Annotated in this window: 62 protein-coding genes and 2 pseudogenes (1 of these 64 only partly in view); 32 read left to right on the forward strand and 32 right to left on the reverse strand. The window is 73.8% G+C overall.

Annotated elements, in window-relative coordinates:
• Window positions 1-303 precede the first annotated feature (303 nt).
• Window positions 304-1,281 carry an alpha/beta hydrolase gene (locus tag WCD41_RS23490; protein ID WP_337717028.1) on the reverse strand — a complete coding sequence of 326 codons (978 nt, stop codon included), beginning with the start codon at window positions 1,279-1,281 and terminating at the stop codon, window positions 304-306.
• Window positions 1,282-1,350: 69 nt separating this feature from the next.
• On the opposite strand from WCD41_RS23490, the gene WCD41_RS23495 reads away from it, so the two are divergent.
• The 3 genes from WCD41_RS23495 to WCD41_RS23505 all read left to right on the forward strand — a co-directional run bounded on the left by WCD41_RS23495 (window position 1,351) and on the right by WCD41_RS23505 (window position 3,089).
• Entirely contained in the window at window positions 1,351-1,851 is a 501-nt protein-coding gene (locus WCD41_RS23495; protein ID WP_337717030.1) for a MarR family winged helix-turn-helix transcriptional regulator, read from the forward strand.
• 154 nt (window positions 1,852-2,005) lie between these two features.
• Complete coding sequence (locus WCD41_RS23500; protein WP_337717031.1) at window positions 2,006-2,485, forward strand: cupin domain-containing protein; 480 nt, start codon at window positions 2,006-2,008, stop codon at window positions 2,483-2,485.
• Between the two features lie 295 nt (window positions 2,486-2,780).
• Window positions 2,781-3,089, forward strand: a complete 309-nt coding sequence (locus tag WCD41_RS23505) for a muconolactone Delta-isomerase (protein WP_337717033.1) — start codon at window positions 2,781-2,783, stop codon at window positions 3,087-3,089.
• Window positions 3,090-3,099: 10 nt separating this feature from the next.
• On the opposite strand, the gene WCD41_RS31270 is transcribed toward WCD41_RS23505, so the two are convergent.
• The 4 genes and pseudogenes from WCD41_RS31270 to WCD41_RS23520 all read right to left on the reverse strand — a co-directional run bounded on the left by WCD41_RS31270 (window position 3,100) and on the right by WCD41_RS23520 (window position 5,253).
• Window positions 3,100-4,092 (reverse strand): YhaZ family DNA alkylation repair protein, encoded by a 993-nt coding sequence (locus WCD41_RS31270; protein WP_507237363.1) that lies wholly within the window; start codon window positions 4,090-4,092, stop codon window positions 3,100-3,102.
• Between the two features lie 32 nt (window positions 4,093-4,124).
• Window positions 4,125-4,328, reverse strand: coding sequence for an SDR family oxidoreductase (locus WCD41_RS31175; RefSeq protein WP_373695182.1), 204 nt, complete (start codon window positions 4,326-4,328; stop codon window positions 4,125-4,127).
• Between the two features lie 56 nt (window positions 4,329-4,384).
• Window positions 4,385-4,903: pseudogene (locus WCD41_RS23515) on the reverse strand (oxidoreductase); the annotation flags it as partial.
• Window positions 4,900-5,253 carry a nuclear transport factor 2 family protein gene (locus WCD41_RS23520; RefSeq protein WP_337717040.1) on the reverse strand — a complete coding sequence of 118 codons (354 nt, stop codon included), beginning with the start codon at window positions 5,251-5,253 and terminating at the stop codon, window positions 4,900-4,902. The pseudogene WCD41_RS23515 and the gene WCD41_RS23520, both read right to left, overlap by 4 nt.
• A 78-nt stretch (window positions 5,254-5,331) precedes the next feature.
• Here WCD41_RS23520 and WCD41_RS23525 point away from each other — a divergent pair, with 78 nt between their 5' ends.
• The 4 genes from WCD41_RS23525 to WCD41_RS23540 all read left to right on the forward strand — a co-directional run bounded on the left by WCD41_RS23525 (window position 5,332) and on the right by WCD41_RS23540 (window position 8,806).
• Entirely contained in the window at window positions 5,332-6,129 is a 798-nt protein-coding gene (locus WCD41_RS23525) for a MerR family transcriptional regulator (protein WP_337717042.1), read from the forward strand.
• A 131-nt stretch (window positions 6,130-6,260) separates the two neighbouring features.
• Window positions 6,261-6,983, forward strand: coding sequence for a YoaK family protein (locus WCD41_RS23530; RefSeq protein WP_337717045.1), 723 nt, complete (start codon window positions 6,261-6,263; stop codon window positions 6,981-6,983).
• Between the two features lie 135 nt (window positions 6,984-7,118).
• A complete protein-coding gene (locus WCD41_RS23535) occupies window positions 7,119-8,090 on the forward strand; it encodes an alpha/beta hydrolase (RefSeq protein ID WP_337717047.1) in 972 nt (323 codons plus the stop codon).
• Between the two features lie 2 nt (window positions 8,091-8,092).
• Window positions 8,093-8,806, forward strand: a complete 714-nt coding sequence (locus tag WCD41_RS23540) for an alpha/beta fold hydrolase (protein ID WP_337717049.1) — start codon at window positions 8,093-8,095, stop codon at window positions 8,804-8,806.
• Window positions 8,807-8,854: 48 nt separating this feature from the next.
• On the opposite strand, the gene WCD41_RS23545 is transcribed toward WCD41_RS23540, so the two are convergent.
• Window positions 8,855-9,838, reverse strand: coding sequence for an alpha/beta hydrolase (locus tag WCD41_RS23545; protein WP_337717051.1), 984 nt, complete (start codon window positions 9,836-9,838; stop codon window positions 8,855-8,857).
• Between the two features lie 246 nt (window positions 9,839-10,084).
• On the opposite strand from WCD41_RS23545, the gene WCD41_RS23550 reads away from it, so the two are divergent.
• Window positions 10,085-12,817, forward strand: a complete 2,733-nt coding sequence (locus WCD41_RS23550; RefSeq protein WP_337717053.1) for a helix-turn-helix transcriptional regulator — start codon at window positions 10,085-10,087, stop codon at window positions 12,815-12,817.
• Between the two features lie 619 nt (window positions 12,818-13,436).
• On the forward strand, window positions 13,437-14,234 hold the full coding sequence (locus tag WCD41_RS23555) for a calcium-binding protein (protein ID WP_337717054.1): 798 nt from the start codon (window positions 13,437-13,439) through the stop codon (window positions 14,232-14,234).
• A gap of 54 nt (window positions 14,235-14,288) precedes the next feature.
• Here WCD41_RS23555 and WCD41_RS23560 read toward each other — a convergent pair whose 3' ends face one another.
• Window positions 14,289-14,417, reverse strand: coding sequence for a hypothetical protein (locus tag WCD41_RS23560; RefSeq protein WP_337717056.1), 129 nt, complete (start codon window positions 14,415-14,417; stop codon window positions 14,289-14,291).
• Window positions 14,418-14,541: 124 nt separating this feature from the next.
• On the opposite strand from WCD41_RS23560, the gene WCD41_RS23565 reads away from it, so the two are divergent.
• Complete coding sequence (locus tag WCD41_RS23565) at window positions 14,542-14,781, forward strand: ANTAR domain-containing protein (RefSeq protein ID WP_373695187.1); 240 nt, start codon at window positions 14,542-14,544, stop codon at window positions 14,779-14,781.
• Window positions 14,782-14,800: 19 nt separating this feature from the next.
• On the opposite strand, the gene WCD41_RS23570 is transcribed toward WCD41_RS23565, so the two are convergent.
• Window positions 14,801-15,223 carry a VOC family protein gene (locus WCD41_RS23570; protein ID WP_337717523.1) on the reverse strand — a complete coding sequence of 141 codons (423 nt, stop codon included), beginning with the start codon at window positions 15,221-15,223 and terminating at the stop codon, window positions 14,801-14,803.
• A gap of 162 nt (window positions 15,224-15,385) precedes the next feature.
• Here WCD41_RS23570 and WCD41_RS23575 point away from each other — a divergent pair, with 162 nt between their 5' ends.
• The gene (locus tag WCD41_RS23575) at window positions 15,386-15,664 is read left to right on the forward strand and encodes a hypothetical protein (RefSeq protein ID WP_337717060.1); all 279 of its coding nucleotides are present in this window, start codon (window positions 15,386-15,388) and stop codon (window positions 15,662-15,664) included.
• Window positions 15,665-15,685: 21 nt separating this feature from the next.
• Here WCD41_RS23575 and WCD41_RS23580 read toward each other — a convergent pair whose 3' ends face one another.
• Window positions 15,686-16,918, reverse strand: coding sequence for an IS110 family RNA-guided transposase (locus tag WCD41_RS23580; RefSeq protein ID WP_337717062.1), 1,233 nt, complete (start codon window positions 16,916-16,918; stop codon window positions 15,686-15,688).
• A 226-nt stretch (window positions 16,919-17,144) separates the two neighbouring features.
• The gene (locus tag WCD41_RS23585) at window positions 17,145-18,155 is read right to left on the reverse strand and encodes an LLM class flavin-dependent oxidoreductase (protein WP_337717064.1); all 1,011 of its coding nucleotides are present in this window, start codon (window positions 18,153-18,155) and stop codon (window positions 17,145-17,147) included.
• 180 nt (window positions 18,156-18,335) lie between these two features.
• Here WCD41_RS23585 and WCD41_RS23590 point away from each other — a divergent pair, with 180 nt between their 5' ends.
• The gene (locus tag WCD41_RS23590; RefSeq protein WP_337717525.1) at window positions 18,336-20,489 is read left to right on the forward strand and encodes a malate synthase G; all 2,154 of its coding nucleotides are present in this window, start codon (window positions 18,336-18,338) and stop codon (window positions 20,487-20,489) included.
• A 17-nt stretch (window positions 20,490-20,506) separates the two neighbouring features.
• Here WCD41_RS23590 and WCD41_RS23595 read toward each other — a convergent pair whose 3' ends face one another.
• From WCD41_RS23595 to WCD41_RS23610, 4 genes are all read right to left on the reverse strand, one after another.
• A complete protein-coding gene (locus WCD41_RS23595) occupies window positions 20,507-20,719 on the reverse strand; it encodes a hypothetical protein (protein ID WP_337717066.1) in 213 nt (70 codons plus the stop codon).
• Between the two features lie 33 nt (window positions 20,720-20,752).
• Window positions 20,753-21,349: a hypothetical protein gene (locus WCD41_RS23600; RefSeq protein WP_337717068.1), complete on the reverse strand. Its 597-nt coding sequence runs from the start codon at window positions 21,347-21,349 to the stop codon at window positions 20,753-20,755.
• A 139-nt stretch (window positions 21,350-21,488) separates the two neighbouring features.
• Entirely contained in the window at window positions 21,489-22,136 is a 648-nt protein-coding gene (locus WCD41_RS23605; protein WP_337717070.1) for a response regulator transcription factor, read from the reverse strand.
• Window positions 22,127-24,103: a sensor histidine kinase gene (locus tag WCD41_RS23610; RefSeq protein WP_337717071.1), complete on the reverse strand. Its 1,977-nt coding sequence runs from the start codon at window positions 24,101-24,103 to the stop codon at window positions 22,127-22,129. Before WCD41_RS23610 ends, WCD41_RS23605 begins: the two co-directional genes overlap by 10 nt.
• A 582-nt stretch (window positions 24,104-24,685) precedes the next feature.
• Between WCD41_RS23610 and WCD41_RS23615 the strand changes: the two genes are divergently transcribed.
• The 3 genes from WCD41_RS23615 (at window position 24,686) to WCD41_RS23625 (ending at window position 25,899) form a co-directional block, all read left to right on the forward strand.
• Window positions 24,686-25,054 carry a hypothetical protein gene (locus tag WCD41_RS23615; RefSeq protein ID WP_337717072.1) on the forward strand — a complete coding sequence of 123 codons (369 nt, stop codon included), beginning with the start codon at window positions 24,686-24,688 and terminating at the stop codon, window positions 25,052-25,054.
• 61 nt (window positions 25,055-25,115) lie between these two features.
• Window positions 25,116-25,475: a hypothetical protein gene (locus WCD41_RS23620; protein ID WP_337717074.1), complete on the forward strand. Its 360-nt coding sequence runs from the start codon at window positions 25,116-25,118 to the stop codon at window positions 25,473-25,475.
• Window positions 25,476-25,515: 40 nt separating this feature from the next.
• A complete protein-coding gene (locus WCD41_RS23625) occupies window positions 25,516-25,899 on the forward strand; it encodes a hypothetical protein (protein ID WP_337717076.1) in 384 nt (127 codons plus the stop codon).
• A 66-nt stretch (window positions 25,900-25,965) separates the two neighbouring features.
• Here the strand turns inward: WCD41_RS23625 and WCD41_RS23630 are convergent, their stop codons facing one another.
• On the reverse strand, window positions 25,966-26,829 hold the full coding sequence (locus WCD41_RS23630) for a PhzF family phenazine biosynthesis protein (RefSeq protein ID WP_337717078.1): 864 nt from the start codon (window positions 26,827-26,829) through the stop codon (window positions 25,966-25,968).
• Window positions 26,830-26,971: 142 nt separating this feature from the next.
• Between WCD41_RS23630 and WCD41_RS23635 the strand changes: the two genes are divergently transcribed.
• The 3 genes and pseudogenes from WCD41_RS23635 to WCD41_RS23645 all read left to right on the forward strand — a co-directional run.
• A complete protein-coding gene (locus WCD41_RS23635) occupies window positions 26,972-27,835 on the forward strand; it encodes an SDR family oxidoreductase (protein WP_337717079.1) in 864 nt (287 codons plus the stop codon).
• Window positions 27,832-28,548, forward strand: a complete 717-nt coding sequence (locus WCD41_RS23640) for a 3-keto-5-aminohexanoate cleavage protein (RefSeq protein WP_337717081.1) — start codon at window positions 27,832-27,834, stop codon at window positions 28,546-28,548. Before WCD41_RS23635 ends, WCD41_RS23640 begins: the two co-directional genes overlap by 4 nt.
• 140 nt (window positions 28,549-28,688) lie before the next feature.
• Window positions 28,689-29,336: pseudogene (locus WCD41_RS23645) on the forward strand (DUF6777 domain-containing protein); the annotation flags it as partial.
• A gap of 1,106 nt (window positions 29,337-30,442) precedes the next feature.
• On the opposite strand, the gene WCD41_RS23650 reads toward WCD41_RS23645, so the two are convergent.
• Window positions 30,443-30,832: a DUF5997 family protein gene (locus tag WCD41_RS23650; RefSeq protein WP_337717527.1), complete on the reverse strand. Its 390-nt coding sequence runs from the start codon at window positions 30,830-30,832 to the stop codon at window positions 30,443-30,445.
• 42 nt (window positions 30,833-30,874) lie between these two features.
• Between WCD41_RS23650 and WCD41_RS23655 the strand changes: the two genes are divergently transcribed.
• Window positions 30,875-31,567 (forward strand): LysR family substrate-binding domain-containing protein, encoded by a 693-nt coding sequence (locus WCD41_RS23655; protein ID WP_337717083.1) that lies wholly within the window; start codon window positions 30,875-30,877, stop codon window positions 31,565-31,567.
• 72 nt (window positions 31,568-31,639) lie between these two features.
• Here the strand turns inward: WCD41_RS23655 and WCD41_RS23660 are convergent, their stop codons facing one another.
• Both WCD41_RS23660 and WCD41_RS23665 read right to left on the reverse strand, forming a co-directional pair.
• Complete coding sequence (locus WCD41_RS23660) at window positions 31,640-32,017, reverse strand: TOBE domain-containing protein (RefSeq protein ID WP_373695188.1); 378 nt, start codon at window positions 32,015-32,017, stop codon at window positions 31,640-31,642.
• A 60-nt stretch (window positions 32,018-32,077) separates the two neighbouring features.
• Window positions 32,078-32,479, reverse strand: coding sequence for a DUF5313 family protein (locus WCD41_RS23665; protein WP_337717088.1), 402 nt, complete (start codon window positions 32,477-32,479; stop codon window positions 32,078-32,080).
• A gap of 71 nt (window positions 32,480-32,550) precedes the next feature.
• On the opposite strand from WCD41_RS23665, the gene WCD41_RS23670 reads away from it, so the two are divergent.
• Both WCD41_RS23670 and WCD41_RS23675 read left to right on the forward strand, forming a co-directional pair.
• Entirely contained in the window at window positions 32,551-33,087 is a 537-nt protein-coding gene (locus WCD41_RS23670) for a MarR family winged helix-turn-helix transcriptional regulator (RefSeq protein WP_337717090.1), read from the forward strand.
• A gap of 10 nt (window positions 33,088-33,097) precedes the next feature.
• Window positions 33,098-33,508: a VOC family protein gene (locus WCD41_RS23675; protein ID WP_337717092.1), complete on the forward strand. Its 411-nt coding sequence runs from the start codon at window positions 33,098-33,100 to the stop codon at window positions 33,506-33,508.
• A gap of 15 nt (window positions 33,509-33,523) precedes the next feature.
• On the opposite strand, the gene WCD41_RS23680 is transcribed toward WCD41_RS23675, so the two are convergent.
• The 4 genes from WCD41_RS23680 to WCD41_RS23695 are packed head-to-tail and all read right to left on the reverse strand — an operon-like array spanning window position 33,524 to window position 36,766.
• The gene (locus WCD41_RS23680; RefSeq protein ID WP_337717094.1) at window positions 33,524-33,934 is read right to left on the reverse strand and encodes a hypothetical protein; all 411 of its coding nucleotides are present in this window, start codon (window positions 33,932-33,934) and stop codon (window positions 33,524-33,526) included.
• A 32-nt stretch (window positions 33,935-33,966) separates the two neighbouring features.
• A complete protein-coding gene (locus WCD41_RS23685; protein ID WP_337717095.1) occupies window positions 33,967-34,899 on the reverse strand; it encodes a sulfotransferase family protein in 933 nt (310 codons plus the stop codon).
• Window positions 34,893-35,870 (reverse strand): sulfotransferase family protein, encoded by a 978-nt coding sequence (locus WCD41_RS23690; RefSeq protein WP_337717098.1) that lies wholly within the window; start codon window positions 35,868-35,870, stop codon window positions 34,893-34,895. Before WCD41_RS23690 ends, WCD41_RS23685 begins: the two co-directional genes overlap by 7 nt.
• Window positions 35,867-36,766: a glycosyltransferase family 2 protein gene (locus WCD41_RS23695; protein WP_337717100.1), complete on the reverse strand. Its 900-nt coding sequence runs from the start codon at window positions 36,764-36,766 to the stop codon at window positions 35,867-35,869. Before WCD41_RS23695 ends, WCD41_RS23690 begins: the two co-directional genes overlap by 4 nt.
• Before the next feature lie 111 nt (window positions 36,767-36,877).
• On the opposite strand from WCD41_RS23695, the gene WCD41_RS23700 reads away from it, so the two are divergent.
• The gene (locus WCD41_RS23700) at window positions 36,878-37,663 is read left to right on the forward strand and encodes a sulfotransferase family protein (RefSeq protein ID WP_337717102.1); all 786 of its coding nucleotides are present in this window, start codon (window positions 36,878-36,880) and stop codon (window positions 37,661-37,663) included.
• Here the strand turns inward: WCD41_RS23700 and WCD41_RS23705 are convergent.
• Window positions 37,599-38,813: an MFS transporter gene (locus WCD41_RS23705; RefSeq protein ID WP_337717104.1), complete on the reverse strand. Its 1,215-nt coding sequence runs from the start codon at window positions 38,811-38,813 to the stop codon at window positions 37,599-37,601. The genes WCD41_RS23700 and WCD41_RS23705 overlap by 65 nt on opposite strands.
• 73 nt (window positions 38,814-38,886) lie before the next feature.
• Between WCD41_RS23705 and WCD41_RS23710 the strand changes: the two genes are divergently transcribed.
• Window positions 38,887-39,798 carry a LysR family transcriptional regulator gene (locus WCD41_RS23710; RefSeq protein WP_337717106.1) on the forward strand — a complete coding sequence of 304 codons (912 nt, stop codon included), beginning with the start codon at window positions 38,887-38,889 and terminating at the stop codon, window positions 39,796-39,798.
• A 21-nt stretch (window positions 39,799-39,819) separates the two neighbouring features.
• On the opposite strand, the gene WCD41_RS23715 is transcribed toward WCD41_RS23710, so the two are convergent.
• Together WCD41_RS23715 and WCD41_RS23720 are read right to left on the reverse strand one after the other, a co-directional pair.
• On the reverse strand, window positions 39,820-41,376 hold the full coding sequence (locus WCD41_RS23715) for an acetolactate synthase large subunit (RefSeq protein ID WP_337717528.1): 1,557 nt from the start codon (window positions 41,374-41,376) through the stop codon (window positions 39,820-39,822).
• 70 nt (window positions 41,377-41,446) lie between these two features.
• Entirely contained in the window at window positions 41,447-42,334 is an 888-nt protein-coding gene (locus WCD41_RS23720) for a sterol desaturase family protein (RefSeq protein WP_337717109.1), read from the reverse strand.
• Window positions 42,335-42,401: 67 nt separating this feature from the next.
• Between WCD41_RS23720 and WCD41_RS23725 the strand changes: the two genes are divergently transcribed.
• Both WCD41_RS23725 and WCD41_RS23730 read left to right on the forward strand, forming a co-directional pair.
• Window positions 42,402-43,061: a TetR/AcrR family transcriptional regulator gene (locus WCD41_RS23725; protein ID WP_337717110.1), complete on the forward strand. Its 660-nt coding sequence runs from the start codon at window positions 42,402-42,404 to the stop codon at window positions 43,059-43,061.
• Window positions 43,058-43,822 (forward strand): alpha/beta fold hydrolase, encoded by a 765-nt coding sequence (locus WCD41_RS23730; protein WP_337717112.1) that lies wholly within the window; start codon window positions 43,058-43,060, stop codon window positions 43,820-43,822. The genes WCD41_RS23725 and WCD41_RS23730 overlap by 4 nt, the downstream gene beginning before the upstream one ends.
• Before the next feature lie 34 nt (window positions 43,823-43,856).
• On the opposite strand, the gene WCD41_RS23735 is transcribed toward WCD41_RS23730, so the two are convergent.
• Window positions 43,857-44,015 (reverse strand): hypothetical protein, encoded by a 159-nt coding sequence (locus WCD41_RS23735; RefSeq protein WP_337717114.1) that lies wholly within the window; start codon window positions 44,013-44,015, stop codon window positions 43,857-43,859.
• A 255-nt stretch (window positions 44,016-44,270) separates the two neighbouring features.
• Window positions 44,271-44,783, reverse strand: a complete 513-nt coding sequence (locus WCD41_RS23740) for a Pr6Pr family membrane protein (RefSeq protein ID WP_337717117.1) — start codon at window positions 44,781-44,783, stop codon at window positions 44,271-44,273.
• A gap of 79 nt (window positions 44,784-44,862) precedes the next feature.
• Between WCD41_RS23740 and WCD41_RS23745 the strand changes: the two genes are divergently transcribed.
• From WCD41_RS23745 to WCD41_RS23775, 7 genes are all read left to right on the forward strand, one after another.
• A complete protein-coding gene (locus tag WCD41_RS23745) occupies window positions 44,863-45,009 on the forward strand; it encodes a hypothetical protein (protein WP_337717119.1) in 147 nt (48 codons plus the stop codon).
• A 147-nt stretch (window positions 45,010-45,156) separates the two neighbouring features.
• Window positions 45,157-46,188 carry a VOC family protein gene (locus WCD41_RS23750; protein WP_337717121.1) on the forward strand — a complete coding sequence of 344 codons (1,032 nt, stop codon included), beginning with the start codon at window positions 45,157-45,159 and terminating at the stop codon, window positions 46,186-46,188.
• On the forward strand, window positions 46,185-47,390 hold the full coding sequence (locus tag WCD41_RS23755; RefSeq protein WP_337717123.1) for a cytochrome P450: 1,206 nt from the start codon (window positions 46,185-46,187) through the stop codon (window positions 47,388-47,390). The genes WCD41_RS23750 and WCD41_RS23755 overlap by 4 nt, the downstream gene beginning before the upstream one ends.
• Before the next feature lie 51 nt (window positions 47,391-47,441).
• A complete protein-coding gene (locus tag WCD41_RS23760) occupies window positions 47,442-48,365 on the forward strand; it encodes a LysR family transcriptional regulator (protein WP_337717126.1) in 924 nt (307 codons plus the stop codon).
• Window positions 48,366-48,470: 105 nt separating this feature from the next.
• Window positions 48,471-49,586 (forward strand): FAD-dependent monooxygenase, encoded by a 1,116-nt coding sequence (locus tag WCD41_RS23765; protein ID WP_337717128.1) that lies wholly within the window; start codon window positions 48,471-48,473, stop codon window positions 49,584-49,586.
• Entirely contained in the window at window positions 49,586-50,602 is a 1,017-nt protein-coding gene (locus WCD41_RS23770) for an SMP-30/gluconolactonase/LRE family protein (RefSeq protein ID WP_337717130.1), read from the forward strand. The genes WCD41_RS23765 and WCD41_RS23770 overlap by 1 nt, the downstream gene beginning before the upstream one ends.
• A gap of 11 nt (window positions 50,603-50,613) precedes the next feature.
• On the forward strand, window positions 50,614-51,756 hold the full coding sequence (locus WCD41_RS23775) for an alpha/beta hydrolase family protein (protein ID WP_337717132.1): 1,143 nt from the start codon (window positions 50,614-50,616) through the stop codon (window positions 51,754-51,756).
• On the opposite strand, the gene WCD41_RS23780 is transcribed toward WCD41_RS23775, so the two are convergent.
• The 5 genes from WCD41_RS23780 to WCD41_RS23800 all read right to left on the reverse strand — a co-directional run.
• Window positions 51,692-52,312, reverse strand: coding sequence for a hypothetical protein (locus WCD41_RS23780; protein WP_337717133.1), 621 nt, complete (start codon window positions 52,310-52,312; stop codon window positions 51,692-51,694). The two genes, WCD41_RS23775 and WCD41_RS23780, sit on opposite strands and share 65 nt — an antisense overlap.
• Window positions 52,313-52,378: 66 nt before the next feature.
• Window positions 52,379-53,893, reverse strand: coding sequence for a serine/threonine-protein kinase (locus tag WCD41_RS23785; RefSeq protein ID WP_337717135.1), 1,515 nt, complete (start codon window positions 53,891-53,893; stop codon window positions 52,379-52,381).
• Between the two features lie 5 nt (window positions 53,894-53,898).
• A complete protein-coding gene (locus tag WCD41_RS23790; protein ID WP_337717137.1) occupies window positions 53,899-54,198 on the reverse strand; it encodes a hypothetical protein in 300 nt (99 codons plus the stop codon).
• Window positions 54,195-54,413 (reverse strand): hypothetical protein, encoded by a 219-nt coding sequence (locus WCD41_RS23795; RefSeq protein WP_337717139.1) that lies wholly within the window; start codon window positions 54,411-54,413, stop codon window positions 54,195-54,197. Before WCD41_RS23795 ends, WCD41_RS23790 begins: the two co-directional genes overlap by 4 nt.
• A 70-nt stretch (window positions 54,414-54,483) precedes the next feature.
• Window positions 54,484-54,957 carry the 3' portion of an aldo/keto reductase gene (locus WCD41_RS23800; protein WP_337717142.1) on the reverse strand. 378 nt of this gene lie beyond the right edge of the window, so the window shows 474 of its 852 coding nt (coding positions 379-852); its start codon lies off the right edge, out of view; the stop codon is at window positions 54,484-54,486.

Consider the following 54,957-nt stretch of genomic DNA (forward strand, 5'->3'; position numbering starts at 1 on the left):
CGACATGGTCGCCACCGGCGCGCTCGACCCGTCGACCGTGCTCACCCGCCAAGAGCCGATCACCGACGCCATCGAGGCCTACCGGGTCTTCGACCAACAGCAGCCCGGCTGGGTCAAGGTCGCCCTCGACGGCCTCACCTGACGCTCCCGCGCCCGACCTCCGCCACCGCTCGGCACGCGAAGACAGCACGGGGCACGTGCCGGGCCGCCGGCTCGGCGGTGGCGCGCCGGGCGCTGACCGGGGGTCGCGCGCGGGAATCTCGCCGTCCGCGACCGGGTCTCAGCCACGGTCACCGCTCTCGGTCAGGCCGCGCTGTCGGGCAGGTTCGTCACCCAGTCGACGACGGTGTCGACGAACAGGTCCGGGTCGGCGCCGTGCATCGAGTGCGGCATCTCCGGGAAGGACCGGTAGTCGATCGGTGCGCCGGCCGCGCGGACGAGGTCGCAGGCGTGGGCGGCCTGCAGGTCCGACGACGCGCCGGCGAGGCGCCCGGTGCGGTCGTCGACCGCGCGGAAGTGGTGGGTGAACAGCACCGGGACGCGGACGTGGGTGAGCATCGCCGCGTGGTCGCACGACGCGGCGACGGTGCCGCCGGCGAAGGCCCGCGCCCACTCCGGGTCGTACTCGCGCATGCTCTGCACCGCGGCGTCCGGTGGGGCGCCCGCGCCCTGCCCGCTCATCCGCGCCATGGCCTCGAGCATCTCCGGGGACAGCTCGGTCGCGAACGCGCGCTGCATGCCCGCGACGTCCCCGACCGACCACTGGTCGCCCAGCCATCGGTGCATGACGGCGAACATCGGTCCGACGGCCTGCCGGATCGAGGGGCCGACCGCTGGGGTCGTCTCGGAGGCGAACAGCGGCGGGTCCTCCCACACCGCAGCCCGGATCTGGCCGGGTTTCGCGAACGCCGACAGCCACGCGGCAAGGACCCCGCCGGAGGACAGGCCGCTGACGATCGTCTCGCGGCCGACGACGAGGTCGATGAACCGGACGAGGTCGTTGCCGAAGTTGTCGAGCGTGTAGCGGCCGGGGGTCCAGGTCGAACGGCCCTGCCCGCGCAGGTCGACCGCGTGGACACAGAAGTGCTCGGCGAGGCGGGGCAGCACGGGCTCGTAGTCCCACCAGGACATGCCCTGGCCCGGGATCAGCAGCAGCGCGGGCGCCGCCGGGTCGCCGGTCACCACGTGGTTCATCCGCACCTCGCCGAGGTCCACCAGCCGCTCCTCGAAGGCGTGGGCCGTGAATGTGTCGGCGCGGTCGGCGGCTTCCAGGTAGGGCACGCGCTCTCCTCGACTCCTCGATGGAATGCTTCACGATGAAGGTAACCTGTCGGGGCCTATCGTGCACGAGTGGTCGACGGCCCGCGGGAGGACTCGCTGTTCGCGCCCGGTCGGCGAGCGCGGGTGCTGCAGCTGCTGCACGACTACGCCGACGCCCATGTCGAGGCGACGCGACACCTGGCGGCGGCTCTGGGCGTGCACGCCACCGACGCCGTCGCCGCCGCGGAGATCCTGTGGGCCGAGAACTCGGGCACTCCCCTGACCCCGGCCCGGCTCGGGGAACGCATCGGGCTCACCTCGGGCGCCACGACGAACCTGCTCCACCGCCTCGACGCCGCCGGGCTCGTCGTGCGGGGCCGCAGCGACCACGATCGCCGGGCCGTCACGCTGCGCCTGAGCGACGACGCGCGCACCCGGACGATCGCGTTCTTCACCCCGACCGGCGACCAGGTCGACCACGTCCTCGACCGCTACGACGACGCGACCCTGGAGCGGGTCGAGGCCCTGCTCGGCGAGGTCGTCGACGTGACCACCACCCGCAACGCACACCTCCGTCGGCACCACCCGTGAGCCCGACGGCGTTCCCCGACGAGGCCGGCGGGACAGCAACCTGCCCGGCGATGCGGACCGAGCTCCTGGCGATCGCCGAAACCGGCGGAGTCCGGACGCCCTTCATGTCGCGGTGAGCTGGTGACCGGCGCGGTCCGAGCACTACGGTCCGGCCATGTTCGACGGTGACGAGATCGTGCTGGGCCCCTTGCCCAAGGGCATCGTGCGCGCCGGGGAGGGTCAGCACCGGCGGGTGTGGAACGTGCTCGGCCACACCTACTGGGCGCGGGCCGTCAGCGAGTCCAGCTTCGCCTTCGAGACCCTCGACCCGCCCGGCACCGGCGTGCCACCCCACGTCCATCCCACCCAGGACGAGCACATCCACGTCCTCGAGGGCGTCTTCACCCTCTACCTCGACGGGGAGTGGGAGAAGGCGGGCCCCGGAGACACGGTGCTGATGCCGCGCGGCCTGCCGCACGCCTACTACAACCGCAGCGAGCTCGACTCCCGAGCCCTGTTCTGGGTGAGCCCGACCGGCAAGCTGGCCCACCTGTTCGACCAGCTGCACGACCTCAGCGACCCCGCCGAGGTCGTCCGGCAGTCCGCGCTCCACGACGTCGAGTTCCTCCCGCCCGGCTCGGTGCCCGGCGCCTGACCGCGGACCGCGGCAGCACCCGGCGCGCGGACGGCGGTCCCGACCGCCGAGCGGATTCCGGCGAGGGGCGCCCCTCGCCGGTCTATCCGAACCAAGGCGCCCTTCGGTCAGAACCCGGCACACGACGGACACGCCGCCGACGCGGGCCGTCGCGGTTCGCGGCAAACGTGCCGACAGTACCGAGTGATGACACACCCTGACATCAGGAGCTATCCTGATGTCACGCCATGACATCACGAAGGCATCGGCGACCCGGGCGGGGACGTGCCTCGTCGATCCCCGAACGGAGAACACCGTGGACTTCCTCGTGAGGGCGACCCCGACCGCCGGACTGCTCGAACTGCCCGCCGAGGAGCGCGACCAGCTGATGGCCCGGGAGCGCGAGGTCGCGACCGCGCTCATCGACGCGGGCACGATCGCCTGGATGTGGCGGCTCCCCGACACCGGCACCAGCGTGACGATCTGGAACGCCGCGAGCGCCGAAGCACTCGAGACGCACCTCGCCACGCTGCCGGTCTTCCCCTACAACGTCCTCGAGATCACCGCCCTGGCGACCCACCCGGCCTTCCCGACCCCGCTCCGGGCCATCCGCGGGCCGGCGTGACCAGGCGCTCCTACGGGTCACCGTCGGGCCGCTCGAGGACGAACGTCCCCGAAGGAGAGAGCACCCCGTTCGCCTGCACGGTGACGTCGTGCGGCCCCGGGTAGTAGGTCCGGGTGGTGATGGGGCGGAAGGAGTGGGTCTTCGTGACGACGGTGCTGCCACCGGCGGCGATGTGCCGCGACCCGAGCTTGAAGGTCTTCGCGCTCACGGTTCCGTTGGCGCGCTGGAACCCGATGGAGTAGTCGATCGCCACGGTCGCGTCGGTCCTCCCGACGTTGGTGACGACGGCGGTGAACGTGAGCTCCCCGTGCCAGGGGACGACCTCCCCGGAGATGCGCGTGCGGGGCCACGTGCAGGTCGTTCCCGGTGAACCCCACGAGGGAGAGCGCGGTGGGATCGGCGCGCTTGACCAGCGTGGTTGGCGACCGAGCGCCGTGCGTACTCGGCCGGGTCCCGATAGGTGGCGTCGAGGATGCCTCGGGTCGCACGAGGATGGGCGAGCAGCCACGGCACCCGTCTCGCCCAGGGCAGGTACGCGCGGGAGCCCTCGGTGGCGAGTCGCCGCACGTGCTCGCTGTCGTGCCCCGTCCAGCTCCGCATGATGTGCAGGCCGCGCTCGGGGCGCGCGGTGAGGAGATCGCACGGCGAACTCGCCCGTCAGCCCGACGGTGAGCCGGGCCAGCAGTGCCATGGCGGCGTCGAAAGCCCGCGACGAGCCGCTGTCGAGCGCTCGCGACGCGACGAACTCCGTGACGGGCCAGATCATCCAGCCGCCGAAACGCGGCTCGTCCAGCACGTCGAGCACCAATCGCTCCGCGGCGGGGAACCCCGGCGGAGCGTCGCGGAGGAGGGCGTCGCGGACGATGTCCACCCGCTCCCGGAGGCGGAGACCCCGGACGGCACCCTCCGCCCGGACCAGGGCGGAGAAGTCGCCGGTGGGCGCGACCGCCTCCATGGCGGCCCGCAGCCCTGCCACGGCGTCCGGGCTGATCAGCTCGTCCATGGCGCCCACGGCGACTCCTCTCCACCACCGGACTAGACCGCCGGAACGGTCCCACCGTCGATCACGTACTCCGCGCCGACGATCGCCGAGGCCCGGTCCGACACCAGGAAGGCCGCGAGATCGGCGATCTCCTCCGTCCTCGCGAAACGACCGAGCGGCACGCCGCCGAGGGAGTCGAGGATGCTCTCCTTCGCCCCCGCCCGGCTGAGGCCGTTCCCCTCCGCGAGCCGGTCCACGAACCTCTCGTAGGCCCGGTCTCGATGCCACCGGGACTGATCGCGTTGACCCGCACGCCGTGCGGCGCAATCTCGTTCGCCAGACCCTTGCTGTACGTCCGCAACGCCGCCTTCGCAGCTGCGTAGGCGAGGGTGGAGTCGTGCAGCGGCATCTGCCGCTGGATGGACGTGAAGTGCAGGACGACGCCGTGCCCGGCCCGGACCATCGACGGCACGAGCGCCCGGTCGAGACGCACCGCGCCGAGGAAGTTGAGGTTCAGCTCGATCATCCACTGCTCGTCGGTGATCTTCGCGAACCCGCCGGACGGCGTGGAGGAACCCCCGACGACGTGCACGAGGACGTCGACACCGCCGGCCTCCTCCATCCGCGACGCGACGAGCGCCGTGCCCTCGACGGTCGAGGTGTCGGCCGCGATGAAGCGGTCCGGGAGCTCGTACCCGTCGGGCATCGTCCGGGCCGTCACGTACACGTCGGCGTCGAGCTCTCGCAGCCGTTCGGCCACGGCCCGACCCGATCCCTTCGAACCCCCGGTGACCAGGGCCCGACGCCCGTCGAGACCTCCGCGATCCGTCACGGCGCGATGACGAGTTCCGCGATGGCGTCGCCGTCCATCACGAAGCGGTAGCGCAGGTCGACGACGCCGCCGGGGAAGTCGCCCTCCAGGTGCTTGGTGGCGACCCAGTGCGCGTCGTCGGTGCGCTCCGCCCCGATGAGGGAGCTGGTGACGGTGAACTCGGCCCCGGCCCGGGTCAGGAAGCCACGGATCTCCTCGGTGCCGCGGTAGGTCGAGCCGTCGTCGACGACCACGGCCGTCGGCGTGAAGGCGCCCAGCGCGGTGTCCGTGTCGCCGGCGTCGTGCGCGGCGAGGTAGGTGCGGATCGTGACCGGGAGCTGGTCGGGCTGGATGGTGTTCGACGTGGTCATGGACCCACCGTGCGGTCTCCCGGACCGGGAGGGTCAAGCGCTGGACCCTCCCCCGGGGGGAGGGTGCATCGTGATCACGTGCTGACGATCGGTGAGTTCTCCCGGCTGAGCCACCTGAGCGTGCGGACGCTGCGCCGCTACCACGACGCAGGTCTGCTCGAGCCGGCGTCCGTGGACGACGCGACCGGGTACCGCCGGTACGGCGCCGACCAGATCTCGACCGCCCAGGTGATCCACCGCCTGCGGGAGCTCGACGTCCCCCTCCCCGACGTGCAGCGCATCCTGCGCTCCGGTGACCCGAAGATCCGCGCCACGCTGGTCGCGGATCACCTGCAGCGGCTCGAGTCCGAGCTCGAGCGCACCCGCGGCGCGGTGGCGTCCCTGCGCCGGCTGCTGGCGCCGGAGCCACCACCGCTGGACGTCGAGCTGCGCGCGGTCCCGGCGACGACGGTGGCCGCGGTCGAGGACGACGTGACGGTCGACGAGGTGCTCGCCTGGTACGCCGGCGCCATGGCCGAGCTGGACGCGGTGGTCGACGTCCCGACGGGCCCGCCGGGCGGGCTCTTCCACAACGAGCTGTTCGAGGACGGGCGTGGGCACGCCCTCCTGTACCGGCCGACGGCACGGCCGCCGCGCAGCGGGCGGGTGCACCCCGTGACCCTGCCCGCGGTCGAGCTCGCCGTCACCACCCACGTCGGCGAGCACGACGACATCGAGGTGGCCTACGGCGAGCTGGGCACCTGGGTGGTGACCAACGCCCTCGCGGTGGCGGGCCCGGTGTGGGAGACCTACCTGGTCGGCCCCCGGGACACCACCGACCCGTCGGCCTGGCGGACCGAGATCGGCTGGCCGGTCTTCCACGTGGCCCCGCACTGACGCTCCCGCGGGGTCGCCGAGGTCGCCTCCGTGCGTCCGAGGTCCGGTGTGTCCTCTGCTCGATGGCCGGCCCGGAGGATCCGTCGGTCGACCGATGCCGCCTCGCCACGCGCCGGTGAACCCTGGCTGCGGTGAGCCTCACTCCCCACCGTGACCGGTCGCTGTTCCGCGGTGCCCACGGCCCGCTCCCCGCGTTGTTGCTGCTCCTCACGATCACGACGGGCCTGGTCGACGCGGTGAGCGTCCTCGGGCTCGGGCGGGTGTTCGTGGCCAACATGACCGGCAACGTCGTCTTCCTCGGCTTCGCCGTCGCCGGCGCCCCGGGGTTCGCGCTGGCCGCCTCGCTCGCCGCGCTCGGCGGCTTCCTGCTCGGAGCCCTCGGCGGCGGCGCGCTGGTCGCCGCCCGGGCGACCCGGCGCGGGCAGCTGTTGCGCGACGCCGTGCTGATCGAGCTGGTCCTCGCGGTCGCGGCCGTCGCACTCCTCATGCCCGTGGAGGGCCTGCCCGGTGCGGGGGTGGCGTCCCTGGTCGCCGGCCTCCTGGCGGTCGCCCTCGGGCTGCAGAACGCCGCGGTGCGTCGGCTCGGTGTCCCCGACCTGACCACCACGGTCCTCACGATGACCCTCACCGGCATCGCCGCCGACGCGCGCACCGGTGGCCGCCCCGTGCTGACGCGACGGGTCCTCGCCGTGGTCGCGATGTTCGTCGGCGGCGTGGCCGGAGCCGTCCTCGTCGGCCACGTCCGCCTCGCCTGGGCCCTCGTCCCGACGCCGGTCGTGCTCGCCGTGGTCGCGGCACTCCTCACCGTCGCCCTGCGCCGGCCCGCCGCGTGGCAGGAGTCAGGCCGGGCGTGACTCCCGGCGTGACCACGTCGAGACGATCACTCGGCGTCCACGGGCACGCAGGAACGGTCGACCGACCGATACCGCACCGGGCGCCACGCGGACCAGGCTGATCGCACTCCGTCACCTCAGCCCGAGAGGCTCCCGATGACCGATCAGCCGACACCTGTTCTCGAGCAGGCCGCGCAGGACTTCGCGGACGCGACCGCGAAGCCGCCGTTCCTCTACGACCTCGGCCCGGTCGAGGGCCGCAAGGCCGTCGACGACGTCCAGAACGGCCGGGGCGTCGAGCGCCCCGACGCCGACATCACCGACCTGACCATCCCCGGCGGCCCGACCGGCGAGGTCTCGATCCGCATCGTCAAGCCGGCCGGGACGACCGCGACGTTGCCCGCCCTGCTCTACACCCACGGCGCCGGCTGGGTCTTCGGCAACGCCCACACCCACGACCGCCTGGTCCGGGAGCTCGCCGTCCGGGCGAACGCCGCCGTGGTCTTCACCAACTACGACCTCTCCCCCGAGGCCCGGTACCCGACCGCGATCGAGCAGGTCTACACCGCACTGCAGTGGATCGCGGCGAGCGGGGACGAGCAGGGCATCGACGGCGCCCGCATCGCCGTCGCCGGCGACTCGGTCGGCGGGAACATGACCGCCGCGATCACCCTGCTGGCCAAGCAGCGGGGCGGCCCCGCGATCGCCGCGCAGCTGCTGTACTACCCCGTCACCGACGCCGGCTTCGACACGGCGTCCTACGAACAGTTCGCCACCGGCTACTTCCTCTCGCGCGAGGGCATGCACTGGTTCTGGGACCAGTACACGACCGATCCGGCCGAGCGCGCCCAGATCACCGCATCACCGCTGCGCGCCACCCTCGACGACCTCGCCGGCCTACCGCAGGCCCTCGTGATCGTGGCCGAGGCCGACGTCCTGCGGGACGAGGGCGAGGCCTACGCCGCGAAGCTGCGCGCCGCCGGCGTCCCGACCACGGCCGTGCGCTTCGGCGGGATCATCCACGACTTCGTGATGGTCGACGCCATGCGCGACACCCACGCCGCCCGCGGAGCCGTCCGCATGGGCGGCGAGTTCCTGTCCGACGCGCTGAGCACGAAGGAGAACTGATCATGAGCACCCCCACCGTCGTCCTCGTCCACGGCGCCTTCGCCGACGCCTCGAGCTTCCGCGCCCTGATCCCCGAGCTGCTCGCCGACGGCATCCCGGTCGTCGCCCCCGCCGTCCCGAATCGCTCGCTGAACGGCGACGCCGCCTACATCGCGTCGGTGGTCCGCCAGATCGAGGGCGACGTGGTGCTGGTCGGGCACTCCTACGGCGGCGCCGTGATCACCGTGGCCGGGGTCGAGGACAACGTCCGCGCCCTGGTCTACCTCGCGGGCTACGCCCTGCAGGAGGGCGAGAGCCTCGGCGAGCTGCAGGGCGGCTTCCCCGACTCCGCGCTCGCCACCGCCCTGGTCCAGACGACCTACCCGCTGCCGGACGGGTCGACCGGTACCGACGTCTCGGTGGACCCGACCAAGGTGCACGACGTCTTCGCACAGGACGTCGACCCCGAGATCACCAAGGTGCTCGCCGTGAGCCAGCGCCCCCTGGCAGCGGCCGCCTTCGGGGAGCCCGCGTCCGCCGCGGCGTGGAAGACGAAGCCCTCGTGGGGCGTGGTGTCGTCCTCGGACAACACGATCAACCCCGACGTCGAGCGCCACGGCTACCAGCGCGCGGGCGCGAAGATCGTCGAGATCGACTCCTCGCACCTGGTGATGCTCTCGCACCCCAAGGAGTCCGCCGACGTCGTCCGTGAGGCCATCCGCGCCACCGACCGGTGACCCTGCGCTGACCGGTGCCCCCGCCGCCCCCGGGCCGCGGGGGCACCGTCACGTCCGCAGGGCGCCGGCGAGGAACGCGACGCCCTGCCGCACGGCCACACGTCCCGCGGGCACCTCGCGCAGCGGGCGCAGTGTCATGAAGTCGTGCACGACGCCGAGGTAGCGCGCGCAGGTCACCGGCACACCGGCGGCAGCCATCGCCCGCGCGTACTCCTCGCCCTCGTCCCGGACCACGTCGGCCTCGGCCGTGATCACCAGCGCGGGCGGGAGACCGGCGAGGTCGGCACCGCGCGCCCGGCCGGGAGCGCACGCCGGGTCGTCGAGGTCGTGCGGGAGACCGGCGTACTGCTGCCAGGACCAGCGGGCCGCACGGGTCGGCAGCACCGGGATGTCGGCGAACGCGCGGTGGGACGGCGCGTCGCCGTCCGGGTCGAGCCACGGGTAGAGCAGCAGCTGCGCCGCGAGCCGGGGACCCGCCCGGCGGCCCGCCAGGAGTGCGACGGCCGCCGCCAGCGTCGCTCCGGTGCAGTCCCCCGAGATCGCGACGCGGCCGGGGTCGAGACCGAGGTCACCGGCGTGCTCCACGACCCACAGCAGCGTCGCGTAGACCTCCTCGACCGCCACCGGGTACCGCGCCTCCGGCACCCGCGTGAAGGCCGGGACCACCACGGCCGCCGGGACACCGGTCGCGAGCTCGCGGAGGAGCCGCCCGTGGGTGTCCGCGTCCCCGGTGACCCATCGCCCCCCGTGCAGGTGCACGACGGCCGGCAGCTCACCCCCGCAGTCCGCGGGCCGCACGACCAGGAAGCCGACGAGCCCCTGCGGCCCGACCGGCGCGGTGTGGAAGTCCACGTCGACCTCCGGGCCCCCCACCAGGTCGTCCTGGAGCTCCCGCAACGCATCCCGCCCGTCCTGCACGCCGAGCTGGTGCGGACGCGGCGGCCCCTCCCAGGCCCGGACGAGCCGGGCGCAGGCGGGATCGAGCACCGCGGTCGGCTCACCCCCGGTCGCCGGGCTTCCTGCGGCTGCCACACCACTCCTCGGGTTCTCGCTGCGACGCTGCTCCGGACGCTAGCGGTCGTTGATGACCGCAACTACTGTCGAGACCCAGGAGCGGTCGATCGACGGATGGCCGAGGCGGCCGGCGACGGTCACGCTCCAGGGGCCCGACGCCGTCCGCGGGCCCGGCGACAACGGCGTCGCGCATCCCACCGTCGGGGTCGTCAGGGAGGAGCGCCCGGTGCGCTGCCGTCGTCCAGCTCAGCAGCCGAGCTCTCGGTGACGATCCTGCTCGGGCGTGACCCCGAGCTCCGGGCGCTCGGCACCCTCGTCGACGGCCTCGTCGACCCCGCCGGCACCGTCGGCACCGTCGCGACCGCCGCGGTCGTGATCGTCGGCGAGTTCGGTCTGGGCAAGACGGCCCTGCTCACCGCGGCCGCCGAACACGCCGCTCGCGTCGGTGTCCGGGTACTGCGCGCGGACGGGTGCCGCGAGGAGGCCGACCTCCCGTTCGCCGCGCTCGGTCAGCTGCTCGCCTCGCTCACCCACCTCGTCGACGACCTGCCCGAGCACCTCGGGCGCACCGTCGAGGCGCTGACGCACGGGACGGCGGCCGGCGACGTCCGCACCGTTTCCCTGCACGTCCTGCAGGTGCTGGTGCACGCTGCTCGCCACGCTCCGCTCGCGGTCCTCGTGGACGACGCCGACCGCCTCGACCAGGACTCGCTGCGCACGCTCCTGTTCGTGGCCCGCCGGGCCCGCCTGCGTGACGGGCTCGGGATCGTCGTCGCCGGTCGCGGCGACGTCCGGCCGCTCCCGGGCGACACCGCCCTCCCGACACTCGCCCTGGCTCCCCTGGACGCCACCGCCGCCGCGGCGCTGCTGGAGAGCCTCCCCGTGCGTCCCCCTGCACGGGTGCGGCAGGAGATCCTCGACGCGGCGGCGGGCAACCCGCTCGCGGTGCGCGAGATGGCCGCGGCCGGCACGGCACGGCCACTCGAGGCGGCCGGCCGCGGGGCGACCGAGTTCGCGGACGTCCTGGGCGGGCTCCCGCCGGACACCCGCCGCCTGCTCCTCCACGCCGCGGCCGCGGAGGGCGCGCCGGTGGCGGTGATCGAGACGGCCGCCGGCGCCGCAGGCCCCGAGGCGTGGGCGCCGGCCGAGCGCGCCGGGCTGGTGGTGCTCGACGGGCCGAGGGTGGCGTTCCGCAGCCCGCTGGCCCGGACCGCGTGCTACGCGCTGGCCACGGCCGCCGACCGGCGGCACGCGCACCTCGGGCTGGCCGGCGCCGACCGCGAGCCCGACCGGAGCGCCTGGCAACGGGCGCACGGCACCGTCGGGGACGACGACGCCGTCGGCGCGGCCCTCGCCGCGGTGGCCGAGCGGGCCGAGGTCCGCGGGGCGCCCCGGGCCGCCGCCCGCGCGTGGGAGCGGGCCGCCGAGTGCTCCGCCGAGTCCGCGGTGCGCCTCGCACGCCTCGGCCGGGCGCTCGTGTCCACCTACGCGGCCGGCGACACCGCGTGGATGGCCGACCTGCGCGAGGCGATGGAGCACGCCGTCCCGGACGCCACGGTCCGGGTCCGCACCGCCGTGCTCGGGGCCGCGGCGCAGGCCCTCGCCGGGCGGCAGTGCGCGGCGGTCCGCGTGCTCGAGGGGGTCGCGCCGCTCGTCGGGGTGACCGATCCGGCGAGCGCGGTGCTCCTCGCGACGTTCCTGCGCGTGGTGGCGGACTTCTCCGGGCTCCCCGAGCACGACGCCGCCGCCACGGCGCTGATGGCGCACCCGGCCTTGCCCTCCGCCGTCGGGCCGGTGGCGGGCTCGACCGGCACGTCGGCGGACATCATGTGGTCGCTGACCACCCTGCGACCCGACCGCGTGGCCACCGCGGCCGCCCTCGAGGAGGCGCTGCGCGCCGGGCGGGGCGGCCCCGAGGCCAACCCGAACGACCTGCAGAACCTCGGCACGCTCGCCGATCAGGCCGACGACATCCACCGCGCGGTCGACCTGCTCGCCCGTGCCCAGACCGGGTCGCGACACGAGGGGCCGAGCGCGTTCGGGGCGGGACTGCTCGCCGTCCTGCTCGTCGAGCACGGCCGCTGGACCGAGGCGTCGCGGACCGTCGCGCTCTGGTCCGCCCTGGCGGACGCCGGCGGGCTGGCGTGGGTCGCCGTCGAGATCGCCTCGGTCGAGGCCTCCCTGCTCGCGTGGCGAGGCGAGCCCGCCGCCGCGCATGAGGTGCTCGCCCGGGCACGGCAGCGCGTCGACCTGGGCGACAACCTCGTGCTCGACGTCCGGCTCCGCGCCGCGGCCAGCATCGCGGCGATGGTCGAGGGCGACCGCGCGCAGGCCTACCGCCAGCTGCGCGGCGCTTTCACCCACCACGGCGAGGCACGGCACGCGCTCCTGTCCACCCGGCTGATCGCCCGGCTCGCGGCGGCCGCCACCGGACCGACCGAGCGCGCCGACGCGGCCGCCGTCGTCGCGCGGGTGCGTGCGGCGACGGCCGACCGGACGACGACCTGGCTGCGGATGCTGCTCCACCACGCCGACGCCCTCCTCGGGTCCGACCACGGCGCCGAGCACCACTTCCGCCTGGCGCTGACCGATCCCGCCGGCGAGGACTGGCCCCTCGAGCGCGCCCAGGCCCGCCTGCACTACGGCGAGTGGCTGCGGCGACGGCGCCGTCCCCTCGAGGCCCGCGACATGCTGGTCGCGTCGCTGGAGACCTTCGAGACGCTCGGCGCGTCCGCCGCCGCGGACCGCGTCCGCGCCGAGCTGCGGGCGGCCGGGGCCGCCGACCACCCGGGCCCCGAGACCGACGCCGACGCGCTCGCCCCGCTCTCACCCCAGCAGCGTGAGATCGTGCGGCTCGCGGCGGCGGGCCTGCGTAACCGCGAGATCGCCGAACGGCTGCACCTCTCGCCCCGCACCGTGGGGTCGCACCTGCACCACGCCTACCCCAAGCTCGGCGTCAGCGGACGGCACCAGCTCGCCACTCTGCTCCACGGCTGAGACCCTGGCCCGCGCCCCGACGCGGTTCGTCGTCGGCACGGAACCGACGTCCGGAGGCCGGGCCTGCCCGGTCGCGCTTCACCCGTTCGGGTGGGTACGGCCCGGTGATGCCGGTCACGCCTGCTCCGGACGGGCGCTCACGTTCGGCCCTGTTGGGCCGCGTCCGGTGTGGTGCAGCTCATACCGCTGCGCGTGGTGCGCGCGCCACCACGACGAGCGACGACTGTCCGCCGCTTTGACCGTGCACGATCGAACTGCGAGCGTCCGCCCTCGTGCGCTGCCATCTCCTGTTCGCCGCCGTGCGGCGACACGTGGATCTCCTGCGCACCTGCAGCGCGCTCTGTCCGTGATCGCGGGACGTCACGGCCACCGCGGTCGGTGACACCGGTCCCGCACCGACGGCGCGACACCGCGCCGTCCCGACCGCACGGCATCCGTCCGGACACCCGAGCCGGGCGCCCGCCGCTGCCCGACCCGTCGCCGGCTCTCCCGGCACCGGGTCGGCGGAGTCCCGCTCCCCCGTTCCGCGTGTCGACGGCGCGCGCTCCCCGGCGCCGTGCGGCTCCCGCGACGGCTCCGCCGGCACTGCTCCCCCTCCACCTCCCCGAAGGACTCCTCTGTGATCACCAAGCAATGGATCGCGATCGCGGCGGCCACGGTCGCCCTCCCCCTCGCCGTGGCGAGCCCGATGGCCCTCGCCGCCCCGGCGCCACCACCGATCCCGCCGACCGACCCCGCCAAGCCCGTGATCCTCTGCAACGACCTGCAGGGCGGCACGTGCGAGGGCACGCCCCGCGCCGACACCCTGATCGGCGGCCAGTTGATCGACCACATCTTCGGCGGGGCCGGCGACGACGACATCGAACAGAACCTCGTCTTCCTGCAGGGCGCCAGCGACGACGCCCACGGCGGCCCCGGACGCGACTGCATCGACGGCGGCGGCGGCAACTCGCAGCAGTTCGGCGACGACGGCGACGACAACGTCCCCTGCGAGTTCACCGCCTTCGTCGATCCGGAGGCGGCGCTGACCAGCGGACCCGGCGACGACACGGTCCACGGCGGCAACGGCGACGATTCGATGGACGGCATCTTCGACAGCGACACCCTCTACGGCGACGCGGGCGACGACCTGATCAACGACCCCTTCCCGAACGACCAGGACAAGGAGTACGGCGGGCCGGGCGACGACGTCGTGAACGCCTCCGACCTCGGCAACGACGACGTCGTCGACGGCGGCCCCGGCAACGACACGTGCCTCGGCGACCCGGGCGACACGTTCCGCCACTGCGAGCGCATCTTCCGCGTCCCCGCCCCGCTGCTCGTGAACCCCGCCGGCCTGCCGGTCCCGCTGCCCCGGGCCCTCGGCGTGGACCCGAACGCGGTGCTGCCGGTGCTGCCGGCGCCGACGACGAGCTGACCCGGGCCGCTCCTCCCGCGGTCGTCCGGCCGCGGGAGGAGGTGGGACCCGGCCTCAGCGGCGCGTCGCGCGGAGCCGGTCCCCGACGCCGGGACAGTGCGCGGCGGTGACGGCGAGAAAGGCGTCCACCACCGGCGAGTCGTCCTCGGTGCGGTAAGCGAGGCAGAGGTCGGGGAGCGGCACGGCGGGCTCCACGTCGAGCAGGGCAGTGCCGGGGCGCCGGAGTCCTCGGGATCACGGCGGCCATGTTGCTGCTGGCCGCCGAGCACGCCGCGCAGCTACAGGACGCCGTCGCGTCGCGTGACTGATCGGGCGCGCCAAGGGTGTGCTCATGGAGCGCTTCGACCTGGACCAGAACGGCGCGTTCGCGATGCTGCGCGAGGCCTCGCAGGAGGCCCACATGAAGCTCCGCGACGTCGCGGCCTGGCTCGCCGAGGAATGCGACACCCTCGCCGCCCAGGCCATCGGGACCGCGGCATACGCTCGCCCCCACCTCGACGCCGGCGACGACCCGGCGAGCTCGCCGCCCGTCCTGCGCGCCGTCTGACGCTCGGACTCGACGCAGCTCACCTCCGACGCGAGCGCTCCGGGTCGGCGAACAGCTCGAGCTGGATGCCGTCGGGATCCCGCAGCACGATCACCGACGCGCCGGGGACGGTGTTGGCCGGGACCGCGGGGGAGAACTCCACGCCGTGCTCGGCGATCCTCGCGGCCCACCGGTCGAGGTGATCGCCGTCGGGGACGGAGAACGCCAGATGATCCAGGCCGGTGCGGGTCTCGTCGAACCGGTCACCGGCGCCACCGCGGTGCTCCACCAGGCCGAGGCGGAGACGGAAGCCGGGATGGTTGAGGAACACCTTGCGACGCGGGTCGTCGGGCCCGCCGAACTCGCCCACACGGAAGAAGTCCAGCACCGCGCAGTACCAGCGCGCGCTGCGTTCGACATCGGCGACGGTCAGGCCGAGGTGGTGCACACCGAGCAGGGTCATGTCGCTCACGCGGGGTCTCCTCGCATCACGGGCTCGGCATCCGAGGCCCGACTCCGCTGAACATAGGCCGGTTCGACTCCCCGGCGGCCGGGCACCTGTCCTCCGTAGCGTCGGACCGTGGGCCGTCATGACCCGCGCTGCGGTTCCACTCGGGGGTTGGCCGTGTCGTCTCGTCTCGCAGTCCCGTTCGCGCGGCTCCTTGCCTGGGGGCAGGCTCCTGATCGTCGACGTGAGGGCGGGGGCCTCGGCGCCGCCGTCGCGCGACAGCGCTACCACCGCGCGCTCTTCCTGCTGATCGGCTTCTGGGCGCTCGTCACGTGCGTGACGGCCGCCGTCTACCCCCTGGCCGCGCTCGTGGCCGCGGTCGCCGGGCTGACGCACATCATCGCCGGTTACCGGGTCGAACAGCGGCGGCGAGCCGACGAACGCCAGAGGGCCTAGACATCCCACGGTTGTAGGACGTCAAGCGGCGGGGGTCTCGGGGTGCTTGGCGGGTGGTTGCCAGGCGGTCGCTTCGTCGTAGGGCTGGCGGTGGCGCACGCAGCCGTGCAGGACTCCGACGAGGCGGTTGGCCAGGGCGCGTAGGGCCTGGTGGTGGGTATGGCCGCGGGCGCGATGTGCGTCGTAGAAGGCACGGGCGCCGGGTGAGGCGCTCAGGGCAGCGAAGGCCTGTTGGTAGAGCGCATCGGCCAGGCGCCGGTTGCGGGCATGGCGGGCCAGCACGACCCGCGCCTTGCCCGAAGCGCGAGTCACCGGCGCCATCCCGGAGTAGTTCTTGCGGGCCCGGGTGTCGGCGTAGCGGGTGGGGTCGTCTCCGAACTCGGCGAGCACCCGGGCGGCGAGCACTGGTCCCAGCCCGGGCTGGGACAGGTAGAGCTCAGCGTCCGGGTGCCGGCCAAAACCCGCCTCCACCTCGCCCTTGAGGACCTCGCACTGGCGGGCCAGCTCGGTGATCACCGCGACCAGCGCCTTGGCGCTGGCGGCGTAGGCCTCGATCACGCCGGGGTGGGCTTCGAGCTGCTCTGAGCGCAGCACCTCCACGATGCGCTGCGCGGTGGTGGTGAGGTTGCGTTGCCGCCCAGCGGCGCGCAGCGCCTTCTCCACCCGCGCCACCGGCAGCCGCCGGCCCGCGGCGGGGGTCGGCGCGATCGCCAACACGGCCAACGCGTCCCGGCCCGCCAGGTCGTCGAAGGCGGCCAGCGCGGCGGGGTAGTACTCGCGCAGCATCGAGCGCAACGTGTTGGTCTGGCGCTGCCGCGACCACACCATGCCTTGGTGGGCCCGGGCGACGACCTTGACGTGCTCGGCGACCGCGCTGTCCCCGGCGATCGGGCGGTGGTGCTCGCGGTCGAGACGGACCAGTTCGGCGAGCACATGCGCATCACCGGGATCGCTCTTGGCGCCCGAGACGCCGTGGCGTTCCCGATACCGCGAGGCCTGCAGCGGGTTGATCGCGTAGACCGTGTAGCCCGCGGCCAGCAGAGCCTGCACCCACGGGCCTCGGTCGGTCTCGATCCCCACCACGACCTGGTCGGGCTCGCCCTGGTCGTCGAGGTGATCCGCGACCAGAGCGTGTAGCGCCGCGATCCCGGCCGCACCCTCGTCGAGGCGGCGGCGCACTAGTCGGCACCCCTGGTCGTTGACGATCTCGATGTCGTGGTGATCCTCGGCCCAGTCATCTCCGACGAACAGCACCCACCCCGCCCCCTCTCGCTCGACAACGTCGGTGAGCCGCGAGGAGCCCGGGTCGACCTAATGGATCAGTGCTCGTGTCGGCACGACATCCCACCAGCCCTGCAGACCCCTCACCCACCGAGCCGGGGCACGATCTAGACCTAGATCTTCACGATCTGCGGAACGCAGTGCTCACCGGCTCGGCGGCTCGGGCACCAGACTGGACCACCAACCCGGTGCACTCCCATTAGCGGAGCGCCGGCAGCACCTCGGTCGCGAGGAGATGGTCCGACCGCTCCCGCACGGAGTGGTCGACGTCGCGGGATGCGCCGACGAACACCAGGTGCGACAGGCCCAGCCCGATCAGTTCGTGCAGTCGCGCGATGCAGTCGTCCGGCGTGCCGATGACGCAGAACCGGCGCAGGAAGTCGTCGGGCAGCGTCGCTGCCTGCGAGGCGTGCTCGAGCCCGTGGTGGTACAGGTCGTACTTCCCCGTGACCCGGTCGACGGCCGCCACGTCGCCCGTCGACAGCGACGCGGTGACGTTGCGCTGGAAGTGCGCCGAGATGCTGGCGTTGCCGCGGACGAGCTCGTCGACGGCAGCCTCGTCGGTGCCGACGCACACGACCAGGAAGGCCCCGACCCGGAGGGCCGCCGGATCCCGTCCGGCCGCGGTGCACGCGTCGCGCGCGGTGCGGACGGCCCAGGCGACACGGTCGGGCTCGGCGCCGACGGTGGCGGTGACCTGGTCCCCGATCCGCGCGCCCGCGTCGATCACTTGCGGTCCGGAGCCGAACACGTCGACCGGGACCTTCGTCTCCCCGGGGAGCGGCAGCCAGGTGATGTGGCTGGCGAAGCCGTCGGCGTCGACGGTCTCCCCGCGCAGGTAGGCCTGCAGCGTGCCGAGCTGGCCCTCGAACGCGCGCGCCGACGGCGGCCTGACGCCGATCAGCTCGAGCGCCGTGTCACCGCGCCCGACACCGATGTGCGCGCGGCCTCCGCTGACGTGGTGCAGGGTGGCGACGGTCGAGGCGACCACCGCCGGATGACGGCTGGTCAGGTTGGTGACCGCCGTGCCGAGCCTGAGCCGCGAGGTCGCCGCCGCCGCGAGGTAGAGCGACCCGTACACGTCCATGCTGAGGTTCTGCGTGTCGGTGAACAGCAGCCCGTCCCAGCCGTCCTCCTCCACCGCCGCCGCGTGGGCCGCCATGCCGTCGGGGATCGGGTACGACCTCAGATAGATCTCCGGCTGGGGCATGTCGACCTCCGGCTCGTCCCGACGGCAACCACGAGCAGGATGGCGGAGCACGATGATCCGCCGCCAGACGCAGGCCACTCCGACGACCGGACGGAGCGGGTGTTCGACCGGTGCCCGCGTGGGCAACTGGGTCCTGAGAGGTCCAGCAAGGTGAGAGAGGACGGTCCGTCTGTGTCCACGATGTCCGAGCGATCCGGGCTGAAGGTCGACGAGCACCTGCGGGCGTTCGTCGAGGACGAGCTGCTCGCGCAGGTCGAGCTCACCGGCGAGCAGTTCTGGTCGATCCTGGCGCGCCTGCAGGAGCGGTTCGCCCCCCGGATCGCGACGGCGCTCACCGAGCGGGACGATCTGCAGGCCAAGATCGACGACTGGCACCGGGCCCATGGCGCCGGCTCCCGCGAAGACTACGAGAAGCTGCTGACCGACCTCGGCTACCTCGAGCCGGAGCCCTCGAGCGTCCCGACCATCGACGTCGACCGGGTCGATCCGGAGATCGCCGAGGTGCCCGGTCCGCAGCTGGTGGTGCCGTCGACGAACGCGCGGTTCTCGCTCAACGCCGCGAACGCCCGCTGGGGCTCGCTGTTCGACGCGTTCTACGGCACCGACGCGCTCCCCCAGGACCACGAGCTCGCCCGGGGGTACGACGAGCGGCGCGGCGCCCAGGTCATCGAGGCCGCCGACGAGCTGCTCGACGAGCTCTTCCCGCTCGAGCGCGGGAGCCACGCCGACGTCACCGCCTACCGCCCGTCGACCGACGGGCTGGTCGCCGACACGGCCGACGGCACGGTCGGGCTCGCCGACCCGTCCGCCTTCGCCGGGTTCACCGCTCCCGACGCCGACGGCCGGGGCAACGTGCTGCTCGTCCGCAACGGCCTGCACGTCGACCTGGTGATCGACCCGTCCACCCAGGTGGGCACACAGCACCACGCGGACGTCAGCGACGTCGCGCTCGAGTCGGCGGTGACCACGATCGTCGACCTCGAGGACTCGGTCGCGACGGTCGACGGCGAGGACAAGGCGCTCGCCTACCGCACGTGGCTCGGGCTGATGACCGGCGACCTGGTCGCGGAGTTCGCGAAGGGCGGGAAGACCGTCACCCGGCGGGTCCACCCGGACCGGGAGTACACCGCCGCCGACGGCTCGTCCCTCACGCTCCCGGGCCGATCGATGATGCTCGTGCGCACCTGCGGCCACCACATGACCACGAACGCGGTGCTCACCGCGGACGGCGAGGAGGTCAACGAGGGCGTGCTCGACGCGCTCGTCGCCGCCGTCGCGGGTCTCCACGACCTGCGCGGCATCGGACCGCACACCAACTCCCGCGCCGGGAGCGTCTACATCGTCAAGCCCAAGCAGCACGGGCCGGCGGAGGTCGCGCTGACCGTCGAGCTGTTCGCGGCGCTCGAGGAGGCCCTCGGCCTCGACACGAACACGCTGAAGATCGGCATCATGGACGAGGAGAAGCGGACCACGGCCAACCTGTCGGCCTGCATCGGCGCGGCCGCGCACCGCGTCATCTTCGTCAACACCGGGTTCCTCGACCGGACCGGCGACGAGATCCACACCTGCATGGCCGCCGGGCCGGTGCTGCGCAAGGGCGACATGAAGGCGACGACCTGGCTGCAGACCTACGAGGACCGCAACGTCGACGTCGCCCTGGCGGCCGGCTTCGAGCACCGCGCGCAGGTCGGCAAGGGCATGTGGGCCAAGCCCGCCGCGATGGCCGAGATGCTCGAGCAGAAGATCGGGCACCCGAAGGCCGGGGCGAACACGGCGTGGGTGCCCTCGCCGACCGCCGCGACGCTGCACGCGCTGCACTACCTGCGCGTCGACGTGCACGCCGTCCAGGAGGAGATCGCGCAACGGGAGACGGCCGACCGCCGTCACCTGCTGGAGCTCCCGCTCTCCGACCCGAGCACCCTGTCCGACGACGACGTGCGCCGGGAGCTGGAGACCAACGCCCAGTCGATCCTCGGCTACGTCGTGCGCTGGGTGGGCATGGGCATCGGCTGCTCCACGGTGCCCGACCTCGACGGCGTCGGGCTCATGGAGGACCGCGCGACGCTGCGGATCTCGAGTCAGCTCATCGCGAACTGGCTCGAGCACGGCGTCGTCGACGCCGACACCGTGCGCGAGACCTTCGCCCGCATGGCGGCGCTGGTCGACGAGCAGAACGAGGGCCAGGACGGCTACCCGCCCATGGCGCCGGACCTGGAGAACAGCGAGTCGTTCCAGGCCGCCCTCGAGCTGGTGTTCACCGGCGGGACCGAGCCCAACGGCTACACCGAGCGCCCGCTGACCCAGTGGCGCCGCAAGGCCAAGGCCCACACCTGAGCCGACCGGCCCACCGATCACGACTCCTGTCCCCCGGATCCGGGGTCCGCGTCGCCGGCGGCGCACCCGTCCCGGTGTGCCCCGCGCGTCGGGTCACCCCGCTGGCGGAGCAGGCTCCCCACGGCGCGGAAGACCCTGACGACGAGCAGCAGCCACGGCCACCGGTCGAGCACCGACGGACGGGATCCGACATCGACCGCCGGGTTGGCCCCGGACGCGGGCATGGACATCGTCTCCCTCTCCCTCCTCGTCCGAGGCGCTGGTCACGCGACGCGGGCCCGCTCAGGCGAGCCCGCCGGGACGGGTGCTTCGACGACGACGGCGAGCCCGAGCGCGGCGTACCCGAGGAACCACCCGAGCAGGACCGCCCAGAACCCTGCGTCGGTCGCGACTGCGATCGCCACCGGCAGGAAGACCACGAACACGTAGGCGCCGATCACGAGGGGGACGATCCGTCGCCACCCCGACCAGTGGCGGGCGCGCAGCACCGCGACCCCCACCAGCAGCATGCCGGCGCCGATGACGAGCGGGGCGATCTCGAACATCGGCATGGCGCTCGCCTCGTCGAACGGCTCGACGAGCTCCGCGACGGTGAGGGCCGTCCAGCCCAGGATCGCCACACCGATCCCGGCCCGACCCCACCACCCGGAGCCGGCGGCGCCGAGGGCGGCCAGCCCGCCGAGCGCGACGATCACCGCCAGGTGGGCCACCGCGGCGACGGCGTTCGTCGCGAAGCTCACCTCGTACGGGAGCGTCGCCAGTTCGTATGCGGCGAAGACCGCACCGAGCAGACCTCCGCCGAGACCGATGATCCCGGCGGTGCGCGCGAACCCGCTGCGTCGTGTTGTGGTGGTGTCCATGGTTGCTCCTCGCTGTCCCAGCTGGGTCCGGCGGAGGGACCTCGGCCGGTGCCGGGAACGCTACGAAGCCCCGTGACCTGCGACATCCGGGTGCACACGGCACCTGGGTGGGCACGGCACGCAGGGGTGCTCAGTGCCGCTACTGACGGCGCGCGGCGCGCAGGTACGCGAGGACGGCGTGCACGCGGCGGTGGCTGTCGGCGCCGTCGGGAAGGTCGAGCTTGGCCAGGACGTTGCGCACGTGCGTCTCGACGGTGCGGCCGGTGAGCACGAGCCGCTGCGCGATGCCCGCGTTGGTGAGGCCCTCCGCGACGAGCGCGAGCACCTCGCGCTCGCGCTCGGACAGCGTGGCGAGCGCGTCCCCGCCGCCCGGGGCCAGCAGGGTCGCGACCACCTGGGGGTCCAGCGCCGATCCCCCGCGCGCCACCCGCTCGGCGCCGGCCAGGAACTCGGCGACGTCGAGCACGCGGTCCTTGAGCAGGTATCCGAAGCCGCCCGCGGAGGCGAGCCCGACGACGCCGTCCGTCTCGATGTGCTGCGACAGGACCATGACCCCGACCGACGGACGCTCGGCGCGCAGCGCGGCGGCGGCACGGATGCCCTCGTCGGTGAACGTGGGCGGCATGCGGACGTCGACGACGGCGAGGTCCGGATGCAGGGCGTCGGCCATCGACAGCAGGCCGGCGCCGTCGCCCGCCGTCCCGACCACGTCGTGCCCCGCGTCGGCGAACAGGCGGGCGAGTCCCTCCCTCAGCAGCACCTGGTCCTCGGCGATGATCACCCGCACGGCAACACCGCGCTCACCCGCGTCCCCGTGCCCGGCGTGCTGTCGATCTCCAGCCGGCCGCCCAGCGCGTCGACCCGGTCCGCCAGCCCGGCCAGCCCGGACCCCGCGCGCAGGCCGGCACCCCCCACGCCGTCATCGGCGACGACGACGCGCAGGCAGCCGTTCTCCCGCCCCGCCGACAGCGACACCGTCGTGGCGCGCGCGTGCTTGACCACGTTGGTCACGGCCTCGCTGGCGAGGAAGTAGGCGGCGGCCTCCACGTCGCCGGGCAACCGGTCGACCACCGCGTCGACGTGCACCGGCAGCGGAGCGCGCGCCCCGAGGTCGGTGAGCGCGGCCGCCAGGCCGCGGTCGAGCGCGGCGGGACCGAGGCCGCGGGCCAGCTCCCGCAGCTCGTCGATCGCCCCACCCACCTCGGCCACGGCGCCGTCGAGCAGCACCGAGGCGTCGTCGGTCGGCGACAGCCGGTGCTGCACGTGGCGCAGCGTCAGGCCCACCGACACCAGCCGCTGCTGCGCACCGTCGTGCAGGTTGCGCTCGATGCGCCGCCGCTCGGCGTGGGTCGCGGCGACGATGCGGGCGCGCGATTCGCGCACCCGGGCCAGTTGACGGCGCACCTCCACCCGCAGCCGGGCGATCTCGACGGCCAGCCCGAGCGTCTCCAGCACCGCGCGCAGCAGCGCGGGCCGTTCCGGGTGTGCGTGCAGCACCATGGCCAACTGCTGCGCGCCGCTGCGGACGGGCGTGCGCTCGCGACCGTCGTCGGGCAGCTGCTCGTGCTCCACGCCGGCCGCGTCGGCGAACACCTCGCCGTCGGGCATCCAGAAGTACAGCTCCACGGTGTCGTCACTGACGGCTTCGGCGAGCACGCGGCCGACCTGCTCCGGTGCCGCCCGTCCCGCGCGGACCTCGCCGAGGAAGTGCTCGGCGTGGCGCAACCGCTCGCTGCGGTCGCGGTCGAACCGGCGATCGACGACCCGCTGCACCCGCCCCCGCAGCGGCCGGAACGCGACGGCGACCGCGAGCGTCGCCGCGGCGGTCGCCCAGTTCGAGCCCGTGCCGACCGCGACGCCCACGGACAGCGCGATCACGACGTAGACGGCCGCGAGCAGTCCGGTGAGCACGGCGTAGACGACCGTCCGGTTGATCAGGACGTCGATGTCGTAGAGCCGGTAGCGCAGGACGGCGACCGTGACCGCCGAGACGATGGCGACCTGGGTGACGGACGCCGCCAGGATCGTGGCCTCGGCGACGGCGCCGGTCACCAGGAACTCGACGAGGCAGGTCACGAAGGTCACCGGCATGAGCACCGCGGCCAGCGCGAACCAGCGCAACTGCGCCCGTGCGAGGCCGCTCGACCGGCGGTAGCGGGCGACCACCGCGGCGATGGCGACGAGCAGCGGGGCCAGCAGCACGAACTCGCCGACGGTCAGCAGGTCGGCGACGTCCGCCACGGGCAGCGGGTTGGACAGCCTGTCGAACGGCGCATAGAAGGGGCGCGGGTCGAAGATCGCCAGGACGAGGAACCCGCCGAAGGCCAGCGCGACGACCGCGGCGACCGGGCGCCATCGCGGCGAGGCCAGCCGCCCGTCGGGGAACAGGAAGGCCAGCCCGACCAGCCCTGCGTAGAACGTGGGCCACCCGCTGTGCACCCACAGGGCGGCCCAGGCGGTGATCGGGGCCTCGGGAGCGCTCGCCACTCCCTGGCCGCCCACGTGCCAGGCCGCGGCGTAGAGGGCGGCGGCGCACGCGCTGACCAGCAGCAGGCCTCCGATGCGGTTGCCCGGGACACGCGTGACGATCACCAGGCCGGCCACGGCACACGCCAGGACCGGCACGCCGAGCACCACCGCCCGCGCCACGCCGGGTTCGGGCACGGGGCTGACCAGCGCGTGCGTCACCGTCGCGGCAGCCACCAGCGTGGCCCCCGCCCCGGTGAGCCACGCGACGCCCCGTCCCGCCCGCACGTCCGGCAGTGTCCCGCCTCCCGCGGGTGCGCGGAACAGTGCTGGCACGTAGCGGAGCCGTGCACGCCGACCATCGCGGCGGCCCCGCGCGCCGGTCCACGCCGGCTGGCGTCGAGTTGGCGGTCGCTTCGCTGGGAGGCGCGACGACGGCCGGAGAGGTCGCGCTCACCAGGGACGTCTTCGCGCTGATGGAAACGCTTCGAAGATCGAAGCATCGCCACCGCACAGTCGCCCGCTGCTCGCCGAAACCCTCGTCCGCGCCCGAGCGGGGAGAGCGGCTCGCTCGCTCGGCGGTCCAGATCGCTGTTCTGGTGACGATCCACGTCGAATCTGACATCGATCGTCAACGAGACGGCGATGAGGGTGGTGCCGAGGAGGCGCCATATCCAGGTGATCGCGGAGAGTGATCGGTTGGGGATCATGCCCGCAGCCCGGCAAGCGCCGAACGAGTGAGTGGCCTGGGCGTTCGAGTGACGCCGTGACACCAACGGGTCCAGATACTGGCACTGTTTCGCTACTCGACACGTCGGGGCCGGCACCACTCCGAGAGTGGTGGGCGATCGTCGCGAGCAGGGGAGAGCCGTGGCCACGAGACTCTGCGACTACGCCACCGTGGTCGGGAGCGACCCCATCCGCATCCCGCGGACTCCGGCAGGTGTCTCGTTCTCGCTGACACAGGGCTTCGACACCGGCGGCCGCTACGGCGCGAGCACGGCATTCCTGGTTCTCTGCGCGCGTCTTCTGCTCGGCAAGGCGCAAGTAGCTGTGAACGGTGAGCTCATCGGAACGATTCCAAGGACTGAAGGGCTCGAGTTCGAGACACAGATCATGTTCTTCGACCCACATCACCTCAGTGAGGAGCGAGGCCCCAACAACATCCTGTCCTTCACGCGCGTGAGCGACGACTTCGAGCTGTGCAACATTACCTGCTTCTTCCATCAGTTCGGTTGACACAGAGCCGCGGTGAAGGTCGACCCCTGGACGAGGGAGAGGATGAACACGATTGGCCACCATGCTGGCGGACTTCGCCTCCGTCGTCGGCAACAACGCCATCGTCGTGCCCACGATCTCCACGGGGGATGATCCGTTCGTACTGCCCGGCTTCCAGACGGAGGGTCGACGCAGAGATCACGAGGCCGTGCTCGTCTACTCGGTACGTCGCGTGCTCCGAGACACAGAGGTGCACGTCAACAACTCCAGGGCGGGCGCCATCACCCGCGCCGTCGATCCCGATCTGTATCGCACCCAGATGATCGTCTTCCCGGGCTCCTACCTCTGGGGGAACTCGAGCCAGAACAAGATCGTCCTTCGGGCGGTAGGAGAGCGGTTCGAGATCAAGGACATGGTCTGCTTCTTTCATCAGGACGACTGAACCGAGAGGGGCTGGGAACGATGAGCATGGGCGCGCCGTCATGGCCATGACACTGCTAGGCGATTTCACCGCGATCAGCGGGAACGACGTGATCTCGGTGCCGAAGAGCGCGCCCGGTACAGAGGTCTTCGTCTCGACTTTCGACACAGGTGGGTGCCAGCGATTCGGCAGTGCACTGCTCATGTTGTCCGTACGGCTTGTCGGGACCCAGGAGGCGTCGGCGGACGTACTCGTCAACAGCGCATCAGCAGGGATAGTCGTCGCGGCCTCGACGAACGAGTTTCGGGTAAAGATTCTGACCTTCCCGGCAACGTCGCTCCGCGCTGACCGCGGAGAGAACAACCGGATCAGCTTGAGCAACGTGACTCAGCCGCTCGAGATCAAGACGATCCTGTGCTTCTTCCACCAGGCAACCGACGGGTAGAGCGATTCCGGACAAGGCCCGAGAAGGGCGGCGACGGCTCCTGCAGGCCGCATCCGTCGGGGATCGCTACCGATCCGTCCCCGAGTCGTCGCTCCTGCCGGCAGGCAGGTCGACGGTGCCGGCGATCCCGACGACGGTGTCCCCGCCCACCCAGATCTCGCCGTCGACGTCGGCCACGTGGACGCGGCCCCGGCGGTGGAGCCGGCTGCCCTGGGACGCGACGTAGCGCCGCGGCAGCCGTCCGGTGCCGATCAGCCACTGGGCCAGGGACGCGTTCAGGCTGCCCGTCACGGGGTCCTCCCCCAGCCCGTTCTGCGGGACGAACGCCCGGACCTCCAGGGCCACCGGAGAACCCGGCTCGTACAGCCCGGCCACGCCGATCGAACCGAACGGGGCGAACGCGGCCCTGTCGGGCTCGAGCGCGAGCACCGCGGCCGCGTCGCGCAGCAGCAGCGCCACCCACCCCGGGCCGTTGTCCACCCACTGCGCGTCCACGACCTCCTCGGGCCCGACGCCGAGAGCCCCGGCGAGGTGCGCCACGTCCGCGCCGTCGACGGGACCGCCGCGGACCAGCGGTGGGGCGGCGAACGCGAGCCGGGCCCCCTCCCGCCGGATCTCGACGAGGCCGACCCCGCACTCCTGGACCACGTGGTCCCGCGCCGGCTGCCCGCCCGCCTCGAGCCAGGCGCGCGCCGAACCCAGGGTGGGGTGCCCGGCGAACGGCAGCTCCCGGACCGGGGTGAAGATGCGGACGCGGTAGTCCGCCGCGGGCGTCGTGGGCGCGAGCAGGAACGTCGTCTCGGCCAGGTTCGTCCACCGCGCGAACCCGGCCATCGTCTCGTCCGGGAGCCCGTCGGCCCCGTGGACGACCGCGACGGCGTTGCCCCGGGTCAGCTCGTCGGTGAAGACGTCGATCTGGTGGAACAGCATCCGCGCTCCCGTCGGTGTCGGTGTCGGTGTCGGTGTCTCAGGACACCCCCGCCGCCAGGGTCCGACGCCACCCTCGACCCTGCCGCGACGGCATCCTGTGCGATGTCGGTCTACCCGGAGGACGACGTGGAGGGAGAGTCGTGTGGCCGGTGACCCGCGCCCGACGATCGCCGTGACGGGAGCGACCGGGCGCCTCGGCGGCCGCGTCGCGCGCCTGCTCGCCGCGCAGGGGATCGCGCAGCGCCTCGCCGTACGGAGCCCCGAGCGCGCTCCGGAGCTGCCCGGCGCGGTGGCCGTCCGCTGCGCTTACGACGAGCCGGCGCAGGTCCGTGCGGCGCTCGAGGGCGTCGACACCGTCCTCATGGTCTCCGGCTCCGAGACCCCGGACCGCGTCGAGCAGCACCGGACGTTCATCGACGCCACCGCCGCCGCGGGAGCGCGCCGGCTGGTCTACATCTCCTTCTTCGGTGCCTCACCCGACGCGACGTTCACCCTCGCCCGCGACCACTGGGCCACCGAGGAGCACCTGCGCGCGAGCGGGCTGGCCACCGTCGTCCTGCGCGACAACTTCTACCTCGACTTCCTGCCCGAGCTCGTCGAGGCCGACGGCGTCATCCGGGGCCCTGCCGGTGACGGGCGCGTGGCCGCGGTGGCGCAGGACGACATCGCCGAGGCCGCGGCCGCGGTCCTCACCGACCCCTACGAGCACGACGGGGCGACCTACAGCCTCACCGGCCCCGAGGCCCTCACCCTCACCGAGGCCGCCGGCGTCATCGCCCGTCGGACCGGTCGCGCCGTGCGGTTCGAGAACCAGACCGTCGACGACGCCTACGCCTCCCGGGCCGGCCAGGCCCCGGACTGGCAGCTCGACGCCTGGGTCAGCACCTACACCGCCATCGCGTCCGGCGAGCTCGACGGCGTCACCGGCGACGTCCCGACCCTGACCGGCCACCCCGCGACGTCGCTGGACGATCTGCTCGCTCGAGCGCAGGGAGGACCCCGATGACCACGCTCCAGGCGGCGCTGTGCGGGAGCAGCGACCACCCGGCCGTCCCCCGGACGCCCGACGAGATCGCGGCCGACGCGGCCGCCTGCGTCCTGGCGGGCGCGAACCTGCTCCACCTCCACGCCTACGACGACGACGGCAACGAGTCGCTCGCCGCCGAGCACGTGGGGCGCGTGCTGCGGGCCGTCCGTGCCGCGTGCCCGGGAACCCTAGTCAACGTCACGACCTTCGCCGAGATCGAACCGGACCCGGAACGACGGTTCGCGCTCGTCAGCGAGTGGAGCGAGCTCCCGGATCTCGTGGCCGCCAACCAGGGCGAGGACGGCATCGACGCGCTCAGCGAGATGCTGGCCCGACGCGGGGTGGGGATCGAGGCGTGCCTGCTCTCCCTGGACGACGCCCACCGCTTCGTGCGGTCGACGGGTATCGCGGGCTTCGCGAGGGTGGTCGTCGAGCCCCTCCTCGACGACCCCGACGCCGCGGTCGCCCTCGACGCGGAGATCGAGGGGGTCCTCGCCACGGCCGGGGTCACCCTCGAGCAGCTCCACCACGGGGTCGGCGCGGCGTCGTGGCGCGTCGTCGAGCGCGCGGCCCGGCGCGGTCACGGCATCCGCGTCGGCCTCGAGGACCTCAGCACCTTGCCCGACGGGTCCCGGGCCACGATGAACGCCGAGCTCGTCCGGGCGGCCGTCGCCATGACCGCCGTGCCGTAGTACTCCCCGGGTGGCGGCGGGGTCGAGAGCCGCACGGCATCCCGGCGCCCGGGCCGCACCGGGAGTAGGGAGCCGCCGCCGGGAATGTGGGGATCAGGCACCGATGAGGCGATGGCCGGTGGGGCCGCATCGTTCACGGCATGACACAGATCCACGGGCACGTGACCCGTACCCCCGTCCCCCCGACCGGTCCGGACCCGCAGCCGACTCCCCCGCCGACACGCTCGTTCCCGCCGCCGGGTGCGGCCCCGCCGCGACGATCGCGACGGGTGAAGCTCGCCGCGGCGGCGGTCGCGCTCGCCGTCGCCGCCGGCACCGCCTTCACCCTCGAGCAGCTGGCCTCCGGCCCGGACAACGAGTTCCAGACCGTCTCCTACGCCGGGGAGAACCCCTTCACCGCGCCCGTCGGCAGCGACGTCCCCGGCACGGTGGCGGTGGCCGCCGGCGGGGAGCGACCCGCGGACACCCCGCAGATGTACGCCGCGGACCCGGCCGCTCCGGCCTGCGACGCGACCGCGCTGCTCTCGGCGCTGCAGACCGATCCGGCCCGGGGCACCGCGTGGGCGCAGGTCCAGCGCATCGCCCCCGACCAGCTGCCGGCCTACGTGCAGGGCCTGACGCCGGTGGTGCTGCGCTCACCCACCGCGGTGGTCGACCACGGCTACCGGGACGGCACCTTCGTGCGCACCCCGGCGGTGCTGGCGGCGGGCACGGCGGTGTTCGTCAACAGCTACGGCCAGCCCACCGTCAAGTGCTTCTCCGGCAACCCCCTCACCCCCGGGGAGAGCGCCGACCCGACCGTGACGACGGTGGTCCCGGCGCCCGCTCCCATCGCGACCCACACCTTCAGGAACCCGGTCACCGACGGGCCGGTGACCCGTCCGGGCAAGCCCGACACCACCGGCTCGGGCCCCACCCCTGTCCCCACCGACATCGGGGGCGGCATCGGTGACGGCAGCGGCGGCACCGCTGACCCCGGCACGCCCAGCACCCCCGGGCCCGCGGCGCCGCCGCTCTCCGGCACCTTCAACTACGACGGGTCGGTCACGCTCTCCGACGGGCGCCTCCAGCGGGCCGACGGCACGATCGTCGCCCTTCCCCAGCGGCCCCCGTCCAGCATCCCCCTGCCCGACGGCGGTTACCGGGGCACCGACGGCTTCTACTACAACCAGGACGGCTCGCGCCGGGAGATGATGAGGTTCGTCGGCAACGACGGCGAGGAGGTCTGGATCGCGCCGGACGGGCAGGTCGTCGACCGCGAGTACCGACCGACCAACCTCTCGCCCTATTCCTCGATCATCCGCAACTACGACGGCACGGTCACCTACGTCTTCCGGCCCAAGCCCGGTGTGGTGACGCTGCTGGTGGTGAGCAGGGACGGGACGCCGCGGAACGTCGTCCAGGGACGCGGCTTCGTCGACGGCACCTTCGTCGACGAGAACGGCAAGCCCGTCAACCACGACGGCAGCGAGCGCAAGGAGACCACCCTCCCCGACGGCGGGAAGATCCAGCCGAACGGGAGCCAGGTGCCGCCGCCCTCGTCGGGCACGCCGCGCTCCGGCGACCCGGACGTGCCGCCGGACGACCCGGGGCAGCCGCAGAGCGGCAGCGGCGGCGGACCGCGCACGCCGACCACCGAGACCCGGGTACCGACCCGGCGTCCGAACCCGGCTCCCCGCAGAACGGCGGCGTCGTCGGCCCGTCGGTGGACAGCGGCGGGACCACCACCGAGGACGGCGGGAGCACCGCCGGCACCGACGGGAGCGGCGGGACCGGCGCCGCCGACCAGGGCAGCAGCGGCTGACCCCTCACGACCCGACGCGGAGCCCAGGGCGGGCCTGAACGGTCTGCCCTGGGCTTCCGGCGCTCCCGGCACGCGGCCGTCGGACACGCCCTACCGGGCGCCGCCGTCGCCCGAGCGCTGGGCGCGCAGACGGGCCTCCTCGCGCTGCACCTCGGCACGGAGGTTGCGCTCGCGGCGCAGCCACTCGGGCTGCTCCTCCTTCAACGCCGTGATCTGGGCGGTGGTCAGCGGCTCGGTGATCTCGGCCCGGGCCAGACCGGAGATCGACACACCGAGCCGGTCCGCGACCACGGGGCGCGGGTGCGGGCCGTCACGGCGCAGATCGCGCAGCCACGCGGGCGGGTCGGCCTGCAGGGCGTCGAGCTCGTCGCGGGACACCACGCCCTCACGGAACTCGGCGGGCGTCGCGTCGAGGTGCACGCCCAGCTTCTTCGCCGCTGTCGCGGGCTTCATCGTCTGCCTCGTCCTCTGCCGCGCCATCGGCCCAGGTTATCGGGCCGGACCGGCCGATAGCCTGAGCCCGTGACCGAGCATGGCGACACCCCGTTCCGGCTCGGCTACGTCCCGGGCGCCACGCCGGGCAAGTGGGCACGGATCTGGGCCGAGCGCCGTCCCGACGTGCCCCTCGAGCTCGTGGCCGCGACCACGGACGAGGCGGTGGAGCAGATCCGGGCCGGGTCGCTGGACGCCGGCGTCGTCCGGCTGCCGATCGACCGGACCGGGCTGCACGCGATCCCGCTCTACACCGAGACCACCGTGGCCGTCGCGCCGAAGGAGCACGTACTCACCGCCGTCGACGAGGCGGTCCTCGACGACCTCGCCGACGACGTCGTCCTGCGGCCACTGGACGACACCCTCCCCTGGCCCGGCGACCGGCCGGGCCGGGCGGCCTCGTACGACCCCCCGACGACGGCCGAGGCGATCGAGCTCGTCGCCGCGGGGGTCGGTCTGCTGGTCGTCCCCCTGTCGCTGGCCCGCCTGCACCACCGCCGGGACCTCGCCCACCGGCCGATCACCGATGCCCCGCAGTCCGGCGTCGTCCTCACCTGGCCGGACGCGGAGAACACCGAGCTGATGGAGGAGTTCATCGGCGTCGTCCGCGGGCGCACGGCCAACAGTTCCCGCACCCCCCGCCGCTCGGACGGTCCGCCGGCGGGCGCCCCCGCCCCCGCGACGACGGGACGGCAACGGCGCCGGGCGGCCCGTCGTCGGTGACCCCGCCGGCACGACGCCGGCCGTCAGACCCGCTCGGGTCGGGCGTCGAGACCACTGACGCGGGGTCCGTGCCTACCGCGGCGTCTCGACGGTGACCATCGTCGACTTGATCACCGCGACCGCGAGGTCCCCCGGCTTCAGGTCCAGCTCCTCGACCGCCTCGGTGCTCATCAACGACACGATCCGCGCCGGTCCGCACTGCAGCTCGACCTGGGACATCACCTTGTCCGAGGTGACCGACGTGACCAGCCCGACCAGCCGGTTGCGCGCCGAGCGCCGCACCCCGGACGGGTCCTCGACCTGGTGCGCCCGGCGCTGCGCCAGCGCGGCGAGGTCCGCGCCGTCGACGACGCGCCGACCGGACGCGTCCTGGCCGGCCATCCCCTCGCTCTCGACGAGGCGACGCATCGTGTCGTCGCTGATCCCGAGCAGGTTCGCGGCCTCGGCCATCCGGTAGGTCGGCACGGGGCGCAGGCTAGTGACTGCCCGTCGGTCCGCGAGCACCCACGCTCAGGCGGCGGGCGGCGTCCGGTAGCGGGCGGCGTAGCGCTCGGCGGCGGCCGCGTCCCTGTCGGCCGTGCGCTCGGCCCGCGCGGCCGGCCCGGTGCCCGGCGGGTACCCGGCCTTCACCAGCCGGTGCTCCGCGGTCTCGTGCATGTAGCTGATCGAGAAGATCAGGCCCATGATCGCCCCGCCCAGCGAGCACATGAGGCGCAGCCAGAGCGGCCCGGGCACGAGGACGACGATGGCGACGACGAACGGGGCGACCTGGACGACGCAGCGCACGATGTGGCGCAGCCACCAGGTGCGGGTCGTGGTGTCGTGCAGGACCCACGACGCGTAGCGCGCGGGCAGCCCGCCGCCGAAGGCGTACCAGAGCCACTGCGCCGGGTTCGGTCGCGCGACGGACACTTCGGCCTCCGCAGTTGGGGCACCAACACTTTGCACACCAAGAGTGTGCTGCAGGCGCTATCGTCGTGTCGATGACGCCCTCGACACAGCGGGTGCCCGATCGTCCGGGCACCGACCCCGACGAGGGGACGGCCCCCGACCTCGGCGAGGTCGACCCGCTCGCCCTGGAGAACCAGGTCTGCTTCGCGCTCGCCGTCGCCGCTCGCACGGTGATCTCGGTGTACAAGCCGCTGCTCGAGCCGATGAACCTCACCCACCCGCAGTACCTGGTGATGCTCGCCCTGTGGCAGCAGGCACCGAGGACCGTCACCGAGCTCGGCCGGCTGCTCGATCTGGACCCGGGGACGTTGTCGCCGCTGCTCAAGCGGCTCGAGGCGGCGGGCTACCTCACCCGCGAGCGGCAGCCGGGCAACGAGCGCGCCCTCGCGGTCGGTCTCACCCCGGCCGGCGCGGCACTGCGGCAGCAGGCCGAGCGCATCCCGCCGGCCATCGTCGAACGCCTCGACATGGAGCTCCCCGAGCTCCGCGCGCTCCACGGCGCGCTCACCGAGGTCATCGCCGCCGCCCGCCGCGCGCAGGCCGACCAGGTCGGGGCCGCCCGCCCCTAGGCTGCCGCGCATGCGCATGCTCCACCTCGGGCTCCGCGTCACCGATCGGGACCGCTCGCTGGCCTTCTACACCGCCCTCGGCTACGCCGAGCTCGGCCGCGTCCCCGACACCGCGTTCGGCAGCGTCACCATGCTCGCGCTGCCGGACGACCCGTTCGCCAGCCTCGAGCTCGTCCACGACCCCGATCGGCCCGTGACCAGCACCGAGGCCGTCAACCACCTCGTCGTCCAGACCGACGACCTCGACGCGACGATCGCCGACCTCGCCGAGCGGGGCGTCGCCGCCGAACCGCCGTCCGCGCCCGGGCCGGGGCTGCGGACGTCCTGGCTGACCGACCCGGACGGCTACCGGATCGAGCTCGTGCAGTGGCCGGACGGACACCCCGCCGGCATGACCGCTGCCGACTTCGAGGGCGCGTGAGCGGGACCGCCCCGGTCAGGCGTTCGCGGCGTCGACGGCCTCGATGACGCCGAGGTCGTCGCGGACCGCCCAGTGCTCGGTGAGGTGCTCGCCGTCGGTGGCGAAGACGTGGAGCTGCTTCCAGGCGACCTGGGCGCCGCTGGGCGCCCGGTCCCCCAGCCAGGGCATCCCGCGTCCGACGTGCCGGCCGTGCAGTGTCACCCACACCGCGATCCGGCCGTCGTCGAGCCTGCCCCAGCCGTGCAGCTCCGCCCGGCGCTCCGCGAAGCTGGACTCGATCCAGCTCCAGACCATGTCCCAGGTCTCCGGGCCGCGTCGCCCGCTGACGTGGTCGTGCAGATCGCGCCGCATCATCGCCTGGAACCCGGGTTCGCCGTGCGCGATCCATCCGGCGTAGGCGTGCGCGACCTGCTCTGCCTCGAGCACGGGCCCACTCTGGCACGGGGCCGCCGCCGTGGTCACGGGTAGCCGACCAGCCCCCGTCCGACCGACGTGCGCCGGCGCAGGATCGCCGTCTCCCACGCGGGGAGGTCCTCGGTGAAGAACGGCGTGGTGACCGACGAGCCCACCCGGGGCAGGTCCGCGCGCAACGGCTCGTCGAGTCCGAGGAACGTGGTCAGCCGGGCCGTCTCGCCCGGGGACGACAGGTCCTCGTACCGCACGATCGTCGCCCGGTCCGACCGCCGGTCCGCGGTCACGAAGTCCCGCACGAGGCGGTCCCACATCCGCCCGAACGCGGACGGCCCGACGACCGGCGCCTCCGGGAACCGGACGTACCAGGGTCGGCCGGTGTGCGGGCGGTAGGAGCGCCACTGGTCGACCGGGTCCCGGACGAGGAGGACGAAGCGGGCGCCCGGGTAGAGCAGCATCAGCAGCTCGAGGCACTCGCGGCCCCAGACGTTCTCCTTCACCCCCCACCGCGCGCAGCCGTGCTCGGCGGCGGGGTGCCGCCACAACCGATCGAGCATCGCCCGCTGCGCCGCGAGGATGTTCTCCGTCGGCGGCGTCATGGTCGCCGTCCACTCCTGCGCCGACGGGACCGGGCTCCCCGCCGGCAGGGGGCGACCGCTGGACCGCCCGCCGCGCGGGTCCAGGAACGCCAACGACTCGGCCAGGCGCGCGACGATCGCGCCCTCGGTCCACGGCTCGCCCCAGACGAGCGTGCCCGGCGTCGCGTTCACCATCCGCTGCAGGTAGGTGGACCCGGTGCGCCACCCGGCGCCGAGGAGGAACACCGGGGCGTCCTCCGCGTCCGGTGCCGGCGACTCGGCGGCGAGCCGGGCGATGCCCGCGGAGACGGACGGTACGGGGGCGACGGCGCGGCGCACCCGCCCGACCGCGCGGCGGGCCAGCAGTCCCGGAGGACCGGACGAGCGCCGGCCGTTCACCATCCGCGGGCCTCCCCACCCCGCCGCCACCGGCGACGGGCACCGTCGAGTCCGTGCGCCGCGTAGAGCGGCGGGACCCAGAGGCGACGGGCCCGACGGGACACCTCGTCCCACCCCGACGTGTACCCGAGCTCGCGGGCGGTCGGCCCGAGGACGATCTCCGCCGCCCGGCGCCACCGGCGGTCGAGTGGCGCCCGTCCACCGCCGCGGAAGCCGTCCGGCTCCCCCACCCCGAGCGCCTCCATGCGCCGGTGCAGCCGTGGCTCGAACGCGAAGGTCGCGGCCGGCGCCGCTCCGGCCTCGGCGTCCACGAGTGCCCGGGGATCGTCGGGCAGCCCGAGGAAGGTGCGCACGTGCGCGAGCGTGCCGACCGGGTCGGCGCGCAGGTCCTCGTAGCGCAGCTGGTGGTAGCGGTCCGGACCGAGCGCCGCGGCCTGCCGGGCACCCTCGACGTGACGCCGCCACAGGCGTGCCGCGGCGACGGGGTCCGCCGGCGCCCACCCTCGTCCCCACCCGGCGGCCGCGTCGCGCAGCGAGGCCATGACGTCCCGCGGGTCGCGCACGATGTGCACGAACCGGGCGGCCGGGCAGACGCGGTCGACGACGTCGACGCAGAGGCTGTGCGCCGGGGTCTTCTCCACCACCAGCTCGGCCGACGGCTTGGTGGCGAGGGCCCGCGCGAGGAACCGCTCGACCAGGAGGCGCTGGGCGTCGAGCAGGTCACGCTCCTCGAGCAGGGTCGGCAGGCCGATCACGCGCCGCTCGTCCCCGGCGGTCGCGACCGCGTGCTCGAGACGCTCGACGTCGGCACGCCAGGCGCGCTGCTGGGGTGCCAGGTAGCCGCCGAACAGGTTCGACTCCTGCGGTGAGGCGACGTGAGGGCTGACGGCGAGCAGGCGTTGCAGCCAGGTGGTGCCGCTGCGCGGTGCGCCGAGCACGAGGCAGAGCCGCGGGGACCCGTCGTCGCCGGTCACAGGGTCACGCGTCCGCGCAGGATGTCCCGCGCCCCGTCGAGGTTGCCCTGCGCCACCGCCCGGTGCTCGCCCCGCGTGGCCGCCCGGCCGAGGACCGCGCCCGCCACACGCAGTCCCGTCTCCCCGGCGAGGCTCCACCAGAACGCGCTCCGGCGCATGCCGTGCTCCCGGTTCTCGACGACCCACCGGTGGCTGGCGGCGGTCCGGTGCCGCGCGAAGCGGCGGGCCGGCACGCGGTTGACCGAACTCCGGTCGTGGCGCGTCCACGCCGCGGCGCACAGGTGGAGCCGGTGCTCCCGGGCGAGCCGGAACGAGAAGTCCATGTCCTCCCCGAACGACGAGCCGGTCAGGCGCTCGTCGAAGCGCCGGTCCCCGATCGCGGCGAGCCGGTAGGACATCGCGAAGCCCGGGAGCCACGACGCGTCGCCCCCCTGTCCCCGCAGGTGCCCGAGGGTCGGGCGCCCGCTGGGCAGCACGGCCCCGGGCCGGGGCCCGTCGAGCTGGAACAGCCTCTTCAGCCACTGCCACCCCGCGCCCGGCCCGCCGTGGAGGACCCCGCCGACCCCGGCCACGTCGGTCGTCGCGAACACGTCCTCCAGCGCCTCGAAGTAGCCTGCCGGCGGCCGGCTGTCGTCGTCGATGAAGTGCACGATCTCGACCCCCGACGCCCGGGCCGTCTCGATCCCGCGGTTGCGCTGGTAGGCCAGGCTCGCCCGGTCGGAGCGCTGGTGGCGCACGAACAGGAACGAGCGGCACACCGTCGCGGTGGCGTCGTCGGGGCTCGAGTCCACGACCAGCACGTCGCGGTGCCCGCGGATGGCCGCGAGCAGGTCCGCGAGCTCCCGGACCTCCCCGGGCCGACCGTGGGTACAGACGACGATGATCGACGTGAGCACGAAGCGCGTCCTCCACGGCATCCGGCTGCCGACCGGGAGCCTAGCCACCGGTCGATGTGCAAGGCTCTGGACGGGGGTGTGCCCGATCTCGAGGACGACGGAGCGGCCAGCGTGACGGGACCGGCGCGTGCCGCTCTGCGCCGGGGCGCCGGCGTCGCCAGGACGCTGCTGCACGCCGCGGACGACCGTGTCGCCGGCCGCACGCGCCTGCACTTCCTGCACATCGGCAAGACGGGCGGCACCGCGATCAAGGCGGCCTTCGGCCGGTCCGACGTCGTCACGGCGACCCACCGTCTGGTGCTGCACGACCACGGGTTCGGCCTCGACGACGTCCCGCCGGGCGAGCGCGCGGTGTTCGTCCTGCGCGACCCCGTGTCGCGCTTCGTCTCCGCCTTCAACTCCCGCCGGCGGCAGGGCAGGCCCCGCTACGACGCCCCGTGGACTCCGCAGGAGGCGGCGGCGTTCGCCGCGTTCCCGACCGCCGACAGCCTGGCGCGGGCGCTCGACGACCCCCGACGACGCGGCGCGGCGCAGGACGCGATGCGCTCCATCCGCCACGTGCGCGACCCGTTGACCTCGTTCCTGGGGCCGCCCGACACCCTCCCGCTCGACCGGATCGCCCTGGTCGGCTCCGTCGTCGACCTCGACGCGTTCGCGCGGGAGCTGACCCGGCTGCTCGGTGCGCCGCCGGTGACGCTCCCGACCGATCCCGTGGCCGCGCACCGGGCTCCCCCGGACTCCGACACCGCACTGTCCGACCGTGGTCGGGAGAACGTCCGGCGGTGGTACGCCGACGACGTCGCGGTGATCGAGGCCCTGTCACCGTCCGGCGTCAGCGAGCCACGGACGTCCGACGCCGGGCGCGGCGGCCGTCGACGGTCGAGACGACGGTCATGATCACCGTGAGGGCGAGCGTCCCGGCGGCGATCGTCGACAGTGCCGCGTCGAGGGGAAGCGCGATCGTGAGGACGCCGGCGAGCAGGGCCGGGAGTCCGGCGCCGAGATAGAACGCGCAGTAGACGGCGGCGGCGGTGCGGCTGGCCCGCTGCGGTGGGGCCGTCGTGCTCACGATGGTGGTCGCTCCGCTGTAGAGCAGGCCGTTGGCGAGGCCCGCCACGACGCAGGCCACCACGATCGCCGCGAGGGAGCCCACGCCGAGCGCGAGGACCACGAGCGACACCGCCAGGGCGACCAGGCCCACGAGCTGGGCACGGCGGGGTCCCAGCGGGCCGACCGCCGGCACCGTCAGCGTCGACCACACCAGCAGCGCGCCGGCGAGACCTCCGGCCAGGAGCGGGTCACGGAGGTCGAGGAAGCGCTCGGCGACCGAGGCAATCAGGCCGAGGAAGAGACCGACCACGGCCCATCCGAGGAACCCGTTCACGGCGGCGACGACAAGGGCCCTCCGTGCGCTGCGGGTCATGGCCGGGCCGTCGGGGGACGCGGCCGACGACCCGCCGCCCGACGGGGACCGCACGCTGCCGAGCCCGACGAACACGATCGCGAGCAGCAGCAGGTCGACCCCGAAGGGCAGGAGGCCGGGTGTCGGCCCGTACCCGGTGAGCGCGCCCCCGAGGACGGGGCCCGCACCCGTGCCGAGGATGAACACGACGGCCGACACCCGGCCCGCGCGCACCTTGTCCGCCCCGCTGGTCGCCACCGCGACCCCGGCGCCGGTGATCAGCGCGAGCGCGACGCCGTAGGCGACCCGACCGAGGACCAGCCAGACGGTGCTCGTCGCGAGGGCGAGAGCGACGGACCCCGCAGCGGCGACGACCACACCGGCGCGCAGGACGCGACGCGGCGGGAACCGATCGCCCAGCGGGCCCAGCAGGTACACCGCGGGCACGCCGATCAGGGGATAGACCGCGTAGACGGCGGTCAACGTCATGTCGGTGAAGCCGAGCTGGGCCTGGTAGGCGGGATAGAGGGGGCTCGGGATGCCGGCGCCGGCGGCCGCGAGGGCGAGCAGCGCGAGCGCCCACCCCTGGGCGGCGCGGGACGCCGTCGGCACCGGAACCGTCGGCGAGGACACCGCGTGGGTCATGGACGCGACCCTCCGTCGGCGGGACCGTTCAGCACCAGCGCACGTGTCTTCACCGAGTGCGTAGCATCGCTACATGATCGACTCCCGACTGCGGACGCTGCAGCTCGTGGCCCACCACGGCTCGGTGACCGCGGCGGCCAAGGCGTTGCACTTCACCTCGTCCGCGGTGTCCCAGCAGCTGCGCGGGCTCGCCGACGAGCTCGGCGTGGCGCTCGTGCGCCAGGTCGGGCGGCGCATGGAACCGACGGCGGCGGGACACGTCCTGCTGCGCCACGCCGAGGTGCTGCACGCCGGGGCCGAGATCGCGCGCGCGGAGCTCGCCGGCACCGAGGACGCGCCGGGACGGATCGGCCTGTGCGGGTTCTCCACCGCGGCGTCGCGGTTCCTCGTCCCCACGGCCGCCGCGCTGCGTGACCGCTTCCCCGGACTGGCCATCCAGGTCATGGACGCCGAGCCGGAACGCTGCATCGACCTGCTGCTGGCCGGCGACTGCGACCTCGCGCTGCTCGTGGTCGACGACCGCGTCCCGCCCGGGACCGACCGGCGCTTCGAGCAGCACCCCGTGCTCGACGACCCGATCGACCTCGCCGTCCCGGTCGGGCACCACCTCACCGCCCGGTCCGAGGTGACGCTGCGCGACGCCGCGTCCGAGCAATGGATCACCTGCCGCCCCGGGAGCGCGTACCACCGCCTCACCCTCGCCGCGTGCCAGGCCGCGGGCTTCCGCCCGACCGTCGCCCACTACTCCGACGAGTGGGACACCGGCACGGCGCTCGTCGCCCACGGCTTCGGGATCTTCATGCTCCCCCGGCTGGCCCCGGACCACCGCGCCGGCGAGGTCGTGCGCCTGCGCCTGAGCGGGTCGGCGGCCCCGGTGCGCCGGATCGTGGCCGTCACCCGGGCGGGCGCTGCCGCGCAACCCGTCATCACCCACGCCCTGGCCTCGATCACGAGCGCTGCCGAGGCGATCTCCTCGGAGGCGTAGGCCGAGTGCAATCCCGGAGCCCTATCCCACGGCGGGGACGATCGCCTCGATGAGGTGCGGCCCCGGCTCGCTATAGGCCCACCGCAGCGCGTCGAGGAGGTCCTCGGACGTCTCCACCCGCCGCGCCGGGACGCCGTAGCCGGTCGCGAGCGCCACGAAGTCCGGCGTCGGGTCGGTGAGCGTCAGCATCCGTCCGGCGCGCCCGGAGTGGGCGGCCTCCCCGGCGCCGGTGCGCGCGAGCTCCACCCGGAGGATCGCGTACGCCGCGTTGTTGATCAGCACGGTGGTGACGTCGAGCTGCTCGCGCGCCTGGGTCCAGAGCGCCTGGAGCGTGTACAGGGCGCTGCCGTCGGCCTGCACCGCGACGACCGGCCGCTCCGGGGCCGCGATCGCGGCGCCCACCGCGGCGGGCGGGCCCTGGCCGATGGCGCCGCCGGTGAGCGCCAGCTGCGTGTGCGGGGCGGCGGTCTGCAGGGCCGGGGCGAGCACGGCCGCGGCCGTCAGCGACTCGTCGACCACGATCGCGTCCTCGGGGAGGGTCGCGGCGACCGCGGCGCACAGCGAGCGCACGTCCAGCGGCCCGGGCGCGGGCTCCGGCGCATCCCGCGGCGCCGGCGCGGCGACCGCGTCCGGGGCCACCTCATCGGCCAGGGCCTCCAGGGCGGCGGCCGCGTCGGTCGCCGCGTCGGCGAGGCCGACCACCGTGGCGCCGTCGGGCACGAGGTCGCCGGGGACCCCGGGATAGCCGAAGAACGACACCGGGGAGCGCGCGCCCGCCAGCACCAGCGACGACGCCCCGTCGAGCTGGTCGAGCGCCTGCTCGGCGAAGTAGGCGAGCTTGTCGACGCGGGGGCGGCCGGCGCCGGTGTCCCACCGCCGCGGGAAGGTCTCGACGAGCAGGCGGGCCCCGGTGGCGGCGGCGACGCGGCTCGCGGCGTCCATCGCGCGCGCGGTCAGCGCCGGGCCACCCAGCAGGATCACCGCGCCACCCGCGCGCACCGCCGTCGCGGCGCCCGCCACCCGGGAGGGCGCCGGCGGGAACGGGGCCGCGACCGGCAGGGCGGGGGCGGGCTCGGCACCCTCGGACCACGACACGTCGGCGGGCAGGACCAGCGTCGCGACCCGGCCGCCGCGCTCGGCGGCGGCCGCCACGGCGCGCACCGCGTCGTCGGCGACGTCGCGCACGTCGCCGCAGGTGTGCACCCACCCGGAGACCGTCCACGCCAGGGCGGTGATGTCGGACTCGAGCGGGGCGTCGTGCCGGACGTGGTCGGTGGCGTGGGCGCCGACGACGCAGACCAGCGGGGTGCCGGCCCGCCGCGCGTTGTGCAGGTTCGCCATCCCGTTGCCCAGCCCCGGCCCCAGGTGCAGCAGCACCGCGGCGGGCCGTCCGGTGAGGCGCGCGTGGGCGTCGGCCGCGCCGGTCGCGACGCCCTCGAACAACGTCAGGACGCCCCGCATCTCCGGGACGTCGTCCAGGGCCTGCACGAAGTGCATCTCGGACGTGCCCGGGTTCATGAAGCAGACGTCGACGCCCGCCCCGACCAGCGAACCGACCAGGGCCTCGGCGCCCCTCACGCGTCGCGCCAGTCGCGAGCGGCGGGCGGGGAGCACGGCGACGTCGTCATGCGCCCACCTCACACCACCGTCAGCGGCGCGGCAGGACCGGCTCCGGCGCCGGGCCACCGGACGGCTGCCACCCGGGCGGGCCCAGCACGTAGCCGAGCCGGTCGCGCCAGCGGCGCGCCGCCCGCACGTCGCGGGCGATGTCGCCGTAGTGCCCGTACTGCAGGGTGAGGATGTTGTACGTCTCGACCGGCGTGGTGAGCCCGTAGGACGGCCGCCGCTCCTCGGCGGCGAAGGTGCCGAACAGCCGGTCCCAGATGATGAGGATCCCGCCGTAGTTGCGGTCGAGGTACTCCGGGTCCCGGCCGTGGTGCACGCGGTGGTGCGACGGCGTGTTGAACACGTACTCGACCGGACGGGGGAGCTTGTCGACGAGCTCGGTGTGGACGAAGAACTGGAAGACCAGGTTCACGCCGAACGCGGCGTAGAGCGTCCACGGCGCGAAGCCGAGGAGCGGCAGCGGCAGCCAGAAGAAGAACTCGAACCACGGGTTCCACTTCTGGCGCAGCGCGGTGCCGAAGTTCATGAACTCGCTGGAGTGGTGCGCCTGGTGCCCGGCCCAGGCGATCCGCACGCGCTGACTGAAGCGGTGGTGCCCGTAGTAGCCGAGGTCGACCCCGAGCACGACCAGCACCCAGTACCACCAGGTGTCGGTGGGCAGGTGGAACGGGGCGAGGTAGACGTACACGGCGCTGAACGCGAAGAACGTGAGGATCTTGAACGCCGTCAGGAACACGAGCGACACGACGCCCATGGAGATCGACGCCCGCGCGTCCCGCAGGGCGTAGCCGCTGACCGAGTCGTCGTGGTCGAGCCACCGCAGCGCCGCGAGCTCGACGAGGATCGCCAGCACGAAGAACGGGGCCGCGTACGTAACCGGGTTCTGCATCGGGTCGAGCAGTGCGTCCATGACCCCTCCCACGATATGACCTCCGGGTAAGTTACCTCAGGGTCATATCGCGCGATAGGGTCGGATCGTGGCTCCGCGACCGAACGCCGGGACGAAGGGGGTCCCGCGCGCCGACCGGGAGCAGGAGATCCTGCGGGTCGCGTCGGTCGCCTTCGGCACCGACGGGTTCGCCGCCACGGGCGTCGCCGACGTCGCGCGCGCGGCGGGTATCTCCAAGGCGCTGGTCTACAGCTACTTCGGCTCGAAGGAGGGCCTGCACGCCGCGTGCCTCGCCGAGGCCGGCGGCCTGCTGGCCGCGGAGATCGAGCGGGTGGCCCGCGACGGCAGCGCCGGGGTCGAGCGCGGGGTGCGCACGCTGGCGGCGATGTTCGCCGTGCTCGACGACCGCCGCCACCTCTGGCGCCTCCTGCGCGACCCCTCGGCCGCGGTCGACGGGCCCGCGGCCGAGGTCGTCGCGCGGTACGCGGCGCGCATCGAGGCCCTCGCCCGGGAGGGCGTCCTCGAACTGCTCGGCGACGCCGGGATCACCGACGAGCTCGACGTCTCGGCGATGGTCCGCACCTGGCTCGGCATCGTCGACTCGTTCATGGACTGGTGGGTGGCCCACCCCGACCAGGACGCCGGGGAGATGACGCGGCGGGTCGCCCGGCTCGTGACGGCGCTGGCGGCCGACCACACCCGTCGCCTCGCCGCACGCACGCCGAGACGGGAGGATGCGGCGCCATGACGGTGGCACTGGTGCACGGCAATCCGGAGAGCGCGGCGCTGTGGGACCCGCTCGTCGCCGAGCTCGCCCGCGCGGGCGTCGACGACGTCGTCCGGCTCTCCCCGCCCGGCTTCGGCGTGCCGCTGCCGGCCGGCTTCCCGGCGACCGTGACGGCCTACCGCGAGTGGCTGATCGGCGAGCTCGAGCGCTTCGACCGGCCCGTCGACCTCCTGGGCCACGACTGGGGCGGCGGGCACCTCGTGACCGCGCTGATGGCGCGCCCCGAGCTGGTGCGCAGCTGGGCCACCGACGCGCTGAGCCTCTTCGAGCCGGACTACGTGTGGCACGACATGGCCCGGACCTGGCAGACGCCGGGTGACGGCGAGGCCCACCTCGACGAGATGCTCGGCGGGACCCCGGAGCAGCGGGCCGAGCAGATGGAGTCGTTCGGCATCGGCCACACCGAGGCCCTGCAGATCGCCGGCGTCCAGAACGAGGACATGAAGCAGGCGGTCATCGCGCTCTACCGCTCCGCCGCCCAACCGGCCATGGCCACCCTGGGCAAGGGACTGCCGACCCTGGCCACCCGCCCCGGCCTCGCGATCCTCGCCACCGAGGACCCCTTCGCCGGCTCCGAGGCGCTCCGCCGCCGCGCCGCCGAGCGCGCGGGCGCCGACGTCACGGTGCTCGACGGGCTGGGCCACTGGTGGATGACCGAGGACCCGGCCCGCGCCACGCGCGTGCTCACGGCCTTCTGGCGCGCCCGGGCCTGGAGCGCTTGACACCGCGACGCCCGAACCCGAGCGGGGTCACCCGTCACCGGCCGAGCCCGACGACCGCGGCCAGCTCCGGGGCGAACTCGTGGAGACCACCGACGACGTAGAAGGCCAGCAGCATCCCGAGCGACACCCAGCCGCGCAGCCGCGTCGGTCGTCGCGGGGTCGGGCGCGGGGCCGGACGGACCTGCTCGCTCATCACGAGACCTCCCGATGCCGGTCGACGGGGCATCGGCTGTCGGCGCCCGGGTCGGGCCGCACCGCCCGTCGATCTCACCGGTGGGACACGCGGCGACCGTCGATCGTCACCCGCACGACCGGGTGACGCTCCGCACGGCCGGACACCGCGGGCGGCGGGCGGGACCGTCCGCCCGTCGCCGCGACTCGAGCCACCGTCGGGTGTGGGTCGACCCCGCAGGGCGGCGCCTGACCGCCGCACCGGCCAGGAGGTCCGCTACGGCCTGCTCGCCGTCCGCGCCTGAGCGCCGTCGATGGCCTTGAAGATCAGCACCAGGACGACGGCCACCCCGAGGATGATCGCGGTGCTGGCGATCGACCGGGCGTACCCGATCTCGGCGACGTCCAGGAACGGGTAGGGGTACCAGCCGACCAGCGCGCCGCGGAGGAACGTGTAGACGATCCAGGCGAACGGCCAGAGGAACGCCCAGGCCATGGTGCTGCGGTCGATCCGGGGGCGCGGGCCGAAGAGCAGCCACCCGAGCAGGGTCGCCCAGGGGGCGATGTAGTGGAAGCCGATGGTGGCGACGAGCTGCCATCCGCTGGGGTGGACGTAGTCGATGAGGACCAGGTCGAAGACCAGACCGGTGATGACGATGCCCAGCAGGGCGTCGAGCCGCAGGATGCGCCAGATCCGCCCGTCCCGACCGGGGTCGGCCACCAGCGTGACCGCGACGATCAGCACGAGGATGTTGCTCTGGATGGTGAAGTAGCTCAGCGTCTGGATCATCCGGGTGGCGATCCCGACCGAGGCGACGGTCTCGCCGGTGTTGGGGTCAGGGCCCCCGGTGAGGATGAGCCCCAGCTGGATGACCAGGGCGGCGGCGACGTCGACGGTGATGAGCAGGTGCCAGAGCCGCGAGGCGGTGCCGGCCCGCCGGGGCGACGCGGTCGCCGGGGTGCTGGTGTCGGTCTTGGTGACCCGGACTCTTCACGAGGGCGCCGACGAGTGGTGAGCGGTTGACCCGAAAGGGGCCGCGGACACATCGACCACGACGATGCCAGGAATCGACAACAACTGTTTCCGGCGATGCGGGGCCCCGACCTAGCGTTCCCGGCATCATCGGCGATCCGCCGAGCCCCGCGTGCACGGGAGGAACGGCATGCCCAGGCTGCTCAGCCATCTGATCTCCCTCGAGATCACGAGCCCGGACGTCGAGTCGTCGGTCGCGTTCTACGTGGAGCGCTTCGGTCTGCGGGTCGTCGACCGGGCCGACGGGAAGGTCTACCTGCGCTGCTGGGGCGACCACTATCGCCACAGCGTGGTCGTCGCCCCCGGTCCGGACGCCGGGCTCGCGGACATGACCTGGCGGGCGGACAGCGCGGGCGCCCTCGACGAGCTCGTCGGGCGCGTGGAGGCGGCCGGCGTCCACGGGGTATGGCGCGACGACCTGCCTGCTCAGGGCCGGACCTTCACGTTCGTCGGCCCCTTCGGGCACCGGATGAGCCTGGTGTGGGACGTCCCGCCGTTCACGGCCGAGGCGGGCTTCGAGTCGACGTACCCGGACCGGCCGGAGCGCCGCAGCAGCCACGGCGCGGCGCCGCGGTTCCTCGACCACGTGACCATCGCGGCCTCGGACGTACGCGGATTCGCGCAGTGGTACTCCGACGTCCTCGGATTCCGCGTCATGGCGTTCACCGATCTCGAGGACGCGCCGGTCACCGTCTTCTCGGTGCTGACCACCAACGAGAAGTCGCACGATCTGGGAATCGTGATCGACACGTCCGCGACGGCGGGCCGCGTCCACCACATCGCGTTCTGGGCGGACCACCCGGAGGACCTCCACCGGGCGGCCGACATCCTCATCGAGAACGGGACGCCCATCGAGTACGGGCCGTCGGTCCACGGCATCGGCGAACAGAGCTTCCTGTACTTCCGGGAGCCGAGCAGCCTCCGCGTCGAGCTCAACTCCGGCGGCTACCGCAACTACGTGCCGGACTGGCGCCCCCGGACGTGGCAGCCCTCGCAGGGGTCGAACGACTTCTACCGCAACTGGCACATGCCCGACTCGATGATGGACGCGTTCCCCTCGGCGGCCGGGATGGCGGGCACCGAGGACGGGGTGTCGCCGCAGCTGCACGAGGACCTCAGCAACCCGTGGGCCGCGCGGACGCCGGAGGTGAACCCGCGATGACGACGATCTCGGGGCCCGCGGCGGGGTCCGCGTTCGATCCCTTCGCCGCCGAGCAGCGCGACGACCCGTACCCCTCCTACGCCGCCCTGCGCGACGAGTCGCCCTGCGTCCGTCTCGATCGCTACGGCGTCTGGTTGATCTCCCGGTACGACGGCGTCGCCGCGGTCCTGCGCGACTGGGAGACGTTCTCGTCGGCGCAGGGGGCGGGCCTCGAGCCCGTCGCCACGCCCGAGGAGGGCGGCGTCATCCTCTCCACCGACCCGCCCGACCACACCCGCGTCCGCCGCGCCGTCGCCCGGGACTTCACCCCGAAGGCCATCGGCGCGCTGGAACCGCGCGTGCGCGACCTCGTCGGCACGGCGTTCGAGCGCGTCCTGACCGGAGCGGAGGTCGACTGGATCGCGCAGGTCGCGCAGCCGGTGCCGACGACGGTCATGGCCGAGCTGATGGGCTACCCCGACCGGCACCGCGACGAGTACTGCCGGTGGGCCTCGACGATCTTCGACTCCATGGGGTGCCCGGCCGGCGGCGCGACGCCCGCGCTCGCAGAGGCCACCGGCGGCCTGTTCGGCTTCGTGGCCGGGATCGCCGCGGACGGCGAGTACGTCGCCGAGGGGTGGGCCGACCGGATCGTGCAGGCGGGCGCGCAGGGCGAGCTCGGCCAGGGCGAGGTCGTCTCCCTGCTCGGCGGGATCCTGGTCGCGGCGATGGACACCACGGTGAACATGCTGGGCAACCTCGCGCACGCCCTCGCGACGCACCCGGAGCAGTGGGCGCTCCTGGTGGAACGCCCCGAGCTGGTGCCGTCGGCGATCGAGGAGGTCCTCCGGTTCGAGTCGCCGATCCAGCCGGGGTTCTTCCGGGTCACGACCACCGAGACGACCGTCGCCGACGTCACGCTGCCGGCGGGGTCGCGCGTCATGGTCGCCTTCGGCGCCGCCAACCGGGATCCCCGGCAGTTCCCGGATCCGGACGCGTTCCTCGTCGACCGGAGCCCCAACGACCACCTCGCCTTCGGACGCGGCGTGCACTTCTGCCTGGGCGCGCCGGTGGCCCGGATGATCGGGCGGGTCGTGCTCTCCGAGCTCGTCGCGAACGCGGCGGAGATCCGTCTCGCGGGGCCGTCGGTGCGCAAGACGAACCGCATGCTCCGCGGGTTCGACAGTCTGCCGCTGAGTGTCCGAAATCGATCACGTCGATGACCGGGCCGCGATCGCGGTAACGTCGTCGCCCGCGGAGGAGGGGGGCCGGCGATGGACCGCGACTCCCTGCTGCCGCAGCTGGACCTCAACCTGCTCGTCGCGTTCGACGTCCTGATCGCCGAGCGCAACGTCACGCGGGCCGCGGAGCGGCTGTCGGTGGGGCAGCCCGCGATGAGCGCGTCGCTGGCGCGGCTGCGGAAGTTCTTCGACGACCCGCTGCTGGTGCGCGAGGGCCGGGCGCTGACCCCGACGCCGACCGCTCTCGAGCTGGTCGGGCCCATCCGCGACGCGCTCGACACCATCGAGTCGACGGTGCGCGCGACCCGGGAGTTCGACCCGCGGACCGACCATCGGACCTTCGCGCTGATGGCCAGCGACTACGTGCTCCTCGTGCTGCTGCGCCCGCTGCTCGCCCAGCTGGAGGCGGAGGCGCCGAAGCTGCGCCTGAACGTGCGGCCGGCGACCTCCGACTCGGACGAGCGCCTCGCCCGCTCGGAGTTGGACCTGCTGATCCTGCCCACGGAGCTCGCGTCCCGGAGCGCCGAGGTGCGGTCCGCGCCGCTGTTCACCGAGCGGTTCGTGGTCGCGGTCGACCGCGACCACCCCGACGTCGGCGAGCACATCACGGAGGAGCAGTTCCGGACGCTGCCGTACCTCGCCTACGACGGCGCGCCGGGCGTCACGATCAGCGAGCTGCGGCTGCGTCGCCTCGGCATCGACCGGCACGCCGACGTCCACACCCAGAGCTTCGTCATCCAGCCGCTGATGCTGCCCGGCACGCGCCTGATGGCGCTGCTGCACGAGCGTCTCGCCACCTACTTCGCGTCCCACCTCCCGATCCGGCTGCTCGACCCGCCGTTCGACGTCCCGCCGATGACCGAGGCCATGTTCTGGTCGCCGCGGACCGACGCCGACCCGGCACACCGCTGGCTGCGTGACCGCATCCGGCGCGCCGCCGCGGCCATGGACGGCTGAGCTCATCGATCGATCTCGCTGATGATCCGCATCGACACGCGTCGCTACCTGCCCTCCCCCCGGCGCCCCTAGCGTCGTCGGCACAGCCGCCGAAGGAGGATCGCCATGACGAGGGCACTGGTCGTCGGGGGCGGGATCGGTGGGCTCGCCACCGCCACCGCGCTCGCCTCCCGGGACATCGACGTCGAGCTGGTCGAGCGCGAGTCGGAGATCCACGCGCTCGGCAGCGGCATCACGCTGATCGGCGCGGCGCTGCGGGCGCTGGAGCGGCTCGGGGTCTACGACGAGTGCGCCGCCGCCGGCTACGCCATGGACGACTTCGAGCTCTTCGACCCGGCGGGCCGCCCGATCACGCGCTTCCCGCTGCCGAAGGCGGTCGGCACCGACCACCCCGGCATGGTCGGGATGATGCGACCCGAGCTGCACCGCATCCTGCTCGCCCACGCCCGGCGGGCCGGGGTCACGATGCGCACGGGCACCGCGGTCGCCGGCGTCGAGCACCACTCCGGCTCCGCGACGGTGACGCTCGACGACGGCGGGAGCTCGCGGTACGACCTCGTCGTCGGCGCGGACGGCCTACGTTCGACCGTGCGCCGGCTCGTCGTGGGCGACGTCCCGATCCGGTTCCTGGGCCAGGGCATCTACCGGGTCGTACTACCGCGGCCGGAGGCGCTGACCACGGAGTGCCAGCTCGTCGGCCACCCCGAGACCACCGTCGGCTTCACGCCCACCGGGCCCGACAGCATGTACATGTACGTCCTCTTCCCGATCGACGAGGCCTTCCGACCGGACCCTGACGCCGCGGCCGCCGTCCGCGCGCGTCTGGCGCCCTTCGGCGGGTTCGGTGCGACGGCACGCGCCGCGGTCGACGAGTCGACGCCGATCAACTACACGGTCTTCGAGAACCTCCTCGTCGCCGAACCGTGGCACCGCGACCGTGTCCTCGTGCTCGGCGACGCGGCGCACGCGACGACCCCGCACCTCGCGGCCGGCGCCGCGATGTGTCTCGAGGACGCCGTCGCCCTCGGCGAGGAGCTCGGCGCCGGGGCGGGCATCGACGACGGCCTGCGCACCTTCGCCAAGCGCCGCTTCGACCGGTGCCGGTACGTCGTGGAGACCTCGGCGCAGATCAGCTGGTGGGAGACGCACCCGGGCACGCCCGGCGCGGACCACGCGGGGCTGATGGGCCAGGCCTTCGCGCAGCTCGCCCAGCCGTTCTGATGGCCGCGAACCCGCTCCTGACCTGGGAGTTCGATCCGGCCGCCGTCCGGAACGTCGGCACCGACCTGCAGCGCCCGGAGTGCATCCTCGCCGAGCGCGACGGCACGCTGTGGACCGCGGACGCGCGCGGCGGCGTCGTCCGCATCGCTCCCGACGGCACGCAGGACCTCGTCGCGGCGCGCCCGTCGGAGCACTTCGACCCCGACCACGACATGGCCGGGAGCCTGCTCTCCGGCACGCTGCCCAACGGCCTCGCCTTCACCGCGGGCGGCGACTTCCTGATCGCCAACTTCGGCACCGACGCCCTCGAGGTCATGGACCGGGACGGCACGGTGCGCACCCTGCACGACACGATCGACGGGCAGCCCCTGGGCAAGGTCAACTTCGTGCTCCGGGACCGCCGCGGCCGCATCTGGATCACGGTGTCGACGAAGGTCAACCCGTGGAGCGAGGCGATCGGCCGGCACGTCGCCGACGGGTACGTCGCCGTCCTGGACGACCGCGGCCTGCGCGTCGTCGCCGACGGCTTCGCGTTCACCAACGAGATCCGTTTCGACGCCGCCGAGGAGTGGCTCTACGTCGCCGAGACGACCGGCAAGCGCGTCAGCCGCCTGCGCATCGCCGAGGACGCATCCGTGCTGGAGCGCGAGGTGTTCGGGCCGAGCTCGCTCGGCGACGGCGTCGTCGACGGCATCACCTTCGACCGCCACGGCAACCTCTGGGCGACGATGATCTTCGCGGACCGGCTGGTCGCCCTCACACCCGAGGGCGAGCTGCTGGAGCTGTTCTGCGACGGCGACCCCGAGGCCACCGCGGCCTTCGAGAAGGAGTTCGCCGCCGGTGAGGCGGTGAGCTTCGAGACGCTGTCGCGCACCGGCGGCACCCTCGCCCCCTGGCTCGCCAGCGTCACCTTCGGCGGCCCGGGCCTCGACCAGGTCTACCTCGGCAGCCTGCGTGGGACGACGCTGCCGTGCTTCCCCTCGCCCGTCCCCGGGCTGCCGCCGATCCACTGGTGAGAGGACCTGCCGTGTTCGAGGTGTTCCCCGGCAACTACGTGTGGAACCTGTCGGTCAACATCGCACTCAACACCGGCGCCCACATCAGCGAGGTCGACGAGGCCTGCGCGCCCGTCCTCGACGCCGCCCGCGACGGCGAGGACGCGGGAACCGAGCTGTTCTTCCGGTCCTGGACGGCCGTCGCCGACCGCCTCACCGAGCTCGCCCGCGAGGACGAGGCCGCCGGCCACCCCCTGTCGGCCGGCGCCCGGTACTACCGCGCCGCGGTGCACTACCTCACCGCCGAGCGCCTGCAGAGCAGGCACTACGCGCCCCGTCGGACGGCCTACCGCGCGATGCTCGACGCGTTCGGGAAGGCCATCACGCTGGACCGGCGCGGCACCACCAGGGTGGAGATCCCGTACGGGGACACGAGCATGCCCGGGCTGTTCGTCCCCGCCGAGGGCGCCGGCGGGCCCTCGCCCTGCATGGTCTTCACCAACGGGCTGGACAGCACGAAGGAGATGGTCCACGGGTCCGGGATCGCGCAGGAGCTGGCGCGGCGGGGCGTGTCGACCCTGATCGTCGACCACCCGGGCAGCGGGGAGGCGCTGCGGCTGCGGGGGCTGACCGGACGGCACGACAGCGAGCACTGGGCCGGTCCGTGCGTGGACTGGCTCGAGGCACGCGACGACGTCGACGGCGACCGCGTCGGCATCATCGGCTGGTCGCTCGGGGGCTACTACGCGCCGCGCGCCGCCGCGTTCGAGGAGCGCTTCCGCGTCTGCGTCGCCTGGGGGGCGAACTACGACTGGGGCGAGCTGCAGAAGCGTCGCCTGGCCCGCGAGGGCGACCGCCCCGTGCCCCACTACTGGGACCACGTCCAGTGGGTGTTCGGCAAGGACACCCTCGACGAGTTCATGGCGTTCGCCCCGTCGATGAGCCTGGTCGGGGTCACCGAGAGGATCACCGTGCCGTTCCTCGTGACCCACGGCGCGAACGACCGGCAGATCCCCCGCGAGTACGCGGTCGCCCAGTACGAGACGGCGGTCAACAGCCCGCGGCGCGAGCTGACGTGGTTCACCGCGCGGGAGGGCGGGGTGGAGCACGTCAGCGCCGACAACATGCCCGCCGCCACCGGCTACATCGCCGACTGGATCCACGACGCGCTCTGACGTCGAGCGGAGCACGAGGGATGCCGCCGTGCCCGCCGATCAGCTTCGCCAGGTAGACCGGGCCGAACCAGCGTGGTCCCGTGCGGGTCGTCGCGCCGTCGACGACCGCGGCAGCGGTGGCGACGATGTTCGCCACGGTGCGGCGGGACGCGCTCCGGGCGCAGAGGACCTCCAGCGCCCCGGTCGCCGCCACGGCCGCCGCGTAGCGGGACACCGCGCGCCGCCAGCCGCCCTGCCGGGTCAGGGGCAACGCGAAGGGGTGGAGGTGGAGGAGCACGAAGGTCAGGCGCGCCCGCGGGGACGAGCGCGCGTACTGCCGTCGGGTGGGCGGTAGCTGGAAGGTCACCAGCCCGCCCACGAGGTCGGCCGCGACGAGTCCGTCGAGCAGGCCACGCCCCGGACCCACCCGACCCGTCGCGCCCAGACCGGCGGCGACGCCACCGGCGAGCGCGCTGCCGAGCACGGCCGCGGAGGCGCCGGGGCCGAGCGGGCCGACGAGCCGCGTCCACCCGTCGGCCGGTCCTGCGCGGGCAGTGGGGCGAGCACGACGAGTCACACCCCGGACGCTAGGCGCGCGATCGCCCGAGCACCCTGGGGTTGACCGCACAGCAGCACGTCGCGGTCACGTCGGTGGACCCTGGTTCTCCAGCACTCCGATGAGCGGGGCGTCCGGTCGTCCGGGGACCTCGTACTGGTAGCGCAGGACGTCGCCGAAGCCCGCCGTCGTGAGGGTGAACGTGCGCCCGGAGCAGAAGTCGGCGCCCACCTCGATGATCTCCTCGAGCGTGATGAGGGTGCCCTCGGGAGACACCGCCCGTAGCTCCACCCGACCGGAGCACTGCTCACCGGAGGTCAGGCGCGTGCGGATCCGACCCGTGCTCGTCCCCGCCACCATGACGATCGTGACGGTGTTGCCGGGGTCCGCGTCGTCGGTGAGGTCGGCGACCAGGCCCGACCACGTCCCGGCGTAGTCGTCGGGGAACTCCGGCGGCGGTGACACGACCGTCGTCGACGGGGGCACGGCCACGGGCGCGACAGCCGGCGCCGCCCCCGCCGCCGAGGATCGGCCGGTCCCCGTGACACCGGCCAGCACGGCCGCCGCCACCGCGACGGCGAGGACGAGCGCCCCGACCACGACGGCGGGCCCGCGCCACGCACGTCGCGGCGTGGGGTCGTCCGCCGTCGGCCGAGGCGCAGGACCCTCGGTCTCGGCCCGGGCCACGTCGACGGGCACGGTGGCGCTCCGATCGGAGTCCGGACCGTGACGCGTCGGTGACGACGGCTCCCCGTCCGCGAACTCCTCGACGACCGGCACGGTCAGGGCTTCCCCGCGCATCCGCTGGACGTCGCGCAGGGACCGGGCGAACGCCGCAGCCCCGGTCGAGCGGCGGCGATCGTCGTCGGTCAGCGCCGCCTGCAGGGTCGGCACGAGCTCGTCGGGGATGCCCATCGCCGCGAGATCGGGGGGTTCCCGACGCACGATGCGCGCGATGAGCGCGGCCGCTCCACCGTCACCGACCTCGTCGACGAAGGGCGGTCGCCCGCTGAGCAGGCACACCAGCGCCGCGGCGAGGGACCAGACGTCGGAGGCGGGTGACGGGGCGCGCGCCTCCAGCACCTCCGGCGGCGCGTAGGGCAGGCTCGCCGTGACCATGCCGGAGGTGGTCCGGGACCCGCCCGCGAGCCGGGCGATGCCGAAGTCGGCCAGGACCGGGTCGCCGAACCGGGACCGGAGGATGTTCGCCGGCTTGACGTCGCGGTGCAGGACACCGGCCCGGTGCGCCGTCTCCAGCGCTCCCGCCATCTGCACGCCGATCCGCAGGACCTCGGCCACGTCCAGGTGGCCCGCCCATCGGTCCAGCGAGCCGGCCGGCAGGTACTCCATGACGAGGTAGGGCTCGCCCTCCGGGGCGAAGCCGCCGTCGTAGACCGTGACGATGTGCGGGTGGTGGGCCAGGCTGCCGAGGGCACGGCGTTCGCGGTCGAACCTCATCCGCACCCCGTCCGGCGCGCCGCTGAGGTGCACGAACTTGACCGCCACGACCTGGTCGAACGCGATCCGGCGGGCGCGGTGGACGGTGGCGAAGCCGCCCGAACCGATCGGCACGAAGTCGGCGTAGCCGGGCAGCCGCGGCACCGCGGTCAACGGAGCGGCCGCGGTCTCTTGAAGTAGATGGTCGTAGCGCTCGGGTAGGACTCCGCTTTCCCGTCTCCGAGGAATGCCCTCTTCGCGGTCTCGTAACTGACCATCTCCCAGCCGTACTGACCCATCCAGTTCGACCAGAAGAGCGGACGCGGCTCGCGCGCGTCGTCCTCGTCCGCGAGCACGACGCGATCGATTCCTGCGGTGATCTTCACCGTGTAGGAGTACCGCTTCTCGTGCTCGACCCACTTGCTCCTCGACTGGTAGGCGGCGTACTCCCACCCCGTCGGCGCGGTCACAGCAGCGCCGTCATCAGCAGCATGAAGTCCTCTTCCTGCCGCAAGGACTCCGCGGCCGACCATCCTTCGTACTGGTCCTGGGCGTGCTGCGCGTTCAGCGCGTTCTGGTACTCGTGGAAGCTCGCGAAACGGCTCGGGTCGACGGCACCGTGCGGGGCACCCAGAGCGTGGTCGTAGTTCGCTGGGGCGTTTCTCGGGTCGTCCCAGGGATGCATGTCGTCGCCCCACCATGCCGCGGAATCGGTCGGATGATCGATCGACGCCGGTCCGCCCGCTGTTACGCGGTCAGGTGTCCGACCCCGGGTCGTCCGGCACGGGCCCGATGCGCCCGGCGCCGTCGGGGACGTCGAGGCCGGCGATGGCCGCCAGGTCGTCGTCGGTGAGCTCGAGCTCGGCCGCGGCACGGTTCTCCGCGATGCGCTGCGGGGTGTCGGACTTGGGGATGACGATGTGGCCCTGCTGGAGGTGCCAGCGCAGGACCACCTGGGCAGGGGTGGCGTCGAGGCGCTCAGCGATCTCCCCCAGCACCGGCTCCTGCAGCACAGTGCCGCGCCCCAGCGGGCTCCAGGCCTCGGTACGCAGGCCGTGCGCGTCGTGCAGCGCCCGCATCTCGTGCTGCTGCAGGTGCGGGTGCAGCTCGATCTGGTTGACCGCCGGCACGGTCCCGCCGAGCACCAGGATCCGCTGCAGGTGCCCGGCCCGGAAGTTCGACACCCCGATCGCGCGGGCCCGGCGCTCCTCGTAGAGCTGCTCCATGCC

This window comes from Actinomycetospora aeridis (assembly GCF_037400275.1).
GTDB classification, from domain to species: domain Bacteria; phylum Actinomycetota; class Actinomycetes; order Mycobacteriales; family Pseudonocardiaceae; genus Actinomycetospora; species Actinomycetospora aeridis.

Coding starts and splice junctions, on each gene's coding strand:
- WCD41_RS23600 (WP_337717068.1), bottom strand. CDS start 21,349: ATGGACACCACCACAACACGACGCAGCGGGTTCGCGCGCACCGCCGGG.
- WCD41_RS23795 (WP_337717139.1), bottom strand. CDS start 54,413: ATGCATCCCTGGGACGACCCGAGAAACGCCCCAGCGAACTACGACCAC.
- WCD41_RS23710 (WP_337717106.1), top strand. CDS start 38,887: ATGATCGACTCCCGACTGCGGACGCTGCAGCTCGTGGCCCACCACGGC.
- WCD41_RS23685 (WP_337717095.1), bottom strand. CDS start 34,899: ATGGTGAACGGCCGGCGCTCGTCCGGTCCTCCGGGACTGCTGGCCCGC.
- WCD41_RS23570 (WP_337717523.1), bottom strand. CDS start 15,223: ATGACCCTGCTCGGTGTGCACCACCTCGGCCTGACCGTCGCCGATGTC.
- WCD41_RS23740 (WP_337717117.1), bottom strand. CDS start 44,783: ATGATCCAGACGCTGAGCTACTTCACCATCCAGAGCAACATCCTCGTG.
- WCD41_RS23770 (WP_337717130.1), top strand. CDS start 49,586: ATGGCCGCGAACCCGCTCCTGACCTGGGAGTTCGATCCGGCCGCCGTC.
- WCD41_RS31270 (WP_507237363.1), bottom strand. CDS start 4,092: ATGGACGAGCTGATCAGCCCGGACGCCGTGGCAGGGCTGCGGGCCGCC.
- WCD41_RS23705 (WP_337717104.1), bottom strand. CDS start 38,813: ATGACCCACGCGGTGTCCTCGCCGACGGTTCCGGTGCCGACGGCGTCC.
- WCD41_RS23720 (WP_337717109.1), bottom strand. CDS start 42,334: ATGGACGCACTGCTCGACCCGATGCAGAACCCGGTTACGTACGCGGCC.
- WCD41_RS23540 (WP_337717049.1), top strand. CDS start 8,093: ATGAGCACCCCCACCGTCGTCCTCGTCCACGGCGCCTTCGCCGACGCC.
- WCD41_RS23620 (WP_337717074.1), top strand. CDS start 25,116: ATGCTGGCGGACTTCGCCTCCGTCGTCGGCAACAACGCCATCGTCGTG.
- WCD41_RS23755 (WP_337717123.1), top strand. CDS start 46,185: ATGACGACGATCTCGGGGCCCGCGGCGGGGTCCGCGTTCGATCCCTTC.
- WCD41_RS23730 (WP_337717112.1), top strand. CDS start 43,058: ATGACGGTGGCACTGGTGCACGGCAATCCGGAGAGCGCGGCGCTGTGG.
- WCD41_RS23750 (WP_337717121.1), top strand. CDS start 45,157: ATGCCCAGGCTGCTCAGCCATCTGATCTCCCTCGAGATCACGAGCCCG.
- WCD41_RS23675 (WP_337717092.1), top strand. CDS start 33,098: ATGCGCATGCTCCACCTCGGGCTCCGCGTCACCGATCGGGACCGCTCG.
- WCD41_RS23630 (WP_337717078.1), bottom strand. CDS start 26,829: ATGCTGTTCCACCAGATCGACGTCTTCACCGACGAGCTGACCCGGGGC.
- WCD41_RS23625 (WP_337717076.1), top strand. CDS start 25,516: ATGGCCATGACACTGCTAGGCGATTTCACCGCGATCAGCGGGAACGAC.
- WCD41_RS23535 (WP_337717047.1), top strand. CDS start 7,119: ATGACCGATCAGCCGACACCTGTTCTCGAGCAGGCCGCGCAGGACTTC.
- WCD41_RS23640 (WP_337717081.1), top strand. CDS start 27,832: ATGACCACGCTCCAGGCGGCGCTGTGCGGGAGCAGCGACCACCCGGCC.
- WCD41_RS23500 (WP_337717031.1), top strand. CDS start 2,006: ATGTTCGACGGTGACGAGATCGTGCTGGGCCCCTTGCCCAAGGGCATC.
- WCD41_RS23765 (WP_337717128.1), top strand. CDS start 48,471: ATGACGAGGGCACTGGTCGTCGGGGGCGGGATCGGTGGGCTCGCCACC.
- WCD41_RS23585 (WP_337717064.1), bottom strand. CDS start 18,155: ATGCCCCAGCCGGAGATCTATCTGAGGTCGTACCCGATCCCCGACGGC.
- WCD41_RS23760 (WP_337717126.1), top strand. CDS start 47,442: ATGGACCGCGACTCCCTGCTGCCGCAGCTGGACCTCAACCTGCTCGTC.
- WCD41_RS23650 (WP_337717527.1), bottom strand. CDS start 30,832: ATGGCGCGGCAGAGGACGAGGCAGACGATGAAGCCCGCGACAGCGGCG.
- WCD41_RS23735 (WP_337717114.1), bottom strand. CDS start 44,015: ATGAGCGAGCAGGTCCGTCCGGCCCCGCGCCCGACCCCGCGACGACCG.
- WCD41_RS23595 (WP_337717066.1), bottom strand. CDS start 20,719: ATGTCCATGCCCGCGTCCGGGGCCAACCCGGCGGTCGATGTCGGATCC.
- WCD41_RS23670 (WP_337717090.1), top strand. CDS start 32,551: ATGACGCCCTCGACACAGCGGGTGCCCGATCGTCCGGGCACCGACCCC.
- WCD41_RS23745 (WP_337717119.1), top strand. CDS start 44,863: ATGACCAGGGCGGCGGCGACGTCGACGGTGATGAGCAGGTGCCAGAGC.
- WCD41_RS23590 (WP_337717525.1), top strand. CDS start 18,336: ATGTCCGAGCGATCCGGGCTGAAGGTCGACGAGCACCTGCGGGCGTTC.
- WCD41_RS23520 (WP_337717040.1), bottom strand. CDS start 5,253: ATGACCACGTCGAACACCATCCAGCCCGACCAGCTCCCGGTCACGATC.
- WCD41_RS23660 (WP_373695188.1), bottom strand. CDS start 32,017: ATGGCCGAGGCCGCGAACCTGCTCGGGATCAGCGACGACACGATGCGT.